Annotated in this window: 47 protein-coding genes and 1 pseudogene (2 of these 48 cut by a window edge); 28 read left to right on the top strand and 20 right to left on the bottom strand. The window is 65.3% G+C overall.

The genetic code is table 11. From position 1 onward, the window contains the following. The 4 genes in view from folP to glmM are tightly spaced (at most 43 nt apart) and all read left to right on the top strand, a layout consistent with a single transcriptional unit that may run on beyond the window. Positions 1–510, top strand: partial view of a dihydropteroate synthase gene (folP, locus tag HDR50_RS07995; RefSeq protein ID WP_291357592.1) — the 3' portion only. It extends 378 nt beyond the left edge of the window; the window shows 510 of its 888 coding nt (coding positions 379–888); the start codon falls outside the window, past its left edge; it ends in the stop codon at positions 508–510. A 43-nt stretch (positions 511–553) separates the two neighbouring features. Beyond that, positions 554–1,291, top strand: a complete 738-nt coding sequence (gene cdaA / locus HDR50_RS07990; RefSeq protein WP_291357591.1) for a diadenylate cyclase CdaA — start codon at positions 554–556, stop codon at positions 1,289–1,291. After that, positions 1,278–2,237, top strand: a complete 960-nt coding sequence (locus HDR50_RS07985) for a CdaR family protein (protein ID WP_291357589.1) — start codon at positions 1,278–1,280, stop codon at positions 2,235–2,237. Before cdaA ends, HDR50_RS07985 begins: the two co-directional genes overlap by 14 nt. A gap of 23 nt (positions 2,238–2,260) precedes the next feature. Beyond that, positions 2,261–3,613, top strand: coding sequence for a phosphoglucosamine mutase (glmM, locus tag HDR50_RS07980; protein ID WP_291357587.1), 1,353 nt, complete (start codon positions 2,261–2,263; stop codon positions 3,611–3,613). A gap of 114 nt (positions 3,614–3,727) precedes the next feature. Here the strand turns inward: glmM and HDR50_RS07975 are convergent, their stop codons facing one another. Both HDR50_RS07975 and folK read right to left on the bottom strand, forming a co-directional pair. After that, a complete protein-coding gene (locus tag HDR50_RS07975) occupies positions 3,728–4,027 on the bottom strand; it encodes a transcriptional regulator (protein WP_291357585.1) in 300 nt (99 codons plus the stop codon). Positions 4,028–4,105: 78 nt separating this feature from the next. Continuing rightward, the gene (gene folK, locus HDR50_RS07970; RefSeq protein ID WP_291357583.1) at positions 4,106–4,612 is read right to left on the bottom strand and encodes a 2-amino-4-hydroxy-6-hydroxymethyldihydropteridine diphosphokinase; all 507 of its coding nucleotides are present in this window, start codon (positions 4,610–4,612) and stop codon (positions 4,106–4,108) included. 79 nt (positions 4,613–4,691) lie between these two features. On the opposite strand from folK, the gene xerD reads away from it, so the two are divergent. The 6 genes from xerD (at position 4,692) to HDR50_RS07940 (ending at position 12,707) form a co-directional block, all read left to right on the top strand. Beyond that, entirely contained in the window at positions 4,692–5,642 is a 951-nt protein-coding gene (xerD, locus tag HDR50_RS07965; protein WP_291357580.1) for a site-specific tyrosine recombinase XerD, read from the top strand. Positions 5,643–5,659: 17 nt separating this feature from the next. Further along, on the top strand, positions 5,660–8,335 hold the full coding sequence (locus HDR50_RS07960) for a DHHA1 domain-containing protein (RefSeq protein WP_291357578.1): 2,676 nt from the start codon (positions 5,660–5,662) through the stop codon (positions 8,333–8,335). A 77-nt stretch (positions 8,336–8,412) separates the two neighbouring features. Further along, the gene (locus HDR50_RS07955; RefSeq protein ID WP_291357627.1) at positions 8,413–8,940 is read left to right on the top strand and encodes an HIT domain-containing protein; all 528 of its coding nucleotides are present in this window, start codon (positions 8,413–8,415) and stop codon (positions 8,938–8,940) included. A 92-nt stretch (positions 8,941–9,032) separates the two neighbouring features. Then, positions 9,033–9,467 carry a LapA family protein gene (locus HDR50_RS07950; RefSeq protein WP_291357576.1) on the top strand — a complete coding sequence of 145 codons (435 nt, stop codon included), beginning with the start codon at positions 9,033–9,035 and terminating at the stop codon, positions 9,465–9,467. A gap of 109 nt (positions 9,468–9,576) precedes the next feature. Further along, positions 9,577–12,306: a DNA mismatch repair protein MutS gene (gene mutS / locus HDR50_RS07945; RefSeq protein ID WP_291357574.1), complete on the top strand. Its 2,730-nt coding sequence runs from the start codon at positions 9,577–9,579 to the stop codon at positions 12,304–12,306. Continuing rightward, the gene (locus HDR50_RS07940; protein WP_291357572.1) at positions 12,303–12,707 is read left to right on the top strand and encodes a DnaJ family domain-containing protein; all 405 of its coding nucleotides are present in this window, start codon (positions 12,303–12,305) and stop codon (positions 12,705–12,707) included. Before mutS ends, HDR50_RS07940 begins: the two co-directional genes overlap by 4 nt. Positions 12,708–12,869: 162 nt before the next feature. Here HDR50_RS07940 and HDR50_RS07935 read toward each other — a convergent pair whose 3' ends face one another. From HDR50_RS07935 to HDR50_RS07910, 6 genes are all read right to left on the bottom strand, one after another. Continuing rightward, a complete protein-coding gene (locus HDR50_RS07935) occupies positions 12,870–16,439 on the bottom strand; it encodes a PEP/pyruvate-binding domain-containing protein (RefSeq protein WP_291357570.1) in 3,570 nt (1,189 codons plus the stop codon). Between the two features lie 147 nt (positions 16,440–16,586). After that, entirely contained in the window at positions 16,587–20,306 is a 3,720-nt protein-coding gene (locus HDR50_RS07930) for a pyruvate carboxylase (RefSeq protein WP_291357568.1), read from the bottom strand. Positions 20,307–20,366: 60 nt separating this feature from the next. Beyond that, positions 20,367–21,131: a biotin--[acetyl-CoA-carboxylase] ligase gene (locus HDR50_RS07925; protein ID WP_291357566.1), complete on the bottom strand. Its 765-nt coding sequence runs from the start codon at positions 21,129–21,131 to the stop codon at positions 20,367–20,369. After that, on the bottom strand, positions 21,128–21,607 hold the full coding sequence (ybeY, locus tag HDR50_RS07920; RefSeq protein ID WP_365817224.1) for an rRNA maturation RNase YbeY: 480 nt from the start codon (positions 21,605–21,607) through the stop codon (positions 21,128–21,130). Before ybeY ends, HDR50_RS07925 begins: the two co-directional genes overlap by 4 nt. Then, positions 21,597–23,966, bottom strand: a complete 2,370-nt coding sequence (locus HDR50_RS07915) for an HDIG domain-containing metalloprotein (protein ID WP_291357564.1) — start codon at positions 23,964–23,966, stop codon at positions 21,597–21,599. The genes ybeY and HDR50_RS07915 overlap by 11 nt, the downstream gene beginning before the upstream one ends. Further along, positions 23,932–24,930: a PhoH family protein gene (locus HDR50_RS07910; RefSeq protein WP_291357563.1), complete on the bottom strand. Its 999-nt coding sequence runs from the start codon at positions 24,928–24,930 to the stop codon at positions 23,932–23,934. The genes HDR50_RS07915 and HDR50_RS07910 overlap by 35 nt, the downstream gene beginning before the upstream one ends. A gap of 185 nt (positions 24,931–25,115) precedes the next feature. Between HDR50_RS07910 and HDR50_RS07905 the strand changes: the two genes are divergently transcribed. Then, positions 25,116–26,345 carry a hypothetical protein gene (locus HDR50_RS07905; RefSeq protein WP_291357562.1) on the top strand — a complete coding sequence of 410 codons (1,230 nt, stop codon included), beginning with the start codon at positions 25,116–25,118 and terminating at the stop codon, positions 26,343–26,345. A 12-nt stretch (positions 26,346–26,357) separates the two neighbouring features. Here HDR50_RS07905 and gatB read toward each other — a convergent pair whose 3' ends face one another. Further along, positions 26,358–27,803, bottom strand: coding sequence for an Asp-tRNA(Asn)/Glu-tRNA(Gln) amidotransferase subunit GatB (gatB, locus tag HDR50_RS07900; protein ID WP_291357560.1), 1,446 nt, complete (start codon positions 27,801–27,803; stop codon positions 26,358–26,360). 3 nt (positions 27,804–27,806) lie between these two features. Continuing rightward, a complete protein-coding gene (locus tag HDR50_RS07895; protein WP_291357558.1) occupies positions 27,807–28,685 on the bottom strand; it encodes an NAD(+)/NADH kinase in 879 nt (292 codons plus the stop codon). Positions 28,686–28,820: 135 nt separating this feature from the next. Between HDR50_RS07895 and HDR50_RS07890 the strand changes: the two genes are divergently transcribed. From HDR50_RS07890 to umuD, 8 genes are all read left to right on the top strand, one after another. Continuing rightward, a complete protein-coding gene (locus HDR50_RS07890) occupies positions 28,821–29,453 on the top strand; it encodes a D-sedoheptulose 7-phosphate isomerase (RefSeq protein ID WP_291357556.1) in 633 nt (210 codons plus the stop codon). Positions 29,454–29,455: 2 nt separating this feature from the next. After that, positions 29,456–29,689, top strand: coding sequence for a zinc ribbon domain-containing protein (locus HDR50_RS07885; RefSeq protein ID WP_291357554.1), 234 nt, complete (start codon positions 29,456–29,458; stop codon positions 29,687–29,689). Positions 29,690–29,771: 82 nt separating this feature from the next. Next, a complete protein-coding gene (gene hemC, locus HDR50_RS07880) occupies positions 29,772–30,704 on the top strand; it encodes a hydroxymethylbilane synthase (RefSeq protein WP_291357552.1) in 933 nt (310 codons plus the stop codon). Positions 30,705–30,713: 9 nt separating this feature from the next. Further along, complete coding sequence (locus HDR50_RS07875; RefSeq protein ID WP_291357550.1) at positions 30,714–33,146, top strand: ATP-binding protein; 2,433 nt, start codon at positions 30,714–30,716, stop codon at positions 33,144–33,146. Between the two features lie 18 nt (positions 33,147–33,164). Then, positions 33,165–33,779, top strand: coding sequence for a TetR/AcrR family transcriptional regulator (locus tag HDR50_RS07870; protein WP_291357548.1), 615 nt, complete (start codon positions 33,165–33,167; stop codon positions 33,777–33,779). A gap of 54 nt (positions 33,780–33,833) precedes the next feature. Continuing rightward, entirely contained in the window at positions 33,834–33,968 is a 135-nt protein-coding gene (locus HDR50_RS07865; protein WP_291357547.1) for a hypothetical protein, read from the top strand. Continuing rightward, positions 33,968–35,413, top strand: coding sequence for a sodium:solute symporter family protein (locus HDR50_RS07860; RefSeq protein WP_291357545.1), 1,446 nt, complete (start codon positions 33,968–33,970; stop codon positions 35,411–35,413). Before HDR50_RS07865 ends, HDR50_RS07860 begins: the two co-directional genes overlap by 1 nt. A gap of 213 nt (positions 35,414–35,626) precedes the next feature. Further along, complete coding sequence (gene umuD, locus HDR50_RS07855) at positions 35,627–36,037, top strand: translesion error-prone DNA polymerase V autoproteolytic subunit (RefSeq protein WP_291357625.1); 411 nt, start codon at positions 35,627–35,629, stop codon at positions 36,035–36,037. Between the two features lie 199 nt (positions 36,038–36,236). Here the strand turns inward: umuD and HDR50_RS07850 are convergent, their stop codons facing one another. Then, the gene (locus tag HDR50_RS07850; RefSeq protein WP_291357543.1) at positions 36,237–36,890 is read right to left on the bottom strand and encodes a TetR/AcrR family transcriptional regulator; all 654 of its coding nucleotides are present in this window, start codon (positions 36,888–36,890) and stop codon (positions 36,237–36,239) included. Between the two features lie 235 nt (positions 36,891–37,125). Between HDR50_RS07850 and HDR50_RS07845 the strand changes: the two genes are divergently transcribed. The 3 genes and pseudogenes from HDR50_RS07845 to tnpA form a co-directional block, all read left to right on the top strand. Continuing rightward, a complete protein-coding gene (locus HDR50_RS07845; RefSeq protein ID WP_291357541.1) occupies positions 37,126–37,626 on the top strand; it encodes a hypothetical protein in 501 nt (166 codons plus the stop codon). Positions 37,627–37,730: 104 nt separating this feature from the next. Continuing rightward, the gene (locus HDR50_RS07840; RefSeq protein ID WP_291357539.1) at positions 37,731–38,408 is read left to right on the top strand and encodes a type 1 glutamine amidotransferase domain-containing protein; all 678 of its coding nucleotides are present in this window, start codon (positions 37,731–37,733) and stop codon (positions 38,406–38,408) included. A gap of 205 nt (positions 38,409–38,613) precedes the next feature. After that, positions 38,614–39,051 (top strand): annotated as a pseudogene (gene tnpA, locus HDR50_RS07835) (IS200/IS605 family transposase); the annotation flags it as partial. A gap of 171 nt (positions 39,052–39,222) precedes the next feature. Here the strand turns inward: tnpA and HDR50_RS07830 are convergent. Then, positions 39,223–40,659 (bottom strand): chromosomal replication initiator protein DnaA, encoded by a 1,437-nt coding sequence (locus tag HDR50_RS07830; RefSeq protein ID WP_291357537.1) that lies wholly within the window; start codon positions 40,657–40,659, stop codon positions 39,223–39,225. Between the two features lie 146 nt (positions 40,660–40,805). Between HDR50_RS07830 and HDR50_RS07825 the strand changes: the two genes are divergently transcribed. Further along, positions 40,806–41,129, top strand: a complete 324-nt coding sequence (locus HDR50_RS07825; RefSeq protein ID WP_291357535.1) for a hypothetical protein — start codon at positions 40,806–40,808, stop codon at positions 41,127–41,129. Here HDR50_RS07825 and HDR50_RS07820 read toward each other — a convergent pair. From HDR50_RS07820 to galU, 4 genes are all read right to left on the bottom strand, one after another. Beyond that, the gene (locus tag HDR50_RS07820; RefSeq protein WP_291357533.1) at positions 41,101–41,778 is read right to left on the bottom strand and encodes an outer membrane protein; all 678 of its coding nucleotides are present in this window, start codon (positions 41,776–41,778) and stop codon (positions 41,101–41,103) included. The genes HDR50_RS07825 and HDR50_RS07820 overlap by 29 nt on opposite strands. 231 nt (positions 41,779–42,009) lie before the next feature. Further along, positions 42,010–43,314 (bottom strand): outer membrane protein transport protein, encoded by a 1,305-nt coding sequence (locus tag HDR50_RS07815; protein WP_291357531.1) that lies wholly within the window; start codon positions 43,312–43,314, stop codon positions 42,010–42,012. Between the two features lie 62 nt (positions 43,315–43,376). After that, a complete protein-coding gene (gene priA, locus HDR50_RS07810) occupies positions 43,377–45,773 on the bottom strand; it encodes a primosomal protein N' (protein WP_291357529.1) in 2,397 nt (798 codons plus the stop codon). A 148-nt stretch (positions 45,774–45,921) separates the two neighbouring features. After that, positions 45,922–46,794: a UTP--glucose-1-phosphate uridylyltransferase GalU gene (gene galU, locus HDR50_RS07805; protein ID WP_165077357.1), complete on the bottom strand. Its 873-nt coding sequence runs from the start codon at positions 46,792–46,794 to the stop codon at positions 45,922–45,924. Between the two features lie 392 nt (positions 46,795–47,186). Here galU and lysA point away from each other — a divergent pair, with 392 nt between their 5' ends. The 3 genes from lysA (at position 47,187) to HDR50_RS07790 (ending at position 50,953) form a co-directional block, all read left to right on the top strand. Next, positions 47,187–48,470, top strand: a complete 1,284-nt coding sequence (lysA, locus tag HDR50_RS07800; protein ID WP_291357526.1) for a diaminopimelate decarboxylase — start codon at positions 47,187–47,189, stop codon at positions 48,468–48,470. 168 nt (positions 48,471–48,638) lie between these two features. Then, positions 48,639–50,009 (top strand): MATE family efflux transporter, encoded by a 1,371-nt coding sequence (locus HDR50_RS07795; RefSeq protein WP_291357524.1) that lies wholly within the window; start codon positions 48,639–48,641, stop codon positions 50,007–50,009. 50 nt (positions 50,010–50,059) lie between these two features. Then, a complete protein-coding gene (locus HDR50_RS07790; protein WP_291357522.1) occupies positions 50,060–50,953 on the top strand; it encodes a phosphatidylglycerol lysyltransferase domain-containing protein in 894 nt (297 codons plus the stop codon). A gap of 45 nt (positions 50,954–50,998) precedes the next feature. On the opposite strand, the gene HDR50_RS07785 is transcribed toward HDR50_RS07790, so the two are convergent. The 4 genes from HDR50_RS07785 to HDR50_RS07770 form a co-directional block, all read right to left on the bottom strand. Beyond that, the gene (locus HDR50_RS07785) at positions 50,999–51,709 is read right to left on the bottom strand and encodes a S24 family peptidase (protein WP_291357520.1); all 711 of its coding nucleotides are present in this window, start codon (positions 51,707–51,709) and stop codon (positions 50,999–51,001) included. Positions 51,710–51,948: 239 nt separating this feature from the next. After that, on the bottom strand, positions 51,949–54,072 hold the full coding sequence (locus HDR50_RS07780; protein ID WP_291357518.1) for a TRAP transporter permease: 2,124 nt from the start codon (positions 54,070–54,072) through the stop codon (positions 51,949–51,951). Continuing rightward, on the bottom strand, positions 54,069–54,668 hold the full coding sequence (locus HDR50_RS07775; protein ID WP_291357516.1) for a DUF1850 domain-containing protein: 600 nt from the start codon (positions 54,666–54,668) through the stop codon (positions 54,069–54,071). The genes HDR50_RS07780 and HDR50_RS07775 overlap by 4 nt, the downstream gene beginning before the upstream one ends. Before the next feature lie 24 nt (positions 54,669–54,692). Next, the gene (locus tag HDR50_RS07770; protein ID WP_291357514.1) at positions 54,693–55,646 is read right to left on the bottom strand and encodes a TAXI family TRAP transporter solute-binding subunit; all 954 of its coding nucleotides are present in this window, start codon (positions 55,644–55,646) and stop codon (positions 54,693–54,695) included. Positions 55,647–55,861: 215 nt separating this feature from the next. On the opposite strand from HDR50_RS07770, the gene HDR50_RS07765 reads away from it, so the two are divergent. Next, positions 55,862–56,605 carry a hypothetical protein gene (locus HDR50_RS07765; RefSeq protein WP_291357512.1) on the top strand — a complete coding sequence of 248 codons (744 nt, stop codon included), beginning with the start codon at positions 55,862–55,864 and terminating at the stop codon, positions 56,603–56,605. 84 nt (positions 56,606–56,689) lie between these two features. Beyond that, positions 56,690–56,754, top strand: the beginning of a protein-coding gene (locus HDR50_RS07760; RefSeq protein WP_291357510.1) for an NAD(P)-dependent oxidoreductase. 859 nt of this gene lie beyond the right edge of the window; 65 of the gene's 924 nt are visible here — the first part of the coding sequence; it begins with the start codon at positions 56,690–56,692; the stop codon falls past the right edge of the window.

Raw genomic sequence — 56,754 nt, 5'->3', positions numbered from 1 at the left:
GGCATGGGCGCGCTCGTCATCAACGATGTCTCGGCCTGTCGGGTCGACCCAGAGCTCACCGACGTGCTCGTGGAGCGCAAGCCCGGATATGTGCTCATGCACAGCCAGGGGCGCCCGCCGGACATGCAGGCCGCGCCGCACTATGCGGACGTGTGCGCCGAAGTGCGCGAGTTTTTCGGCCGCGAGCTTGACCGCCTCGTTAGGGCCGGCCTTCCCGAAGACCGCATCGTGCTCGACCCGGGCATCGGCTTCGGCAAGACGCTGGCGCACAATCTGGCGCTTTTGGCGCACGCGGGCGAATTTCTGGAGTTCGGGCGGCCGCTTCTCGTGGGGCTTTCCATGAAGTCCCTGTTCGGGGAATTGCTGGGTCTGCCGCTGAGCGAACGCGGCGCGGCCACCCAAACGGCGTCGGCCCTCCTGTGGGAGCGCGGCGTCTACTGGCACCGGGTGCATGACGTGGCCGGCGTCACGGGCGCCTTGCGCCTGGCCGCTGCCCTGGCAGGGGCTTAAGACAAAGCCCGCGCGCAAGCGCCCCGGCGCACAAGGAAAACGCATGGTCTTCGAGCACTTCGTCTTTGACTGGCGCGACGCGCTGGACATCGCGCTGGTGAGCCTTTTGCTCTACCAGATCATCCAGCTTTTGCGCGGCTCGCGCGCCCTGGCCGTCCTCACCGGCTTGGGGCTGCTCGCCCTGCTCTACTTTCTCGCCCGGGCGCTCGGGCTTTATACGCTCTCCTGGCTGCTGCAATATATCTTCGGCTCCATCTTCATCCTCATCGTCGTCATCTTCCAGTCCGACATCCGGCAGGCCCTGGGTGAAATGGGCACTCACCGCTTTTTCCGACGACGGGAGCTCGCCGAGGGCGCCGTGGACGAGGTCGTCCAGGCCTGCGTGGAGATGGCGCGGCTGCGCGTGGGCGCGCTCATCGTCATTGAGCGCAGCATGCGCCTCGGGGACATGATCAAGCGCGAGGGCGTGCGGCTCGATGCCCTGCTCTCCCGGCAACTCCTCATGAACATCTTTTACCCCAAGGCGCCGCTCCATGACGGCGCGGCCGTCATCAGCAAGGGCAGGATCATGGCCGCGGGCTGCATCCTGCCGCTGGCCGTGGCCAAGGGGCAGAATTTCGGCACCAGGCACCGGGCGGCGCTCGGCATCACCCAGGAGAGCGACGCGGTGGCCATCGCCGTCTCCGAAGAACGCGGCGAGATCTCCGTCGCCATGAAGGGCGAGCTCGTGCGCTCGCTGGACGCCACACGCCTGCGGCAGGTACTTAATGAAATCCTTTAAGAAACAGGATGCCGGTGGGGACAAGGGGCGCCTCGGCCGCGCGCCGCATGCGCTCTCCATGCTGCTCGCCGTGCTGCTGGCCTCGGCCATGTGGTATGCAGTGAGCGTGCGCGACCGCCTCGAAGCTCAGGTGGAAGTCAATATCGATTATTACGGCATCCCGCCCAACCTCGTGGTCACCGACGGCCTCGTGAGCAAGATCATCGTGCGCCTGCGTGGCCCGGAGACCCTGCTGCGTTCCATCCCGCGCGAGCGTCTCAACGAGGCCGTCGACCTTTCGGACATCAAGAAGGGCGTCACCATCGTGCCCCTAGCCGGCGACGAGCTGGGGCCCGCCTTCCGCGCCTTTGAGGTGGTGGACATCCAGCCGCCGCGCATCGTGGTCAAGGCGGACACCGTGCTCGAGCGCAGCGTGCCTGTGCGCACCATCGTGGATTCGCCCCTGCGCGGGGGCGCGCTCACCGTGGAGAACGTGAGCGTCTCGCCGGCCACGGTCATCCTGCGCGGGCCGGAATCCGTGGTCAGCACCATTTCCAATGTGCCGGCGACCATCAAGCTCGACCCCAAGGCCGCGGGCACCACGGTACAGCAAAGCATCACCCTGGATACGCCGAGCCTTGTCACCGCGTCGCCGCCCTCGGTGCGCGTGCGCTACACCATCACGAGCGGGCGCACGGTGGTGTCGCGCCGCTGCCGCATCAGTGTGGAGACGGACGCCCAGCACCACTACACCGTGTCGCCCGACGAGATGACCGTGCTCGTGGAGGTGCCGGAAGCGCTCGCCAAGAGCGCGAGCTATCTCCAGCAGCTTGAGGTGAGCGTGCTGCCGCCCGCCATGGACATCGACGAGAGCAGGAAGGTCAAGCCGCGCTTCCGCCTGCCCGAGGGCATGACGCTCTTGAATCCCCCCACCGATGACGTTACGGTGACACGAACGAAAAAATAGCGCCTGGCGCGCGGAGGCGTGAGATGGCTCAACGGCTTTTTGGAACAGACGGCCTCCGGGGCAAGGTCAATACCCCGCCCATGACCGTGGACGTGGCCCTGCGCCTGGGCCTTGCCGCCGGCGTGCGCTTCAGGCGCGGGCCGCACAGGCACCGGGTGGTCATCGGCAAGGATACGCGCCTTTCGGGCTACATGTTCGAGTCCGCGCTGACGGCCGGGCTTTGCGCCTCGGGCATGCACGTCATCATGACCGGGCCGCTCCCCACGCCGGCCATTTCCTTCCTCACGCGCAACATGCGCGCGGACCTCGGGGTGGTCATTTCCGCCTCGCACAATCCTTTTTATGACAACGGCATCAAGTTTTTCGACGCGGACGGTTACAAGCTCCCCGACCAGACGGAGAACGAGATCGCGGCCATGGTGCTCGACCCGGATTTTGCCTGGCCCTATCCCGATGAGCGCAGCATCGGCCGCGCCACCAAGATCGAGGACGCCGGGGGCCGCTATATCGTCTACACCAAAAGCTGCTTCCCGCCGCATCTGACCCTCGCCGGCCTGCGTATCGTGGTGGATTGCGCCAACGGCGCGAGCTACAAGGTGGCGCCGCTGGCGCTGGAGGAACTGGGGGCCGAGGTCTTCCGCATCGGCACTTCGCCTGACGGCACCAACATCAATGACCACTGCGGCTCCCTCTATCCCGAAGTGGTGGCGGCCAAGGTGCGCGAGCTGCGCGCCGACGTAGGCCTGGCGCTGGACGGCGACGCCGACCGCCTCATCGTGGTGGACGAGCGCGGCACCATCCTCGACGGCGACCAGCTCATGGCGCTCTGCGCGCAGTCCATGATGGCGCGCGGGGAACTCCCCAACAACCTGCTCGTCGCCACGGTGATGAGCAACCTCGCGCTTGAGATCTTCATGCGCGAGCACGGCGGCAGCCTTTTGCGCGCCCCGGTGGGCGACCGCTATGTGGTCGAGGCCATGCGCCGCGAGGGCGCCATGCTGGGAGGCGAGCAATCCGGGCACCTCATCTTCCGCCATTACAGCACCACGGGCGACGGCCTTTTGGCCGCCCTCCAGATCCTGCGCATCATGCGCGAGAAGGAAAAGCCCCTTTCCGAGCTCGCCGGGCTGCTCACGCCCTTTCCGCAGTGCCTCGTCAATGTGCATGTGGAAAGGCGCCTGCCCTTTGAGGAAAGGCCGGCCATCGCCGAAGCCGTGGCCAAGGTGGAGGCGGAGCTCGCGGGCAGGGGGCGCGTGCTCCTGCGTTATTCGGGCACCGAAGCCCTGTGCCGGGTCATGGTGGAGGGGGAAAACGCCGACCGTGTGCGCCAGTACGCCCACGACCTCGCGGAGATCGTGCAGCGGGAATTGCGCTAACGGGGTGCCGGGCAGGAAGCCCCGCGGACGCGTATCCAGGACAGTTTTCTGACGACGGGCTGAGTTCTCGCCCTCGCGCACGGCTCATGCCCGGGAGTTCAGGCGCCCCCCGTCTCACTCCTCATTACGCGGGGGGAGCACCCTGCCGCCCTCTTCCAGGCGCTTGAGGAACTTGTCGCGGCACTCATAGCTGCAAAAATAGTGGACTTTCTCCCCGTCGCGCACCGAGATGGCGCTGTCCACCGCCACATAGGTGCCGCATTCCGGGTCGCGCACCATTTCGCCGGCAGCCACCTGGCGCTCCATTTCGGCCGCATCCTCGGCATCGCCGGCCTTCTTCTTTTTCAAAAAGTCATTGGCGAAAAGGCGGTAAAGGGCATAGACCGCAAGGGCCAGTATCAGCCATTTCCACATCGTCGTGCTCCTCGGGGAGATGTCCTTTTCTGTTCATGGGCGGCGTCCATGCCGGCTTAGCACACGCCGGCCGGCGCGTCATTGAAAAATTTTGTTGCCGCAAAGCCTGAAGTCAAGCCCCTGTAAGGCCGAGGCCAGGGGCACGCCGTCAAGAGAAAGGTTCGGCGCCACATTCAGCAGCGGCACCAGCACGAAGGCGCGCCGCAAAAGGCGCGGATGCGGCACGGTGCAGTCGGCAGCGGCGCACCGCTCCTCCCCGAACAGCAGAAGGTCGAGGTCGATGACGCGCGGGCCGAAGCGCCGCGCCGGGTCACGCACGCGGCCCATGGCCGTTTCGATGTCCAGCAAGGCAGCCACCAGGGCGCTCGGCCGCCAGGACGCGGCGAGCCCGAGCTTGAGCACCTGGTTAAGGAACCACGGCTGGTTGGCGTCCTCCTGCGGTTCGGTGCTGTAGACGGGTGACGCCGCCGCCACCTCCACCCCGGGGAGACCGGCCACGCGCTGTACGGCGCCGGCCAGCATCCGGGCGGCGTCCGCACAGTTGGAGCCAAGGCTTATATAGGCGGTCGTCTCGTCGTTTGTCATCCTCCTCAGTATAGCCGGCAAGCACCGCGGCGCCAAGTGCGCCCCTTGCCGGGAGGCGCCATCAGGGCTAGCATGCCGCATGGCTTCCGAACCGTCCCCCGGGCCTTGCGCCCCCCTTGCCGCCCTGCTGCCGCAATGGCTCGACCATCTCCTCGCGCAGCGGGGGCTCTCGCCGCGCACGGTGGAGGCCTATGGCCGGGATGTGGAAAACTTTTTTCTCTTTGCGGCCGAGTCCGGGGAGGACATGGCGGAGAACGGGGAGGAAATCGGAAATGCGCCCTTCCCGACGGGCCATGACCTCTTTCTCTACATGGCCTGGATGCGCGGCCGCGGCAACACCGGGCGGACGCTGGCGCGCCGACTTTCGGCATTGCGCGCCTTTTTCGGCTATGCCGTCGAGGAAGGCCTGATGGCGGACAACCCCGCAGCGCTGGTGGAAAACCCGCGCCTTCCCCAGTATTTGCCCGAGGTCTTGAGCCGGGAAGAGATGGAGCGCCTTCTGGCACTGCCGGACATGGATACCAAAAACGGCTGGCGCGAGCGCTGCATGCTGGAACTGCTCTACGCCGCTGGCCTGCGCGTTTCCGAGCTCTGCGACCTCACGGTGGGCGACCTCGACCTTCAGGCGGGGCTTGTGCGCGTTTTCGGCAAGGGCGCCAAGGAACGCCTTGTGCCCCTGCATGCCATGGCCGTGCGCCTTCTCGGCGAGTATCTGCGCCACTGGCGTCCCCTGTTCAGCCCGGCGGGGAAGCAGCTCTTTGTCAACCGCGCAGGCCGCGCCCTGAGCCGCCAGTTCGTCTGGAAGCGCATCAAGGCCCTCGCGCTCGACGCCGGCATCCACCGGCCCATTTCTCCGCACACCTTCCGCCATTCCTTCGCCACGCACCTTCTGGAAGGTGGGGCGGACCTGCGCGCCGTCCAGACCCTGCTCGGGCATGCGGACATCAGCGCCACCGAGATCTACACACATGTGCAGGCCGAGCGCCTGCGCGGCATCCACCGGCGCTTTCACCCGCGCAGCGCGCCTTAACCCGCAGAGACCGCTCCATGACCACATCCGGGCGCACCCTCATCACCTGTCACGCCAATGCCGATTTTGACGCCTTCGCCGCCATGCTCGCCGCGCGCAGGCTCTATGCGCCGTGTTCACTGCTCTTCCCGGGCACCCAGGAGCGCGGCCTGCAAAAGCTCGCCGCATCGTTGGACGCCGCGGCCTATGACTTCGTTGAGAGCGACGCCATCCGCTGGGAAGACTATGACCGCCTTGTCCTCGTGGATACGCGCCAGAAGAGCCGCGTGCCTCATGTGGCGCCGCTTCTGGAGCGGCCCGGCGTGCGCGTCGAGACCTGGGACCATCACCCCGATTCCGCCGACGACATCGCCGCGGATGTGGCCCACCTTTCGGGCGCGGGCGCGGTGACGACGAGCCTTGCCCTCGCCCTGCGCGAGCGCGGCGAGCGCCCCAGCCCCGAGGAGGCCACCCTGCTCGGGCTCGGTATCTACGGCGACACCGGCTCCTTTACCTATTCCTCCACCACGGAGGAGGATTTTCAGGCCGCCGCGTGGCTGCTCGGGCTGGGGATGGACGTGAACCAGATCAGCGAGATGGCGGCCCATGAGCTCACGAGCCTGCACATCCACGCGCTCAACAGCCTGCTCGAATCGGCGCGCACCTATCTTGTGAACAATGTGCCCGTGGTGCTCGCGGAAGTATCGCTCGAGCACTATCTCGGGGATTTCGCGCACCTCGCCCACCGGCTCATGGAGATGGAAAAATTCACCGTGCTCTTTGCCATCGGCCTCATGGGCGACCGCATCCAGGTGGTGGCCCGAAGCCGCAGCGACGCCGTGAACGTGGGCGAAATCTGCAAGGAGCTCGGTGGCGGCGGCCATGTGTACGCGGCCTCGGCGTCCGTGCGCTCCAAGATGATCACCGAAGTGCGCGAGACCATCCTGCGCCGTCTCTATGACCAGGCCAACCCCGAAAAAAATGCGGGCGAATACATGTCATCCCCGGCGGTGGGTATCGAGGCGGAGGCCAGCCTGCGCGATGCCGACGAGCTCATGCTTCATTTCGGGCTCAAGGCTGTGCCCGTCTTCCAGCCGGGCACCCGCGTCTGCGTGGGCCTGCTCGATGCGCAAACGGCCTCACGGGCGCGGGCCCACGGCCTCGGCGACGAACCCCTGAAGGAATACATGCAGCGCCGCGTCCGTATGCTGCCGCCGGAAGCCGGCATCAAGGAACTGACGGACATCATCGTGGGCGAGCGGCAGCGGCTCGTACCCATCGTCAAGGACGATGCGGTCATCGGCGTGGTGACGCGCACTGACCTCATCAATGTGTTCGCGAGCGAGGCCGGGCGTCTCCCCACCCCGCAGGAGGGAGGCAAGACGCGGAACGTGAGCAAGCTCATTGAGGACCGCCTGCCCGCGAAGACCCGCGAACTCCTGCATCTGGCGGGCGAAACCGGCAAGCGCCTCGGGCTTCCCGTCTATGCGGTGGGCGGCTTCGTGCGCGACCTTTTGCTCGATGTGCCCAACCAGGATATCGACCTCGTGGTGGAGGGCAACGGCATCGCCCTGGCGCGCGCCCTGGCGGAGGCCCTCCACGGGCGCGTGCGCGAGCATCAGAAGTTCCTCACCTCCGTGGTTATCTTCAAGGACGAGGAAGGCAAGGAACGACGCATCGACGTGGCCACCGCGCGCCTCGAATATTACGAATATCCGGCGGCGCTCCCCACCGTGGAGCTTTCCTCCATCAAGATGGATCTTTTCCGGCGCGATTTCAGCATCAATTCCCTGGCCGTCAGGCTCGACAGCGAGCCCTTTGGCCAGCTGGTGGATTTTTTCGGGGGGCGCCGCGACATCAAGGACCGCCTCATCCGCGTGCTCCACACCCTGAGCTTCGTGGAAGACCCCACACGCTGCCTGCGCGCCGTGCGCTTTGAGCAGCGCTACCAGTTCCGTATCGGGCCGGGCACGGAAAAGCTCATCCGCAATATCCTGCCCATGCACCTCCTCGACAAGCTCTCGCCGGCACGGCTCTTCAACGAGTTCCGCCATATTTGCGACGAGGAGGAGGCCGATGCCTGCCTGAACCGCCTCGACGAGCTCGGCATCCTCCAGGCCCTTTCACCGCATCTCGCCCTCAACCCCGGAAAGCGCGCCCTGTTGAGACGCCTCAAGGAAGTGCTCGCCTGGTACCGCCTGCTCTATTTTGAAGAAGCGGCCCAGCCGTGGCTGCTCTATTTTCTCGGCCTAAACTATCACTTGAACTATGCGGAAACATCCGCCAATTATGCGCGCCTGGGGCTTCCGCATGCCAAAAGGGGCGAGATCATGCGCCAGCGCGAGCTCATGCGCATGGCGCGCCCCAAGCTCCAGGCATGGCAGGCGGAAGCGGATGCCGGAACGGCCCGGGTGAGCGCGCTCTGCGAGCTTTTGCGGCCGCTGCCGCTGGAATTCATCCTCTATCTCATGGCCGTGGAGGAAGACCCCGGACTCGAAAAGACGCTCTCGCGCTATATCACCCAATGGCACAGGGAAAAGGCCGACATCACAGGCGAAGACCTCTGCCGCCTGGGCCTTGAGCCCGGGCCGGACTTCGGGCGCCTTTTGGCGGCGGCGCTGCGCGCCAAGCGGGACGGTGAGGCGCCCACAGCCAAGGCGCAGCTTGAGCTCGTGGCGGCGCTGGCGGCGCGGGGCAAGGAAGAAGAGGCGTAAAGCAGTGCCACGGGCGCGAGGCATCGGCTATCTCAAGGCTTGCCCCGTGCAGCCCGAGCGTGTATACTCCCCTGACCATGAAACAGCTTTGGGCACCCTGGCGTATCGACTACATCCTCGGCCCCAAGCCCGACGAATGCGTCTTTTGCCTGCCCGAGGGCACGGAGGAGGATGCCGAGCGGCTTGTGTTGCACCGCGGTGAGTCGGCCTTCGTCATCATGAACAAGTTCCCGTATAACAATGGGCATCTCATGGTCTGCCCGTATCGGCACGTCATGGCGCTGGAAGACCTCACGGCGGAAGAAACGGGCGAAATCATGGCGCTCATGCAGCGCTGCACCACTATCCTCAAGCAACACTTTAACTGTCAGGGCATCAATATCGGCCTCAACCAGGGCGAGGCCGCGGGCGCCGGCATCCGCGAGCATCTGCACTTCCATCTCGTGCCCCGCTGGAATGGTGATTCCTCGTTCATGGCCGTCATGGACGAGGTGCGCACCATGCCGCAGCACCTCAGCGAGACCTATGCCGCCCTGCTGCCCTATTTTCGCGCTTCCGGGCCGTCCTTGGGGAGTGGCTCCCCTAAGGGGCCGGCCGCCCAATAAAACGGACGGGGCCGCGAGCCGCGCGGGCACACGCCTCCGCGGAGCCGCGCTCTGGAAAAACCGGAGTCAGTTCCTGCCGCAAGGAGAAACGTATGCGCTACCTCAAGGCTCTTGTGCTCGCCATCCTCATCTTTCTCGCGCTGGTGTTCTTTTTCCAGAACCAGACCGCCCTGTCCCAGCAGCTTGAGCTGAGCCTGAACCTCTTCTTCATCCCGCCCATGACCTCCATACCGCTGCCCTTCTATTTCGTGGTCATCGCGGCCTTCCTGGTCGGGGCGCTCCTCTCGCTGGCGCTGCTCTTCTGGGATCGCTGCAACACATCGGCCAAGCTCGTGAAGTCCCGCTGGCATATCTCCTCGCTGGAGAAGGAAGTCGCCAAGCTGAAGAAGGACATCACGGGCGGCGAGAGCACCGGCGGCAAGTCCTCTTTCTTCCACCGCAAGGACAACGCCGCCCTTGCTCCGGCTGCCGACATGGCCTCCGCCAGCGCGCCCGCCAAGGAGAGCGGCGACACGGCAGACGCCTGAATCTACCGCACTGTGAGGGGCTGGCCCAAGCGGCCGGCCCCTTCCGGGCGCGGGATACTCACTGCCCGGAGCCCGGCTCCCCTTCCGCTGCCCGGCAGCGCTTGAGGCCATGCCTGAACTTCCGCAGAAACTGACGCCCATGCTTGAGCAGTATCTGGGCATCAAGGCTGAATACCCTGATGCCCTGCTCATGTACCGCATGGGCGATTTCTATGAGCTCTTCTTTGAAGACGCCGTCATCGCCTCGCGCGAACTCCAGATAGCCCTCACGAAGCGCGGCAAGGACAGCGGCAACGCTTACCCCCTGTGCGGCGTGCCCTGGCATGCCGCGCAAAGCTATATGGCGCAGCTCATCGACCGCGGCTACAGCGTCGCCATCTGCGACCAGGTGGAAGACCCCAGGGACGCCAAGGGCATCGTCAAGCGCGCCGTCACCTGCGTCCTCACGCCAGGGACGGTGCTCGATGACGCCAACCTGGGCACCGGCAACCACAACTATCTTGGCGCCATCTGCCAGAATGCGGCACTCGGTCGCAGTGCCTTTGCCTGGGCGGACGTGTCCACCGGCCAATGGTCGGGCGTGGAATTTCGCAAAGAAGCGGACCTCTGGCAATGGGTGCAAAAGCTCGCCCCGCGGGAACTCCTGGTGCCCGAGGGGCTGGAACTGCCCCCGCGCTGCCTTTTGGAAAATATCCGCCTCGTGCGGCTGCCGGCGCAGCATTTTGAGCAGAAACACGCGCTCGAGCGGCTTTTGGAGGCGCAGGGCGTTCGCGAGGCGGGCGCGCTAGGGCTGGATGGCAAGGAAACCCTCGTGCGCGCCTGCGGGGGCCTGCTCGCCTATTTGGAGCAGACGCAAAAGCGCAGCCCAAAGCACCTTTTACCCTTCAGGCCCCTCAACCTCGGCCGGCGCCTCCTCGTGGACGAGATCACCGAGCGCAACCTCGAGGTCTTCGTGCGGCTCAACGGTCACAAGGGCAAGGGCACCCTGCGCCATGCGCTCGACATGACCGTGACCCCCATGGGGGGGCGCTTTCTGGAAGACATGCTCCGCCATCCCTGGCGCGAGGCCGCGCCCATCCGGCGCATCCAGGAGGCCGTCGCCTTTCTGCACGATAACGACGAAGTGCGGGGCGCGCTCCGCGCGGCACTTGACAAGGTGTATGACCTCGAGCGGCTTTCCACGCGAATCAGCCTGAACCGCTGCTCGCCCAAGGATTTTATCGCCCTCCGGGAAAGCCTCGGCGCGCTCCCTGGCGTGCGGGCGTCGCTCATCCGGGCGCCCGAGGGGCAGTACCTCACGGAAAGCGAGGCCAGGGGCGAGACCCTGCCCGCACCGCTCTATGAACTGCTCAAGGTCTGGGACGACCTCGAGGACTTGGCCGCCCTGCTCCACTCTGCGCTGGTGGACGATCCGCCGGCTGTCATCACCGATGGCGGCCTTTTCCGTCAGGGTTTCCATGCCGGGCTGGACGCGTTGCTGGACCTGGTGGAAAACGGCGAGCAGAAGCTCCAGCGCCTGCTGGAGGAAGAACAGCAAAGGACGGGCCTTACCAAGCTCAAGCTCGGCTATAACCGGGTCTTCGGCTATTTTTACGAAATCACGCGCGCCGCGGGCACCGGTGCGCCACCGGCGCACTTCATCCGCCGGCAGACCCTCGTCAACGCCGAACGCTTCACCACCGAAGGGCTCAAGGCACTGGAGGAGGAACTGCTTTCAGCGTCGGACAAGCGCAAGAGCCTTGAATACCAGATGTTTCAGGATCTGCGCGCCCATGTGGCGGCGCAGCGCGCCCGCCTCGTGCACATGGCGGACTTGCTGGCGCATCTTGATTACTGGCAGTGCCTCGCCGAGGTGGGGCGCCGCAACGGCTGGCACCTGCCCACCCTCACCGAGGGCACGGAGCTCAGCATCAGACAGGGGCGCCACCCGGTGGTGGAGGCCATGGTGGGCAGCGCCAACTTCGTGCCCAATGACATCACCCTTGACAAGGGCCATCACCTCTGCCTGCTCACCGGGCCCAACATGGCCGGCAAGTCCACGGTGCTCAGGCAGGTGGCGCTCATCTGCCTGCTCGCCCAGATGGGCTCCATGGTGCCCGCCGAAGAGGCCGTCATCGGCCTTGTGGACCGCCTGTTCTCGCGCGTGGGGGCGTCCGACGATCTTGCCCGCGGCCAGAGCACCTTCATGGTGGAGATGATGGAGACGGCGCGCATCCTGCGCCAGGCCACGAGGCGGAGCCTCGTCATTCTCGACGAAATCGGGCGCGGCACCAGCACCTTTGACGGCATGGCGCTCGCCTGGGCCGTGGTGGAAGACCTCGCCGCCCGCGGCGGGGGCGAACTGCGCACGCTCTTCGCCACGCATTATCACGAACTCACGGCGCTGGAAGGCCGCATCCCGGGGGTCTTCACCATGAATATCGCCATCCGGGAACACAATAACGACATCCTCTTCCTGCACAAGCTGGTGCCGGGCCCCTCTGACCGCAGCTACGGCGTGGAGGTGGCGCGGCTTGCCGGTGTGCCTGTACCGGTGGTGCACCGCGCGCGCGACATCCTGGCGGCGCTGGAGCGCAGCCGCGAAAGCGGGCGCAAGAACCTGGTGGCGGCCTCCCTGCTCTTGCCCGGGCTTGATCAGGGGCAGGCGGCCCCCCCCGAGGTATCCGACGGCGCCCGCACTGGGAAAGCTGCGCCGCCCCTCCCCCATCCCCTGCTGCGGCAGCTGGAACAGCTGGAGCCCGAAGAACTCAGCCCCCTCGCCGCCCTCAAGCTGCTCATGGACTGGAAACAGCGCTGGGGTACGGGTGAGCCCCACGCCCCCGCCGGGGACGGCGCATGAGCGGCGAGTGGTCAGTCATCGGGGCCATCGCCGAGCAGCGCATCCAGGAGGCGCAGGAGCGCGGAGAATTTGACGACCTGCCCGGCGCCGGACGCCCCCTGAAACTCGACGACATGAGCACTGTGCCGCCGGAACTGCGCATGGCATATACCATTTTGCGCAACGCCAACTGCCTGCCGCCGGAGCTTGCGGAGCGTAAGGAGATCCAGAAGCTCGCCGACCTTCTCGAAGGCTGCACGGACGAGCGCGAGCGCGTGCGCCAGATGGAGAAGCTGCGCTTCTTCATCCTGCGAACCCGCATGCGCCATGGTCGTCCGCTCTTGCTGGAAGAGCACGACACCTATTATGACCGGCTCCTCGCGCGGCTTGGAAGCTGCGGAAAGGACATGCCGCCGGAATAGGCAGATGACCAGGTATCTGCGTCTGCACAGAATTTTTCGATATGCGCACTGAAAAGCCCCGGAAAGCTGACGACGCCTTCCGGGGCTTGCTGCCTCTGCTTGGCAGGGAAAGGCCCCGCTCTTGCGAACGGGGCCTTTGTATTTCAGATGAGTTCAGTGGCGTCAGGCTTCGATTTCGCGCGCCTTGGCCATGGCCTTGGCCTGCTCCTCAAAGTCCTTGAAGCCGGCCTGGTGCAGGGCGTCCAGCACCGTGTCTTCCCAGTTCCACGTCGCGTAGATGACCGGCTTGTGGAAGGTGGCGCGGAAGTTCTGCAGCTCGGAGCGGTAGAAGTCTTCCTTGGGCGTGTCCAGGTGCTCGCGCAACTGTTCATGGCGCCGCTGGAGCTCGCCCTCGTACCACTCCTGGATGTCCTGCGGCTCGGTGTACTTCTTGAGGATGTGTCCGTAGCCCGAACTTTCCATGAGCTCGGAAAGGCGCTTGTGGTGCTGGCGCGTGAGCCACTTGCCGAGCTCCGAAGTCGGGATGTTTTCTTCCTCCACCGCGTTGATGTCGAACACGGTCTGGTAATAGGTGTCGGGCACCACCGAGGCCGACGTGATGCCGGCGATGGCCACGAGCCCGCGCAAAATGACGCTGTTGGACACGCCCTGCCCGCAGAAGCCGACCTTCTTGCAGTACTTCTGGCCGGTGAAGATGCTGACGAGGATGGCCCAGACCACGGCCGGGTCTTCCTCATCATAGATGTGCGAAAGGCGCGAGTTGTCGCGGTCGGTGGCAAGCACCATCTGGGTCATGTCGTTGGAGCCGATGGAGAAGCCGTCAAACTCGCTGATGAACTGCTTGGCGAGGATGGCGTTGGAAGGCAGCTCGGACATGAGGATGATCTTGAGGCCGTCCTGCCCGCTCTTGAGCTTGTGCACCTGCTCGAGATAGCAGCGCATGGAGCGGCCTTCCTCCAGCGTGCGCACGAAGGGCAGCATGATGCGCAGGTTGCTGCCGCCATAGACGCCGCGCGCAAGCTTGAAGGCCTCGATCTCCCAGTCATGGATATTGCGCGAAACGCCCCGATAGCCGAGCATGGGATTGGCTTCCTGGTGCTCGAAGAGATTGCCGCCCAAAAGGTTGCGGTATTCGTTGCTCTTGAAGTCCGTGGTGCGGTAGGTGATGGGCTTGCCGTAGAAGGCCATGGCGAAGAGCGCCAGGTTCTGCGCGAGCGTCTGGACATAGTGCTCCTTGCCAGTGCGGAAGCCGCGCGACTTGATGATGGCGCGGATCTTTTCGGGCAGGTTGCGGATGTCGTCCATCTCCTTCTTGAGGCCGGAGCGGAGGCTCACCTCCTCGCGCAGGTGGCGGATATTCTCAAGCACGCGGACGACGCTCGGGAGCTCCTTGACGCGCTCGATATGCGCCTCCACGCTGGCCTCGATCTCGGCGGCGCGCTTGGGCGCCTCCGGGTCGGAGGGCGAAAGCAGGGCCAGCTCGTCGTCATAACCCATGATGATGCGCACATGGTCGGCCAGGTTGGCCGAAGTCTTGAGCACCTCGATGCGGCGCGAGGCCATTTCCATATGCTGGTCGAGCTTGTGGTCGAGCTCGCGCATCTTGCGGTGCTGGAGCAGGATCTCGTCCGGGGTGAGGTTCTTGTCCGTCTCGGCAAGGGCGTTGAGCTGGGCGGAAAGGCCCGTGATCTCGCCCACATATTCGCGGAGGTTGAAATTGAAGACGATGAGCCCGGCGGCCATCTGCTCGCGCAGGATCTTGGAGAGGCGGTTTTCCAGCTCCTTGAGCTTGGCGGTGACCACCACGTCGAGCTCGCCGTTGTCAAAGGCCTCCAGCGCCTGCGGGTGGATGCCGATATTGCCCAGCATGAATTCGGCGCGCAAAAGGCCGACCTCGAATTGCGGATAGTCGCGCAGCCGCGAGAGGAAGAGCGCCTGCCCCACGTCGGCGAGCACAAGGCCCACCTTGGTCTTGGTGACGGGCAGAAGCGCGATGTCCATCTCGCCGCCCACCTGGTGCAGGGGCAGAAGCCCGCGGTAGACGCGGCCGCGCGTGCCGTCCACGGTCACTTCCGAGCCGTCCAGCGCGCGGAGCACCTCCACCCGCTGGATGCCGATGACAGCCGCTATGCCAAGCTCGCGGGAGGTGATGGCCGCGTGGCTCGTGTCGCCGCCCACGTCGGCCATGATGGCCGAGGCCACGCGCATGCCAGGCACCATGTCGGGGTCGGTGCGCTCGGCGGCGAGCACGTCGCCCTTGTTGACCTTGTTGAGCTCAAGGGCGGAACGCAAAAAGCGCACCGTGCCCTGGCCGGCGCCGCGGGAGGCGCCGTTGCCCTCCACCAGGATCTCGGCCTGCGCCGCGGCCTTGGGGTCGACCTCCATGCGGCGCATGAAGATGGTGGTGGGGTGCAGCTCAAGCTCCTCGTTCCAGCGGGTCTCGGGGCGCGCCTGCACGAACCAGAGCTTGTCGTTGGCGTCGATGCAGAATTCCGTGTCCATGATCATGCCGCCGTAGGCGCGGCTCACGGCGCGCACGCCCTTGGCCACGCGCTCGGCCTGGCTCAGCGACAGCGCCCAGCGCAGGGCCTCCAGCTCCGGCACGGGCACCTCGCGGGTGCCGCCCTTCTCGTCATAGACGATCTTCATGTCCTTGCAGCCCATCTGGCGGATGACCACCTCGCTGCCGTCGTCCCGCTGGAAGACATAGAGCTTGTCGGGCGTCACCTTGCCGCCTACGACCGCCTCGCCGAGGCCGTAGCTCGCGTCGATGCTGACGAGGTCCTTGCGGTTGGTGCCGCGGCAGCCGGTGGCCGTATCCGCGGAGAAGGCCGTGCCGGAGATGACCGGGTTGATCATCTGCATCATGCAGACGGAGAGGGACGTGTTTTCGATGGCCCACTCTTTCTTGGCCGTCTCGGCGATGGAATCGTCGCCCGTTTCCTCGGCCTTGGCGAGAGCGTCCAGGATGGCCTCGCGGCGGTAGGTCATGGAGCGGAGATTATAGGCCGAGGCGCAGTCCCAGTGGTAGGCCTCAACCACATGGTCCGGGCCCACCATGTTGAGATAGGTGTCCTGAAGGCCGGCAAAGGCTTTCTTGCGCGAGTCCTCGCCGGCGGCGGAGGAGCGCACGGCGACCGGCGTCATGTCGTCGCCGTTTTCCTCACAGATGGCCTTGTAGGCGCCGCGCACGGCCTCGTCGACCTCCTGCGGCAGATCCACGGAAAGGATGGCCGCCTGCACGAGCACGGAGCGCTTGCGGAGCTGGTCGATGCCTTCAGGCGAGGTTGCGAATCCCTCGACGATATTGTTGATGAAGGTGCGCAGCTTGGTGTGCGCCTCCTCGCCGGAGGCCTTGGCCGCGTCATGGGCCTGTTTGCCGAGCTGACGCACGAATTTCTGCAGAAAATCGGGGTCGCCATTGATCTCCGGGTCCATCCAGTCGATGCGGCCGTATTCCTTGTCCACCACGGCGCGGACGATGCGGCCGTTCACCTTGGTCTCGTCGAGCAGGCGATGGAAGGCCAAGGACGAGATGGCGCGGAAATGCGGCGCCTGGATGCCCTCGATCTGGCTGATGAGGGCCGTATTGTAGTTTTTGCCGCCAACAAGGAGTTCAGCATCCGGGCCGAGCCCAACGATGTCGGCGCCGGTGAGGACGAGCTTTTTTTCAACCGTTTCGTTGGAACTGGTTTTGGACTTGGAATGCGTGGCTTTGGCAGTCTTGGCCATGACTTCCTCCGTGTTGGAAAACGCGCTGGAGATGGAACCAAGGATATACGCCCATGGGCGCACTGTCCACAAAAACCCGGGCTTGCCCCGGGCTTTCCCGGTGCTTCTGCTGAAAACGCCCGCCTTTTGGGGCGGGCGCCTTCATGTTCAATTCACGGCCTCGTCTGTGGCGAGCGGCGTGCCGCAGGACGGGCAGAAACGCATGGACTCCGCCGGGATGGGCTGGCCGCAGGCCTCATTGGGGCAGAGGCGCGGCACGGGGCCGAGCTCCACGATGAGCTCGCCCTCGTGCACCGAGACCATCTGCTTGCTCTCCTTGAAGTCCGCCGTCTTGAGCACGCGCTTCACGATGCCGTCCACCGGCGCGAGCACCGCCTTCTCCTGCTTCATGATGGAGACATTGAAGAGCTCTTCGCCGGCCTTCACCACATCGCCCGGGTGGACATACATGACCCACAAATCGCCGTTGCTCGGCGAAGCCACCTCATAGGGGTCGTTGGGGTCGGCCATGGGTACGCCCTGCCCCTTCTGGGCGGCAGGCTCGGCCACCTGCACCTCGCAGCTCATGAATTCCGAGTCGAGCACATAGCGGCAGATGGCCATGCCCGCGTCATTGGGCCGCGAAATGCTGAGCAAAAGCAGATGGTGGGGCTTGCCGCTCGTATCCGTGAAGTTGAGGTCCTGCCCCACCTTCATGCCCTCGAACCAGACATCCAGCGGCAAATTGTTGGGGTCGCCATACTTGGCGCGGAACTGGATGGTCTTGAGCGCATCCGCGGGATGGTTCAAGTAAAGGATGAACTCTTCCGCATTGGGCGGCCGCTTGAGGATCTCGGCGCAGGCGCGCTCCTCGGCGGCGAGATTGGTGTCTTCCAGCGACTCCAGCGGCGAGGCTTCCGTCCTTGCGGCGATGGCGGCCTTCCAATCCGCGCCGAAGGCGCTTTCATAGACCCAGTCCGCGGGGAAGCCCAGGGGGAGCTTGCCAAACTTGCCCAAAAGCAGGTTGCGGAAGGCGTCGTTGCAGTCCTGATAGATGGAGAGGCGCGCCCGCCGCATCTCCGGCGAGAGCTCGTCCTCTGGCGTGCGCGTCACCTCGCCGAGCACTTCAAGAAGGTAGCGCACTTCCTCCTCGCCGCCGCGCTTCCAGGCGCCGGTCACGGCCAGGAAGGCCGTGTTCCACGTGATCTGCGAGCCCGGCGTCACATCGTGATAGCGCACGATCTGGCGGCTGCCCTCCAGAAACTTGAGCATGTAGGGCAAGAGGTGGATGTAGCCCTGCTTCATGGCGCCCTCCTGCGAGGAGGAGGTGGCGCCCCCCGGCATGCCGTGCAGGGTCACGTCATGGTCGATCCCCTGGAAGTACGGCGCGCAATAGCGGTCATAATAGGGCATGATCTGCTTGCAGACGAAGTTGGCGTCGCGGATGGCCTCCTTGTTCAGGTGGCACTTGAGGCCCAGTTCGTCCTCAAGATAGGCCATGGTGGACAGCACGTCCCCCTGCCCGTAGGAGCGCACGGCCGCGCCCAAGCCCACGTCGAGGATATGCGCGCCCGCCTTGGCCGCGGCGCCCACGGCCGGCACGAAGAGGCCGTCTGTATAGTGGCGGTGGTAATGCAGCACGAGGTCGGGCCATTCCTTGCGCAGGGCCGTAACAAGCTCGGTCATGAACCTCGGCGGGCACACCCCGGCCATGTCCTTGAGGCCGAGGATGATGTTGCGCGACGCCGCCTTCTCATCCACGCCCATGATGTCGGCCGACATGGCGATCATGGCGCGCGCCACATCGAGATAATGGGGCACGTCGAAGCCCTTGGTCCACGAGAGGGAGATGGCCGGCTCGAAGATGACATCCTTGCGCGAGAGCACCACCTCGGCGAGCGGCCGCATGTTCTCCACATGGTTGAGGAAGTCGAAACAGCGCACCACCTGGTAACAGTCGCAGATCATCTCGCCGGTGGCGCGCATGAGGTTGCGCGGCTGCGGCGTGTAGCCGAGCACGTTGGTGGAGCGCACGAGGAGCTGCTTGAAGGTCTTGGGTGCGAACTGGTTCCACTCCCGCGCTTCCGTGAAGGGGTAGGTCATGTTGCCGAGCATGGCCACGTGGAAGTGCGCGCCGCCGCCATTCTCGATGGAGAAATAGCCCACGTTGTCGAGATAGGGGCCGATGAGCCGGTCTTCGGCCAGGCGGAAGCGGTTGCCGGAATTGGACTGCGTGAAGTCGCGCGGCGTGGTGTCCGTGAAGTGGATGTAATCCGAGTCGCGGATATAGTCGAGGGTGGCGAGCCTGTCCCCGTGCGGATAGGGCGAGGGCCGGCGGCGCACCGAGGGGCTGATGGGCGGCAGCACCGGCGCGAAGGGCCCGAGTGCCGGCGTGGTGATGGAGCGGTATTCGCCGAGCTGGACATAGGGGTTGTAGCCCCTGGCCGAGATCTCGGCCACGAGCCTGGCGAGACGTTCCCCTTCCGGCGCGAGGTCGGTATAGAGCATGAGCTCGGGGTGGTCGGCGATGAAATTGGTGTTGATCTGCCCGCGGCGGAACTCGGGCTGCTTGATGACCTTGCGGAAGAAGGGGATGGTCGTCTTGATGCCACCGATGACATATTCGCTGAGGGCGCGGTCCATGATGCCGAGCGTCTTTTCCCAGTCATGGGAAAAGGCGATGAGCAACGAGCCCGCGGAATCGTAGTTGGCCGGGAACTCGTAACCCGCGCTGATGTTGGAGTCGAGCCGCACGCCCGGGCCGCCGGGAGAGACATAGCGCGAAATGAGGCCCGAGTTGGGCGCGAAATTGTCCTGCGGGTTCTCGCAGTTGATGCGCACCTGCATGGCGCTGTAGGTGGGCAGAAGCTCGGACTCGCGGTAGCGCAGCTCGGCGCCGAAGGCCACGGCGATCTGCTCCTCCACGAGGTCGATGCCGTAGCGGCACTCGGTGATGCCGTGTTCCACCTGAAGGCGCGTGTTGACCTCGATGAGGTAGGGTTCGCCGTCAGGCGTGATGAGAAATTCCACCGTGGCGAGCGAATGGTAGCCCACATCGCGCACCAGGCGGCGGGCGTAGTCCTTCAGGCGTTCGCGCAATTCCGGCGTCACCCCCGGCCAGGGCGAGGGCGTGATCTCGATGAGCTTCTGGTGGTTGCGCTGCACCGTGCAGTCGCGTTCGTCAAAGGCGAAGACATTGCCGTACATGTCGGCGATGACCTGGATCTCGATATGGCGAACGTCTGCGAGAAATTTTTCCACAAAGAGGCGCGGATTGCCGAAGGAGGCCTGGGCCATGGAGGAGGCCTTGAAAAAGGCGTCCTCCAGCTCGGCCTCGTTGTGGATGGCGAAGATGCCGCGGCCGCCCCCGCCGCCCTCGGCTTTGAGCATGATGGGCAGCCCGATCTCCTTGATGAGCTGGCGGGCCGTGGCGATGTCCACCGCGCCGTCCGAGCCCGGGACCACGGGGATGCCCAGCTTGCGCGCCACGGCGCGGGCCTGCACCTTGTTGCCCAAAAGGTTCATGGCCTCGGCGGTGGCGCCTATGAAGGTGATGCCGGCCTCCTTGCAGCGCTGGGGAAAGCGCGTGTCCTCGGAGGCGAAGCCCCAGCCCGGGTGGATGCCCACCACGCCGCGGCGCTTGGCCTTGTCGATGATGGCGTCGATATCGAGGTAGGCGCGGGGCTCGTCCCCGAGAAGGATGAGCTCCTGCGCGGTGGCGGCCGCCGGCGCGGTCTTGTCCACGTCGGTGGCTGTCATGGCGGCAACGGCGTCAAAACGTTCGCGGATGGAGCGGCAGATACGCCGGGCCGGGATGCCCCGGTTTGCCACGAGTATGACCTTGCCCTTGAGAAATTCCTGCACATCGGCGAATGTTTTTCTGCCCATCCCTTTCCCTCTGTTTCCTTGCGTGCCGTCCGCCCGTGATTTGGGCCGGCTGCGCCGCGCTCACGCGGGCCGCAGACTGCCGCCCGTACATTCCATCGCGCCCTGCTCCGTCTCCAGACGTAAGGCTCCCGAGGGCCAAAGCCCGGCCAGCCGTCCTTGCAGGACGGTTTTCCCGTCCGTGACTGTCACCGATCTCCCGCGCCAGAGGAGGAGCGCCTCGGCGCGCCCGCGCCAGGTGCGGGCAAAAATGCGCGCGTTATTGTACGCGGAAAGCATGCGACTTACAAGGCGCGCCCACAGCTCGGGCGCCGGCGCCCCGCCCTTGCCGCTTTCGGCAAGCGACGTGGCCTCAAGCGCGGCCTCGGCCCGCAGGGCTTCCGCCGGCGGATGCGACACCACATTGACGCCGATGCCCGCCAAAAGGACGCCGCCCCGCTCCTCCAGCAGGATGCCGGCCACCTTGCGCGGTGTGTCCCCGCTGATGAGAACCAGATCATTGGGCCACTTGATGCGTACCTGCCAGCCGAGCGCCGCTAAGGCTTCCGCCGCGAGCAGCCCCATGGCAGCCGCGGCCGCGCCGCCGTCGAAGGGCGGCGAGAGCGGAAGGCGCAGGGTCGCGTAGATATTCCCCGGCGGCGAAGCCCAGTGGCGCCGCAACTGGCCGCGGCCGGATGTCTGGCTGGCGGCGAGCACACTGTCCCAGATATGGAGCCTTCCACCGGCTGCCAGTTCAAAGGCCGTGTCGAGCGCGGACGATACCTCGGCAAAGGTAAAGATTTCCGGGCGGAGTTGGCCTTTCGCGCCGGGCTGTTCCGTCCCGTTCATGGCGCAAGCACGGCTTCCGCCGCCTCCTGCAGGTCGGTACAGAACGCGTCCATCTCGCCCCCGTGGTCGAGCCCGGCAAGATGGCCCATGCCGTGCGCCAGCAGGCGCAAGAGATGTTCGCGGGGCTCCTGCCCGTAGAGCAGGCATTCCCGGTCAAGGGTGTTCAGCGAAAGCAGGAGCGTCCCGGCCATGCCGCCGCCCCCGGGGAAGGACAGCACATTGGTCGGCCCTGTGCACATCATGTGCTCCACATTGGCGCGGGCAATCGCCGCATCGGTGACGAGATAGAGCTCGACGCCCGCAAGCGGGCGCCCGTGGGCAGCCGCAGCGGCGCACATGGCCGAAAGCGCCCCCCGCAACTCGAGCCTGTCCAGCGGCGAGTGCCAGATGGCTGCGCCATGCCGGCAGAAAACCGCGGGCTGACGGGCTTGGGCGCGTCTGCGGTCTTCCGCAAGCGCCCCGGGATCAGAGCGCAATGGGCTCGTCCCCGATCATGGACGGCGCCTCGCGCGGAGGCGTCGGCGCCGCCGCTTCCGGCTGTTTCTGGCTCTCGCGGCCATTGGCGGGGCGGGCGCCCTCCCCGGCCGGGGCGTGCTTGCCCTCCTTGGGCGCTTCCTGCTTGCGGGCGCCGTCCTGCGCGGGCTTCTTGGCGTCCGGGTAGGTGATGCGCTGATGGAAGATGCCTGTAAGGATGCGCTGGAAATTCTCGCTCAGGTAGTGGAGATCCTTGAAAGTGAGCTCGGATTCGTCCAGCTGCCCCTCGGCGAAGATGCCCTTGATGATGGCGTCGATATGGCTCTTGATGCGGGCCGGGGTCGGGTCGGTGAGGGTGCGGCTGCTCGCTTCCACGGAGTCCGCCAGCATGAGGATGGCGGCTTCCTTGGTCTGCGGGCGCGGCCCCGGATAGCTGAAATCCGCTTCCTGCGGCTTTTCGCCGAGGTCAAGGGCCTTCTGGTAAAAATAGCGCATGAGGCGCGTGCCGTGGTGCTGGCGGATGATGTCGCAGATCTCGAGGCCGAGATTGTAGCGCTCCGCAAGCTCGGTGCCCTTCTTGACATGCGAAAGCAGGACGAGCGCGCTCATGGAAGGCGCCAGCTTGTCGTGCTTGTTGGGCGCGCCGAACTGGTTTTCGATGAAGTAGTCGGGATAGGTGAGCTTACCCGCGTCGTGATACAGCGCGGCCACCTTGCACAGCAGGCTGTTGGCGCCGATGGCCTTGGCCCCGGCCTCCACCATGTTGGCCACCACCAGGGAGTGGTGGTAAGTGCCCGGGATGGTGACCATGATCTCCTGCATGAGCGGCTGCTCGAGGCTCATGAGCTCCATGAGGCGGAAGCGCGTGCTGTAGCCGAAGGCGAGCTCCAGCACCGGGCTCACGGCAAAGAGCAGGATGAGCGAGAGCAGCGAGCTTATGAGCACGGCGATCATCTGCACGGGCATCTGGACGGGCGCCGTCTGCGCAAGCAGGGCCATGCCGGCCCAGACGATGAGCAGCCCGAGCGAGAGCGGCACCACGCTCCAGACCACGTCCTGGCGGTTCTGGGCGCTGGTCACGAGCCAGGTGGCGAGCATGCCGCCCAGGAAATAATAGAGGAAAAACGCAATGCTCTCCTGGAACATGAGCATGCAGAAGAACGCGAGCAACAGCCCCATGGTGCAGTAACGGCGCGCCGCGAAGACCATGGCCACGAGGCCCACGGCCCCTGCCACGGGATAGGCGAGCGCAAAGGCGTTGAGCAGACTCGGGCTGTCGAGGCGCAGCCCGAGCAGCCAGACGCACTTGGCGCCCACCCCGAAGAGCAGGAGCACGAGCGAAATGAGCAGCATGTCCTTCTTGCGCAGCGGCGTGCCCGGGCGGCCGCTCGGCGCCACGAAAAAGCCCACGGCGAGCAAAAGCGAGCACAGGAAGGCGCCCCCCGCGGTCTCCCAGCGCATGGGGTCGGCCGCGGAATTGTAGAGCGCCTGCATCTTGATCTGCTGCTCGCGGCTCGCACGCTCCCCCCGGCGCATGACGAGCTCGCCCTTCTGGATCTGGTAATAGACGGGCGCCACCGAGGCCACCACGTCCGCACCGCGCTTTTGCGTGGCCTCGCGGTTGAGCGTGAGCGAAGCCGGCATGGTGGCCGAGAGGAGGATATTGATGGCCCGGCGCGACTGCGGGTTGAGCTCTGGCACTTCCCGAAGCTGGGCCGAGATCTCGGCGAGGAAGGACTGCGCATCCGGGAGCGAGCGCACATCGGGCCTAAGGGCCTCGGTATTTGCGTCCAGGTTGCGGAGGATGATGCCCGAATGCCCCACACGGGCCGCGCGGATGTCCCACACGAGTCCTTCGGCGAGCTGCTCGCGGATCTGGGGAAGGAGTTTTTTCAGAAGATAGGTCTGCACGTCCCGGCGCGAGAGCTCGGGCAGCACCTCGTCGGCCACGGGCGCGGTCACTTCCTCGATGAGGCGCTGGAGCTCCGGCGAAGTGCGATGGTCGGGGCCGCTGTTGAGCGCCCTCAAGATGTCGAGGATGCGGTTCTGGAACTGGGTATACGGCTCCATGCTCAGGTCATAGACCGGCGGCTGGAGCGAGAGCACCTGCTTGCGGCGGGCCTTGGTGGCCTGGCTGTCTTCCACCAGCAGGTCGCGGTCGGCGATGACATCGCTTTCCGCCACCTGCCCGGCCACGTAAAGCCGGTGCGAGGTCTCGAAATTGGCGCCCGCAAGGAGCGAGAGGAAGAGCAGGCAGCCGATGAGGGCCCAGATGCCCCAGCCGCACTTATGGCGCGCCTTGAGCGTGCGGATGAGCGCCAGTGTGCTAGACGGCCGGGGCTGCTTTTTCTGCTTCGTCATAGGCGCTGACAATGGCTCCGACTAGAGGATGACGCACCACGTCCGCCTTGCTGAAACGGTGGATGGCAAGGCCGGGGACTTGCTGCAGAAGGCCCAGGGCGTGCACGAGGCCCGAACGCGGCCTGTCCGCGCCGGGCTGTGCGGGAAGGTCTATCTGGGTGGCGTCGCCCGTGACCACCATGCGCGAGCCGAAGCCCATGCGCGTGAGAAACATCTTCATCTGTTCGCGGGTGGTGTTCTGGGCCTCGTCAAGGATGATGAAGGCGTCGTTGAGGGTGCGCCCGCGCATGAAGGCCAGCGGGGCGATCTCGATGACGCCGCTTTCGAGCATGGCCGCCACCTTGGGCTGCGGCGTCATGTCGTACAGCGCGTCATAGAGCGGCCTGAGATAGGGATTGACCTTTTCCGCCAGGTCGCCGGGCAAAAAGCCGAGCCGTTCGCCGGCTTCCACCGCGGGCCTCGTCAGCACGATGCGCTTGACGCGGTGCCGCTGGAGCATGGAAAGGGCCATGGCGACGGCGAGATAGGTCTTGCCGGTGCCGGCAGGCCCCACGGCAAAAACGAGTTCGTTGGTGCGCAGGGCCTCGAGATAGGCCTTCTGCGCCACATTGCGGGCCGTGACGGTCTTGCGGGGGGTGCTGACAAAGACGGCGTCGCGGAATACGGCGCCGAGATTGAGGCCCGGGTCGTTGCGGACCATGGCATAGGCGCGCGTGATGTCCTGCTCGCCCAGCACGAGGCCCCCGCGCAGGAGGGCATAGAGCTGGACGAAGACCTGGCAGAGGGCGCGGCGCACGTCGGGGTCGTCGCTCTCCACAAGCACGCTGGCGCCGCGGCTCGTGATGTGCGCGCCGCTGGTTTTTGCCAGCATGTCGAGATGCGCGTTGCGCGGCCCGAACAGCAGGTTGGCGAGCGCGGGATCGTCAAATTCCACGAGCTCCGGCACAGAGGGACACTCAGGCATGTGACGGGATGTAGCCTATTTCCGCCCTTCTGTCCATCATTGGCCTCACGCGGCATGGGCGCGACGCCGATGTGAGGCCATGGCATGAAATGTGCATAAATCCAGGCGAATCCCCGCACGCGCCGCCGGAACGGGTTTTTCGCCTCCGTCCGGCCCTGCGGCGGCAAATATTTCCTGGAGTCCCCATGAGCATTTCCGGCATCAGCAATTACCGCGACGTTCTGTTCCAATGGCAGGGCCAGCAATTGAAAAGCACGGGCTCTGAAACGGCCAAGAGCTCCGCGGCCAACAGCCTGAGCTCCCTGTTCAGCGGCTCGTCCATGACGAGCCAGATCTCGAGCATGGTGGAACTCACCAAGTATGCCATGGATGCCATGGGCGTCAGCTCCAACAGCCGCGTGACCTTCAGCCAGATCACGCGCTACCGGGAGCAGCTCCAGAGCGAGTTCAGCCAGGCTGTCAAGGACGGCCTCGCCCAGTCGGGCATCAGCGACCTCTCGGGCCTCAGCTTTGAGCTCGACAAGGACGGCAATCTCTCGGCCGTGGGCGCCAACGCCCAGGACCGCAAGGCCGCGCAGGCGTGGCTCGACGCCAACCCGGGCCTTGGCAAGGACCTGCGCGCCGCACTTGGGGAGGCCGGCGTGGACGCGGAAACACCCGTGCAATTCCGCCTGAGCTCCACAGGCCGCATGACCGCCATCAACACCACGGCCGCGAGCATCCAGTCCGCGCTGGACGGCAAGGCGGACCTGACGAAAGACCTGCGCGCGGGGCTTTCCAAGCTCGGCGTGTCGCTCGATACGCCGCTTGAATTCGGCTTTGACGAGGAGGGCAAGCTCGCGGTGAAGGGCAGCCCGGATGCCGGCGCCTCCATCAATCAGTGGCTGGAGGACAATCCCGAGCTGGCCGACGCTCTGAAGGCCGAGCTGGAAAAGCGGAATGTGGACACCTCTGCCGTGAGTCTGCGCCTGGGCGCGGAAGGCAGCCTTCAGGTCAGCGTGAGCAATGCGGCCGTCAACGATATCCAGGCCGTGCTCGACCAGAACAGCGCCGCCGGCAAGAAGCTCGCCACCGGCCTCGACAGCCTGGGCATCGACCCCAATATCAATTTTTCCATCCAGATCGGCGACGACGGCAGCCTCACCGTGGTCAGCGACCACCCGGACCGCGACAAGGTGCAGCGCTTTTTTGACGAAAACCCGGAGCTCGTCAAAAAATACCGCCAGATCGAGACGCTTTCCGGCATCGACGACGCCCGCAAGGCCATGCAGCTCGCGCCCTCCGACATGCGCAAGCGCATCCAGATCGAGTCCATGGCCTCCTGGTGGGCGGATTCCGGCAGCGCGAGCTCCTATTTCGGCGCCTATTCGGGGGGCAATCTCTCCGTGCTCTCCGGGCTCAACCTCAGCGTCTAGGGGCGCCCCGGCTCAGGAGAGCTTCTTGGCGAGCAGCTGGTTGACGAGCGCCGGGTTGGCCTTGCCTTTCGTCGCGCGCATCACCTGCCCCACAAAGAAGCTCATGAGCTTGGTCTTGCCGCCGCGGTAGGCCTCAACCTCGGCCGGGTTGGCAGCGATGACGCCATCCACCGCCGCCTCGAGCTCGCCCGTGTCCGAGATCTGCGCGAGCCCCTTTTCCTTCACATAGGCGTCCGCCATGACGCCGCTCGTAAAGAGCTCGCCAAAGATGTCCGCGCCGATCTTGGCGCTGATGAGCCCCTCGTCGATGACGCGCGCGAGGGCCGCGAGCCCTTCCGGCGTCATCTTCCACACATCCGGGCATTTTTCGGGCGACGGCTCAAGGCCGCGGGCATTGCATTCGCGCAACAGCGGCCCGAGGATGAGGCCGGCCACCTTGCGCGGTTCGGCGCCGCCGCAGGCCGCCTCAAAAAAGTCGGCGAGCCCCTTGCTCTGGACAAGCACCTCCACTTCCGCGCCGGGCAGGCCCGTCAGCTCCACGAAGCGGCGCGCCCGCTCCCGCGGGAGCTCGGGGAGCGCTGCCTTCCAGGCCGAAAGCTCCTCTTCGGCAATGACCACGGGTAAAAGGTCCGGGTCGGGGAAGTAGCGGTAATCCTGGGCCTCCTCCTTGCCGCGCATGGCGAGGGTGACGTTTTTCACCGCGTCATAGAGCCGCGTCTCCTGCACCACCGTGCCCCCGTCCTCAAGGATGTCCTCCTGCCGAGCGATCTCGAACTCGATGGCCCGCTGCACGTTGCGGAAGGAATTGAGGTTCTTGAGCTCGGTGCGCGTGCCGAGCCGCGCCTCGCCCACGGGCCTGATGGACACATTGGCGTCGCAGCGGAAGCTCCCCTCCTCCATGTTGCCGTCGCTCACGCCGAGATAGGTGACGATGCCGTGCAGGGCCTTGAGATAGGCCACGGCCTCGGCCGCCGACCGCATGTCCGGCTCGGAGACGATCTCCACAAGGGGCGTGCCGGCTCGGTTCAGGTCCACATAGCTCACGTTCTCGGTCGGGGCGTGGATGTTCTTGCCGGCGTCGTTCTCCATGTGGATGCGCGTGATGCCGATGCGCTTCGGGCCGTCGCCGGCCTCCACCTCGAGCCAGCCGTGCTCGCAGATGGGCAGCTCGAACTGCGAGATTTGGTAGCCGGCCGGGAGGTCGGGATAAAAATAGTTCTTGCGGGCAAAGCGCGAACTGCGGTTGATGGTGCAGTTGACGGCAAGGCCCACGGTGGCGGCATATTCGATGGCGCGCCGGTTGGGCGAGGGCAGCGCCCCGGGCATGCCCGCGCAGACCTCGCAGACATTGGTATTGGGCGCTTCGCCGAACTTGTTCGGGCAGGAGCAGAAGAGCTTGGAATCCGTGGCGAGCTGGACATGCACCTCCAGCCCGATGACCGCCTCGTACGCACCCATGCGTCATTCCCCTTGGCATACATCAGCGTCAAGGGCGAAACCCCGGACGCGTAATTTTTCAAAAAAGCGCACGCCGCCCAGAAAGCGCACTCCGTCAGGCGCCCCCGAAACGAGCACCTCGTCACCGCCCTGAAGCAGCAGCCCCTCCTGCCCGTCCACCGTGAGCCACGCCTCGGTGGCTGCGCCGACGGACACCCGGCACACGGTGGCCCCCGGGAGCATCAGGGGCGCCACCCCTCCCGCGCAGGGGCAGATGGGCGTCAGCCCTATGGCGTCCATACCGGGGAAGATGATGGGGCCCCCCGCGGAAGCGCTGTAGCCGGAGCTCCCCACCGGGCTGGAGCATACAAGGCCGTCGCAGCGGAGCACGCCCATGGGGCGGCCATCGACCGTCACGCCAAGGCCCATGAGCCTGGCGAGCGCGCCACGGCCCACGACCACATCGTTGACGGCGACCCCAGTGCTGAACTGCCTGCCATCGCGCATTACTTCCCAGCGCAGGGCAAGGCAACTGTGCGCGGGCGTCCCGGGCGCCAGCGCCATTTCGAGGCGTTCCTGCCAGTTGGCCGGGTCGGCAGTGGTGAGAAAACCCACGCGCCCGAAATTGATGCCGAAAAGCGGGATACCGCTGAAGGCGAAATGGCGCGCCACACCAAGGATGGTGCCGTCGCCGCCGAGCACGATGACGCAGCGGCCCGGGCGCGGCAGCCTATCATCCGCGAGATCCGCTCCGGCCTCGCACCGGGCGCCGCCGGACTCACACAGGCGCGCGACGAGGCCCCTGGCCTCGAGCCAGGCGACCACCTCGCGGCCAAGGGCGCGCGCCTTAGCATGGCGCGCCTTGAAGACCACGAGCACATCGGGCTGTTCCCCAACACACATGCGGCTTGATTACGTCATCAGGAGCCCGACCGCAAGCCCGGCGCGGGCTCCCGCTCTTGTCAGCGCCGGCGCTTTGGCATACAAATGGCGTTCCGTCAGGAAATGGCAGGTGCTCCTTTTAATGAGGTCCACGCGATGAGCGACGCCGCTCTGGAGATCATTGCCCGGCACGCGGCCGAGGGCGCGCGCCTGCGCGAAGAATTTTTCCGCCTGCGCGGGGAGGCCCTGCGCGAGGCGGCACTGGAGGCCGCGGCGGCCATAGCCGGCGGGGGCAAGCTCCTTTTCTGCGGCAATGGCGGCAGCGCCGCGGACGCGCAGCACCTCGCGGCCGAGTTCGTCAACCGCTTCCTCATGGACCGGCCCGCGCTCCCCGCCATCGCCCTGACCACGGACACCTCGGCGCTCACGGCCATCGGCAACGACATGGGCTATGACGAAGTGTTCGCGCGGCAGGTGGAGGCCCTGGGGCGCCCGGGCGACATGCTGGTGGCCATCTCCACCTCCGGCAACAGCCCCAATGTGCTGCGGGCGCTGGAGGCCGCGGGCCGGGGCGGGCTCTTCACCGTGGGCCTTTCGGGCGCTGGCGGCGGCAGGATGCGCGGGCTCTGCCGCCTCCTGCTGGAAACGCCGGCCGCCTGCACGCCCCTCGTGCAGGAGCTGCACATCGCCGCTGGCCATCTTTTCTGCCAGCTGGCGGACCACTATCTTTTCGAGAACGCGGCTGCGCTCGCCCCCCTGCTGGAAGCGCGCCGTAAGCTGAAGGACTGACCATGCCCATCTATGAATACGGCTGCGAAAAATGCGGCCGCGACTTTGAGGACCTGGTGTTCGGCGACGAGATGCCCGCATGCCCCTATTGCGGCTCCACGGAAACACACAAGCTCATGTCGCGCTGCGCACGATGCAGGAGCGACGGCGGCATGTCCTTTGACATGGCGCCCCCCTCCTCCGGGGGCGGCTGCGCCGGCTGTTCCGGCGGCAACTGCGCGAGCTGCGGCCGCTAGCCGGCCCCGCATATCGGCCCATCTTTCCGCAACCATCCCCGCCGGTCCCGGCGGCGGCGGCAAAGCCGCCAGGGCGGTACGCATGCGCAAGCACCTTGTCATCGCCACGCGCGGCAGCAGGCTGGCACTCTGGCAGGCGGCCCACGTCAAGCACCTTCTCGAAGAGCTCGACCCGGCCCTTTCCATCTCGCTCAACGTCATCAAGACGCGCGGCGACGTTATCCTTGACGTGCCGCTGGCGAAGGTTGGCGGCAAGGGCCTGTTCGTCAAGGAGATAGAGGAGGCCCTGCTCGAGGGCCGGGCCGACCTCGCCGTGCACAGTATCAAGGACGTGCCCATGGAGCTCCCGGAAGGGCTGCTCCTCGGCTGCGTGCCGCCGCGCGAAACCGCCACGGATTGCCTGCTCTCCTGCAAGTACCCCAATCTCGAGGCGCTGCCCAGGGGCGCCCATGTGGGCACGAGCAGCCTGCGCCGCCAGGCCCAGTTGCTCGCCATCCGGCCCGACCTTCGCATCACGAGCCTGCGCGGCAATGTGGATACGCGCCTGCGCAAGCTGGAGGAAGGCGCTTTTGACGCCATCGTGCTCGCCACCGCGGGCCTCCAGCGTCTCGGCCTGCGCGCGCCCTACATGTTCCCGCTGGACCCTGAGCGCCTGCTCCCCGCCGTGGGCCAGGGGGCGCTCGGCATCGAGTGCCGCGAAGACGATTATGACCTGCTCGTCCTGCTCGCCAGCCTGGAGGACAGGGATACCCGCGTCTGCGTGGACGCGGAGCGCGCCTTCCTCGCCGGGCTGGACGGCGGCTGCCAGGTGCCCATCGCCGGCCACGCGCGTTTTGTGGATGAGGAGAACCTCGTCCTCGAGGGCCTCGTCGCCGAAGTGGATGGCAGCCTCATCCTGCGCGGCGAAAGGCGCGGCGACGCCGTTGATTCCCGCCAGATAGGCGAGGCGCTGGCGCAGGAACTGCTGGACGGCGGCGCCAGGAACATCCTGCAAAAACTTTATCCAGAACATTAAGTTTACAGCATGGCACGCATCGCTCCCCTCCCGGCCTCGCGCCTGCACGCCACCTATGACCCGGCCCGCATCCCCTGGGCGAACAGCTCGGCCGTTCCTGCGCCGCGCAAGGGCGCCTCGCGCTCTGATCCTTTCCAGCCGAGGGCCATGCAGGCCCTTGACCTCGCCCTCCAGATCCGGGCCACGGGCTACAATGTCTACCTTTCCGGCGAGGCTGACCTCGGCCGCAGCTACATGCTGCTCAACTACCTGAGGCCACGCGCCCGGCACAAGCCCACGCCGCCGGATCTCGTCTATGTGCAGAATTTTGCGGATCCGGACCGGCCGGTGCTGCTTTCCCTGCCTGCCGGGCAGGGCAAAAAGTTCAAGGACTCCTTGAAGGATGTCATAGACACCATCGGCCGCGAGCTGGCGCGCCGCTTTGAAACGCCGGCCTATGCGCGCCAGCGGGACCGGCTCATGGAGCGCTTCCAGAAAGTGCGCACCGGGCTCATCCACAAGATGAACGACGTGGCCTCCCACCGCGGCTTCAACCTGGATGTGGACGAAAACGGCGGCCTCACCCTCTCGCCGCTCGTCAAGGGCAAGCGCCTCTCCGAGGAGGAATTCGGCCGCCTCGACAATGCCATGCGCCTTGACCTCAAGCGGCGTGGTGACAGCCTCGCCGGCAAGATGGCCGGCTTTTTGCGCCAGATGAACAAGGCGGAAGAATCCTTCCGTGACGACGAGCGCGAGCTGGAGCTTCAGGCCATGCAGCAGGTGCTCGACGCCGAGCTCACGCCGGTGCGCGACCGCATGCTCAAGATCTCGCCCACGCCGGCCATGCGGGCCTATTTTGACGGCCTGCGCGAGGACATCCTGCGCAGCACCGAGGCCTTTTTGCCGCGCGACGCGGGCGCAGGCCAGGGAGACCACGGCCAGCCCCCTGCGGACGACTGCTTTTACCGCTATGAAGTCAACCTGTTTGTGGACAACGGCGAGCTCGCCGGCGCGCCCATCGTGGTGGAAGACAATCCCACGACCGTGAACCTGCTCGGCTGCGTGGAGCGCGAATCGGAAATGGGCGCCCTCGTCACCGATTTCACCCTCATCCGCGCGGGCAGCCTGCACAAGGCCAACGGCGGCTTCCTCGTGCTGCACATGGAGGACATCCTCCAGCATCCCGGCGCCTGGGAGGGGCTGCTCCGCGCCTTGCGTGCCAACCAGGCCCGCATCGAGGACGGCGGCGAGGTGCCCGAGACGGCCATGCGCACCAAGGGCATCCTGCCGGAAGCGCTCCCCCTTGACCTCAAGGTGGTGCTCATCGGCGACGAGGACCTGTACGAAAGCCTGCTCATGGCCGACGAGCGCTTTCCCAAGCTCTTCCGCATCAAGGCCCACATGACCGACGTGGCCGAGCGCACGGCGCCCAATGTGCGCGCCTATCTCGGGCATATCGCGCGCATCGCCGCCGAGGCTGAGCTGCCGCCCTTCGGGCGCGACGCGCTGGCGTGGCTCGTGGATCTGGGCTCGCATCTTTGCGAGGACCAGCGCCGGCTCTCGCTGCGCTTCCCGCTCCTGCGCGAGCTCATGATCGAGGCCGCCGCGCTCGCGCAATTGCGCGGGCTTGACAGCGTCAACGCCGCCACTCTCGAGGACGCCTACGCCGCCCGCACCTACCGCGCCAACCTCGATGAAGAAGCCTTCATGGAGGAATATGACCGCGAGATCATCAAGGTGCAGACCTCGGGCTCGGCCGTGGGCCAGGTGAACGGCCTTTCCGTCACCTGGCACGGCAATTACGAGTTCGGGCTGCCGCACCGCATCTCCTGCACCGTGGGAGTGGGGCAGGACGGCATCATCGACCTGGAGCGCGAGGCCGACCTCGGCGGCCCCATCCACACCAAGGCCATGATGATCCTCAAGAGCTACCTCACCGACCTCTTCGCTCGCACCAAGCCCCTCATGCTCTCGGCCTCGCTCTACTTCGAACAGAGCTATGCCGGCATCGAGGGCGACTCGGCCTCCGGCGCGGAGCTCGCCGCCCTGCTCTCTGCGCTGGCAGAGGTGCCCATGCGCCTCGACCTCGCCTTTACCGGCGCGGTGAGCCATTCAGGGCAGATCATGGCCGTGGGCGGCGCCACGCGCAAGGTGGAGGGCTTTTTCAAGGTCTGCGGGCGGCACGGGCTCACGGGCTCGCAGGGGGTCATCATCCCCCACGACAATGTGGACCACCTCATGCTCTCGCCCGAAGTGCTCGAAGCCGTGGAGGCCGGCCGCTTCGCCATCTACCCCGTGCGCCGCATGGAAGAGGCCCTGATGCTCCTGAGCGGCCTTCCTGCGGGCAGGCGCCGCGCCAATGGCCGCTTCACCCCCGGGAGCCTCTATGACCTTGTGGACCGGCGCCTCGAGCGCCTTGGCTGCTACGCCCAGACCGCCTTTCGGCGCAGCCGCGGCAACTGAGCCCGCGCGAGGCCCCGCATGAACAGGAACCCGAGCAAGAAAGCCGCCCTGCTCCAGGCCGCCAAGGAGCTTTTCGGCGAATACGGCTACGCGGAGACCACCTTCAAGAAGATCTCCGACCGCGCCGGCGTGGCCCTGGGCCTTTTGACGCACCACTACGGCAACAAGGAAAAGCTCTTCCTCGCCTCGGGGCTGGACGTGCTCGAGCAGTTCCTCGCGCACCTCAAGGCGGCGGTAGCCGGCGCGCCCACGGGCTATGACGCGGTGATGCGCTTTTGCCGCGCCTATCTTGATTTTTCCATCGACCCGCACTCCAACTGGCTCGTGCTCGTGCGCTGCTCCCCTTACAGCGACATGAAGACCAAGACCGACCGCGACCTCATGGATTCGCGCTTCGCCCGCATCCATGAACTGCTCGCCGGGCTGCTCGTGCGCGGCGTGGAGGACGGGAGCCTCGTGCAGCTGGACGCGGACGGCACGGCGCAGGTGGTCATTTCGCTCCTCGTGGGCGCCAACAGAACGCGGGTGCTCACGCCCTACGCCCCGCAGGGCCTGTATGAAGAAACGCTGGCCTTTGTTTCCCGCTCCATCAAGAGCCGCGCCTGCGGAGAGACGGCGGGGGCGAACCCGTGAACTGATTGCCGGCCCCTCGTGGCCGTCCCGGAAAAAACGGCTTCAGGAGAACGCATGGAATTCTTCAAGGCGCTCATGCTCACCGACATGGCGGTCAGGATCGCCGTGCTCTCCCTTGCGGGCGCGCTGGTGCTGGCGGTGTACAATCTCGCGACGGTCGCCCGCAAACACCGGGCCGGGCGCAACTGATGCTGTTCAATATCTGCATCTGGGCCGGCTATATCGCGGTCTTTGTGTGGCTCGCGCGCAAGGGGCGCGGCCATGACGCGCTCACCGCCGGCCGCGTGGGCTTCGGCATCCAGGCCTTCGCCTATGTGGCAACCTATATTTCCGCTGTGGCCCTCGTGGGCTTCGGTGGCCTCGCCTATGCCTATGGCCTGCAAATGCTCCTCGTGGCCGCCGGCAACGTGTGGCTGGGCACCTGGATGGTTTACCGCTTCATGGCGTGGCCCACCCGTGTCTGCCAGCGGGCCCTCGGCGCGCGCACGCCCACCCAGCTGATCGCCAAGGGCCATGAGAGCCGGGCGCTCGGCAAGGCGCTGGCCGTGCTGTTCGCCGTCTTTCTCGGTGTGTACGCCTCGGCCGTCATCAAGGGCGCGGCGCTGTTGCTCGCGCAGATCGTGCCCGTGCCCGTGTGGATACTCATCTGGGCGGTGGCCATGCTGGTGGGCTTCGCCGTTTTTGTGGGCGGCCTGCGCGGCGTGCTCTATACCGAGGCCATGCAGGGCTTTGTGATGCTGGTAGGCATCTGCATGCTGGTGGGCGCCGTGTTCGTGAATGTGGGCGGCCCCGCCGCGGGCATCGAAAAGCTGGCCGCGCTCCCGCCCACGCCCGCAGTCAACAACGGTTTTACGGGCCTTTCCGGCGGCGAGCAGGGCTGGTTCATCATTTCGCTCGTCATCGTGACTTCCGTGGCGGTGTGGGCGCAGCCCCAGATGATCCAGAGGCACTTCGCGCTCGCCTCCCCGCGGCAGGTGGACCGCATCACCCCGCTCGCCATGCTGGTGCTCACCCTGCTCGTGGGGGGCGCCTATTTCGCCGCCTCGCTCTCCCGGCTCATTTTGCCCGAAGTGAGCTCGCCGGACGAAGTGATGCCCATGCTCGTGCGCATGCTGCTGCCCAATGCCGGGCTCCAGCTCTTTGTGCTCGCCATCGTGTCTGCGTCGCTCTCCACGGCCACGGCCATCTTCCATATCGCCGTGTCGGCGCTCGCAGAAGATCTGCCCGGCCGCAAGGCCTCGCGCGGAGCGTGGCTGGCCGGTATCGTCTTTTGCGTCCTGCTTTCCGGGGGCTGCGCGCAGATCAAGGGCCAGCTCATCGCGCTGCTCTGCACCACGAGCTGGAGCATCGTGGGCGCCACCGTGCTCGTGCCCTATGTGGCGCTCGTGCGCTTCGGCAAGCGCTGCCCGGTGGCGGCGTGGCTGAGCTGCACGGCGGGCTTCACGGTGTGCATGTTCTGGTATCTCACGGCCAACAAGAGCTTCAGCATCCTGCCGCTCTTCTGGGAAAAAGCGGCCATCATCCCGCCCTTCTTCGCGGGCTTCGCCTTTTCGCTGCTCGGCTGGGCGGTGGGCTGGTACCTGGCACGCAATCGCCACTCCGAGCATCCCTTCCGCAAGGAGATGTATAATTGATAAAGGGGCGCCCGCTCCCGAAGCGGCGCCCCCGATAGAATCGGCTCCGAACCCGGGCCCGGTGCCTCAGCGCTTTTCCCCACGGGGCCTACGCCAGGAATCGGACTGGATACACGCGCAAGCGCGCCCTGCTCTTTCCCGAGGCTCCATGAGCGGCACGGCATGAAAAAATCCTCCACTCCACTTCCTCCGGCGCCCCTGACCGTGGTCGGCATGGCCGACGCCAGCGCGGACACGGCCGCCACCTGCCCGCTCTTCCTCGCGCCCGTCAATGCCGGCTGGCCCTCCGCCGCCGAGGACTATATCGACGGGCAGCTCAACCTGCACGAGCTCATCGTCCGTCATCCCTCGGCGACATTCTTTCTCCGGGCCGCCGGGGATTCCATGCTCGGCGTGGGCATCCACGACGGCGACCTGCTCGTGGTGGACCGCTCGCTCGAGGCTTCGCACAACCGGGTCGTCATCGCGGCCTTGGACGGCGAGCTGCTGGTCAAGAAGCTCTGCCGCAGGGACGGCCGCGTGCTCCTGCAGCCGGCGAACCCGGACTATCCCGAATTTGACATCACCGAAAGGGAATACGCCCACATCTGGGGCGTGGTGAGTCATGTGATCCACCGGCTCTGATTGGGCCAGCCGATGCGTGGGGGGAATTTACCGGATATTTTGTTTTATCTGATAAACAAGTTCATCATGGAGCGGCGCTGAAAATTCTCCTCGTCACATGGGACGCCGCGAGGCGATTTCATGGTTTCTGCTGCCAAGGCGCTCGTTTTGATGATGCAGGCGGAGTGAAGAGAAGAAAATACAAGACGCGAGTGATATTTCAGGCCTCTCGCCGGTGGCAAACGCCCGAACCGCGCGGCGGCAGGAGTTGCGTACCCCTCTGCGCGATGGCGAGGAGTTCTGACAGGCAGATGTCGCCCCTTGCCTGGATCGACAGCCCTTCAAAAAAATTATGCAACGCGCCGGAAATGGCCGGGATGTCGCTGTCTGCCGGGATCTGCCCGGTATTCACGGCGTCTTTCAGCTTGGTGCGGAACATGGCGCGCGTCAGTTCGCGCCTTTCGCTCACCGCGCGCAGGAGTTGGGGTTCGTCTTCCGGCAGATTGAGGAAGCCCATGACGATAAGGCAGCCGCACGGGGCATTCGGCGCGAGGAGGATGTGCGCCGCCTCCGTGAAAAAAGCCTCCGTTGCCGCGTAAATATCCGGGGCCGCACGGTACTTCGCGTAAAGCGGGTCCCAATAGGTCTGCTGGTAATAGGTCAGGGCCTCAAGAAACAGGGCAGACTTGTTGCCATAGGCGCAATAAATGCTTGGGGAGGCGATGCCCATGGCGGCGCTCAGTTGCGCCATGGTCGTCTGCTCATAGCCGTGCCGCCAGAAGACATTGAGGGCGGTGCGCAACGCGGCGTCGCGGTCAAAGGTACGCGGGCGCCCGTGCGCGATGTTTTTTGATTCCTCTTTCGTCATCTTCATTCCGCTTTTCCTGCGCTCCCCTGGCCGTCACGGGTTGAAGCTTGGCTATTCTATGCACCGGGGGCCGAGGATGCAAGGGAGATACTTTTTTTATGTTTGATAAAAAAGGCTGCAAAAGCTAAGCCTTGTCGCGGGTTCGCCATGAACCAGCCGCGCCGGCCGTTGCCGTGCGGTTTGCCGCAATCTTTGTATCCCCCCTCATCGCGCCTGAAGCGCCCTGGGCAAGGAGACCGAAATGCTTGCAAGCATTGACTGGCCCCACGAGTATCTTCCCGGCACTACTGACAATTTTTGTTCCAATGAGGTCATCGTGCAGGATCTGCCCGTCAGGGCCGTGTGGGACGCGCTGATCCATCCCCTGCTCTGGCCCGACTATTACGCCAATTCGTCCGACATCGAGCTTCCGGCCGGTGAAACGGGCAACATGCTCCATATGGGTTGTGTCTTCCGCTTCAAGACCTTTGGCTTCCCCATCGATGCCGAAGTCATCCAGTTCGAGGAGCCGGGCGACGGCCGCGTGGGGCGCCTCGCCTGGCATGGCTGGGCCGAAGGCGACAAGGATCACCGCCTCGATGTCGTGCATGCGTGGCTCATCGAATCCCTGCCCGAAAACCGTACGCGCATCCTCACGCAGGAATCCCAAATCGGCAAACCGGCCCGGGAACTGGCGAAGCAGCTCCCCAACCCCATGATCAACGGGCACAGGCGTGGCTGGACGGCATCGTGCAGTTTGTGAGAAAACAGGCCTGACGGCGCAGGCCAGTGCCTGCGCGACACCGTTTTTTGTTCTCCATCACAAATCTTGTTGCTGTTCCTGCGGGAAAACTGGACAGGAGGCCCATGATGTCCAAAAAAGTGCTGTTTACGGTGACGAGTCATGGCGAGCTCGGTGATACCGGCAAGCCCACTGGCTATTATCTTTCAGAGGTGACGCACCCGTGGAGCGTGGTCTCGAAATTCTTTGAGATCGACGTGGTGAGCCCCAAGGGCGGCAAGCCGCCGGTGGACGGCTTTGACCTCAAGGACCCCATCAACAAGAAATACTGGGACGACCCGGCCTGGCAGCAGAAGATGGACCACACGCTCACCCCGGCAGAGGTGGACGCGTCCGCGTATGCGGCCATCTTCTATGCTGGCGGCCACGGTGCCATGTGGGACTTCCCGGACAACAAGGGGCTCGCGACCATCGCCGAGACCATCTACCGCAATGGCGGCATCGTGGCCGCTGTATGCCACGGGCCGGCCGGCCTCGTGAACCTTAAGCGCGAAGATGGAAACTACCTGATCGACGGCAAGAACTTCACCTGCTTCACCAACGAGGAAGAGGCACTGAACGGCACCCAGCATATCGTGCCCTTCCTGCTCCAGACCGCGCTGGAAGGACACGGCGGCATCTTTAAGGGCGGCAAGCCCTGGTCCGACACGGTGGTGGTGGACGGCCGCCTCGTCACGGGGCAGAACCCCATGTCGGCCCTGAGCCTCGGCAAGAAGCTGGTGGAACTGCTCCAGAAAGGCTAGGCGCGGAAGTGCGGCACCGAGAGAGTCCACAATACGGAGGGGGCCGCGCGGCCCCTTCCTTTTTGTATGAAGAAAACCTCCCGTCAGGCGCGAGATTCAAAAAAGTTTATAGCTATAAGTATGTTATGAAAACTCCTTCTGATTTGTCACAATGGAGATGCGGTCTGGCAACTGCACTCTGCAAACAAATTAAAAGGAGGCCACAATGGGCGACACAAAGAGTTTAGCGCACTCGAAATGGAAGTGTAAATATCACATCGTATTCGCCCCTAAATATCGCCGATAGGTATTCTATGGGAAAAAAACGGGCAATAGGAGAGATTTTACGAAAACTCTGTGAATGGAAGGCGGTAAATCTTCTCGAAGCCGAGTGTTGCCCTGACCATATCCACATGTTGCTGGAGATACCACAGAAGATAAGTGTTTCCAGTTTTTATTGTGTATCTCAAGGACAAGAGCAGCCTGATGATTGTCGAATAATTTGCGACCTGAAATCCAAATACCGCAATCTGGAATTTTGGTGCAGCGGCTACTATGTGGATAGGGTAGGAAAAAATACAAAAAAATTCAGGAGTACATTAAGGGTCAAGTAGCTCAGGATAAGCTCGGAGACCAGTTAAGTATCCCGGACCATGGAAGCCCGTTACGGGCGGCAAGTAACAAAAATGCAGATGTCAGATCGCATCTGCGTCTGCTAGGGCGCAGCTGGCAGGGGAACCTTACAGGCGCATATGGAGACCGCCCGGCTCTGTCGGGGTGCGTCCTTTTTTCTGTGCGTTTTGCGGAGAGGCGGGGGAACAAAAAAGCCCGGAGCCTACATCCCGTCGGGCACGCCGCAGCCGGCGCTGCGCTCGATGAGGCTCACGGCGCGGGCGATCTGGCGCCCGAGGCGGGACTCCTTGGCGAGCTCGCGCTCAACGGCGGTGATGCTGCGAAGCACCGTGGAATGGCGGCGGTTGAAGGCGCTGCCGATGTCTTCCAGCGAGAGCTCGGTATGTTTGCGCGCGAGATAGAACACGGTGTTGCGCCCCTGCACGCACTCCTGCCGGCGCGAGCGCGAGCGCAACTGCGCCTCGCTCAGGCCATAGCTTTCGCAGACAAGGCGGATGATGGCCTCCATGTCAAGGCCCTGTGCCTCGCCCGCATATTGGCCCACCACTTCCATGGCGAGGTCCACATTGAGGCCGCAATTGAGCAGGCGCGCCTTGAAGATGAGGCTGTTGAGGCAGGATTCCAGCTGGCGCACATCGCCGTGCAGCCGCGAGGCCAGAAGGTCGCGCACCTCGTCAGGCAGGAGCACCTGGAAGGTCCTGGCCTTGTGCGTGAGGATGCGGCTGCGCATTTCCCTGTCCGGGCGGCCGATGCTCGTGAGGATGCCGGAACAGAAATGCGAGACGAGCTGCGGGTCCATGTCCCGAAGTTCGCGCGGCGCAAAGGAGGAGGTCAGGATGACGCGGCCGCCGCGGTCCTGCAGGCCCTTGATGACGGCGAGCGCCAGCTCCTGCATGGCCTTCTTGCGCTGGAGAAAATGCACATCCTCAAGAAGCAGCACATCGAGCTCGCGCAGACGGCTCTTGAAGCCCTCCACATCCTTGCACTTGAGGGCCTGCACAAAACGCGAGGCGAATTCCTCGGCCGTGAGATAGGCGATGCGTGGGCTTGCGCCGTCACCACTGATGGCGTGGCCCGCGGACTGGGTGAGATGCGTCTTGCCCAGCCCGGAAGCCCCGGTGACGAAGAGCGTGCGCACCTGGCCGCCCCTTTGGCAAATATCCCGCGCGGCGGCGACAGCCATGCTGTTGCTCGGGCCGATGATGAAATCCTCGAAACTGTGCCGCCAGCGGGCAAGGGGGCGTTGCGCCGGGTCAACGAGCCGGGGCAGGGCTTCAGGCAGGGGCATCTGCGCGGCCGCTTCTGCCCTGGCGCATCGCCCGAACCGCGGCAAAACGCCGGCAACGAGCTCGGCGGAGCTGGCCGATGCCGCGGCCTTGGGGGCCTCCCCTCCGTCCTGCGCTGTCAGCAGGCGCACGCGCACGGCATCCGCGGCAACGCCGAGCACGGGCGCCGCCGCCTCGCGGAGTGTCTTCAAAAGATGGCGCTCAAGCCATTCGGCCATGAAGGCACTGGGCACGGTCAGGCGCAGTTCCGTGCCGTCAACGACGGCGCGCAACGGAGCTATCCAGACCCTGAAAATGCCGGAATCCAGCATTTTCTTGAGATTTGCAGAAATATCCGCCCATGTGCCTTGCATGGACAAGCATATAGCCCGCGCCGCACCGTCAGGCAAAGGGGCGCCACCCCCTGTGCCCGGGGCGGCGGCCTTTTGCTATCCCCAAAGAATTGAACAAATAACTCTTTGAAATAAAATATTCTTTTTTTAAGCCAAGGCTCTGGAAGGTGCCGGAAAAACGCTTGCTGGGCAACGGTTTCCCCATTGGCAAGCGGGATATGCACATATTTAAAAAAAAGTTTTCCACAATCCTCTTTTTTGTTATCTCGACATATCGCAATATTCCTTTGATTCTTTCTCAAAATCGCGAAACGGCATTCATGCCCATGTTGCGCTGCCCGCCGTTCCTCTCCCCGGCGGGCGCGCTGCAAAAGGCCCATACGCAGCAGGGGGCGCGCCTTCCCTGGCATCGCCCCCTGCTGACGGCCCGGCCCATGGCCGCGCCTATCGGTCTCTACGCGCCTAGAAGGCGAAACGCAGGCCGAGCATGAACTCGTTGTTGTACGGGTCGCTGCCGATCTCGTACTTCTGGCCGTTATAGGTGGTGCTCACTTCGTTGTAGCCAAGGCCCACGAAACGATAGGAGGCGTCCACGGCGAAGTTGTCGTTGAAGTTGTAGGAAACACCGGCGCCCGCGTTCCAGGCGAAGTTGGTGAAGCGGTCATCCACCGAGAATTTGTCGCCATTGTTGGCGGTGATGTCAAAACCCGTGTAGTTGAAGGCGAGGCCAAGACCGGCGCCGATATAGGGCGTGAAGGCGGTGTCGTTGTGGAAGTCCCAGAAAAGGTTGGCGAACAGGGTGGAGTTGTTCCAGGTGCCCTTGATCTTGTCCACGTTCACCCCGTTGTCGCTCCAGCTTTTTTCGCTGTTGCCGCGCATAGCGAACTCGACCTCGAAGCGCAGCGGGATCATCTGCTGTGTCCAGAAATCGTAGCCCACGGCGAGCGCGCCGCCGAGGGTGAACTGGCTGTAATCGTCAATGCCCGACCCGGCAAGGGCACTGGAGCGCGAAACAGTCCCGGTGTCCTGGATGGACATGAGGAATTTCGGCGCAATGTACATCCCCGTGCCTTCGGCGGCAGCAAGTCCGGGCAGGGCCAGGGAGAGAACCAGCGCCGCAATGACGAGAATCCGTTTCATGACATCCTCCTCGCAAACTTCCTTGTCCGGGAAGCGGAATGTTGGACAATTTCTGGAAATTGTCAACAGAGTTTCTAAAAAACTGTCCCCACCAGCCACGGGAACGGCCCTCCCCTTCCGGGGCGTTCACATATTCTGCCCGCTGTTTCGGCAGTTTTGGGGAAATACTTTATGCCCCCGGCACCCCGCAGGAAAGCGCGGGGCACCCGGGGACAGGCTGAGGAGGGATATTCAGAAGGAATAGCCCACGGAGAACATGTAGATGTTGGCGACCACGTTCTTCGAGTGTGCATCGGTGATGCGGGAGGGGGAGCCGGGCCCGGCGAGCAGGCCCGAGGCGTCGGTCTGCCCGTAATCCATGGAATGGATCCACAGGTGGGCGTAGGCGAAATCAAGGGTCAGCTCATTCCATTTCACGCCCGTGCCGAGGCCGAGGGTAGTGCGGCCATAGGTGGGCATGAGGAAGTCGGCGTGCTTTTCGTTGAGCACCGGCGTCTCATAGGACACGCCGGCCCGGAGCGCCCACCAGTCGAGGGGCCAGTATTCCACGCTCGCGTTCAGGTTCAGGCCGTCGCGTGCCGCCTTGTCGTTGAGTGAGGCGTAACCGCTGTCCATATAGATGTTGAGCGCATTGTAGGTGGACCAGCGCGTCCAGACGGCGCCCACCTCGAAGCTCAGTTCGTCGAGGGGCCTGTAAGCCACGCCCAGGGCCAGGGAATCGGGGAGCTGAACGGTGGCGTTGGCGCCGCAGTTGCGCGCCTCGGGCACGCGCCCCATGGTGGCGAGGAGATTGGGCTCGCCCTGGCGCCCGAACTCCACCTCGCCGTCGATGTTCAGGGTCACTTGGCTTTTGTAGGCGAGGCCCACGGACCATTGCTCATTGAAACGCATGTGGAGCCCGAACTGGGCGCCAACGCCCCAGCCGTCGCCCTGCAACTGGAGGTCATTGTCCGAGCCCTGGCTCGGGCCGGCGGCCGTGAGCTGCATAGTCGGGATCTTGTTGCCCATGTAAAAACCGGCATAGAGAACTTCCACCCCGGCGGAAACGGAAAAGATGTCGTTGATCTTCCAGGCCACGGTGGGCACGAAGGAGATGGTCTGAAGCCCCACGTCATAGACATTGTAGCGGCCCACCCAGTCCTGCGCGTAGCTGTTGCCCACGCCGAAACGCGAGAAGATCCCGAGCCCGAGCCAGAAGTCGTCGTTGAGCTGGTGGCTCACGAAGCCGTGCGGGGCCAGGAAGGTGGCGGGCTTGGTGGTGGTATCGTGCTTGCGGCCGCCGAGAAGGTCGGCGTCGATGGTGCCCATGGGCGCGATGAAGGCGAGGCCGGCCATGAGCTGCGTGCCCGGGAGCTGGGTGATGCCTGCGGCATTGTAGGCCAGGGCCGAAACGTCATCCGCCCGCCCCACGAGGCCGCCCGCCAGGGAAACGCCCCTGGCGCTCCACTCATTGAGAGCAAAGCCCTCGGCCCGCGCCACACCGCTAAGAGCCAGCAAGAGCGCGCACGTACAGCACAGGCCGCGAACGAATCTCATGATCCCTCCTAAAAAAGATGCCGCGGGGAAGGCCCGCGCCACAGATGAGCGAGAACTCGGCATCACAGCATATTAACGGGATCGAGGTCAAGACCAAGGCGCAAAATGGCGGGCATGCGGCTGCGGGCAAAAAAATAGAGTTCGCGCAAGGGCGGCCACGCCGGGGCCTTGAGCAGGCACTGGAAGCGGCGCCGCCCGCGCAAGAGGCCCAGGGGGGCCGGCGCGGGCCCGAGCATGGTGACGCCGAGTCGCGCCGCCTCGCCGCGCAGGGCGGTGGCCAGCTCCGAGAGGGCCGGGGCCCCGCCTGCCTCGTCGGCTGCGTAGGAGATCCTGAGCAGCCCGAGCCGGACAAAGGGCGGGTAGCCGCGCTTCTTGCGCAGGGCGAGCTCAGTCTCGTAAAACCCCTCATAATCAGCGCTGCGTACAAACTGCCAGCAATAATGCTCCGTGGCGCGCGTCTGGATGAGCACGCGGCCCGGGCGCTCGCCGCGGCCGGCGCGCCCGGCGGACTGGACGAGCAGCTGGAAGGTACGCTCTGCCGCGCGATAATCGGGCAGGTTGAGGCCGAGGTCGCCGTCGGCCACGATGGCGAGCGTCACCCGCGGGAAATGGTGCCCCTTGGAGAGCATTTGTGTGCCCACGAGGATGGGCGACTCACGCCGGGCGAAGGCCTCCAGTATCTCTTCCATGCGGCCGGGGCGCCGGGTGCTGTCGCGGTCGAGCCGGAGGACGGGCTGCCCCGCAAGGAGGGAAAGCCGCTCCGCAAGGCGCTCGGTGCCCTCCCCCAGCGGCAGGAACTCCATGCCCCCGCAATGGTCGCAGGGCGAGGGGAAGGGCCGGGAATAGCCGCAATAATGACAGACGAGGCGCTCCAGCCCCTTGTGGTAGGTGAGGCCGATGTCGCAGTGCGGGCAGCGTTGCGTCCGCCCGCAGGAGAGGCAATACATGAGCGGCGCATAGCCGCGCCGGTTGAGCAGGACGACGGCCTGTTCACCCCGGGCCAGCGTCTCGCGCAGGGCGTCCTCGCACTGGGGCGCGAGGATGCCGGCGGCTGCCGCCTCCCCCTCAGCGTTCGCGCCGTCCCGGGCCGCGGGGAAGAGGCGGGGGTTCGCGCTGATGTCCACGAGCTCCACAGGTGGGAGCGGCCGCCCCCCCACGCGCCTGGGCAACCGCAGGATCGGCAGGCGCCCCTCGCTGGCTGCGTGAAATGTCTTGAGGTCGGGCGTGGCCGAGCCGAGGACTAGCAGGCCGCGCTCGCGCCGCATGCGCGCCCACGCCACCTCCCGCGCCTGGTAGGCCAGGCCGTCCTCCTGCTTGAAGGAGGCGTCATGTTCCTCGTCGAGGATGATGCAGCCAAGCGACGGAATGGGCAAAAAGAGGGCCGAGCGCGTGCCCACCACGAGGCAGGGGCCCCGGCTTTCCGCCAGCGCCCGAAACGTGGCTTCGCGCCGCCCCGGCGACTGGTAGCCGTGGTAGAGAATAAGCGGCGCGTCCGGCAGGGCGCGGGCCGCATCCCGCCGCAGCTTGAGCGCCAGGGCCACTTCGGGCGCGAGCAAAAGGACGCTGCGCCCCCGGGCGAGGGCGCGTTCGGCGAGTTCCAGATATACGGCCGTCTTGCCGCTGCCGGTGACGCCGTAGAGCAGGCGGTTTTGCGGGCTTTCCGCCTCCAGCGCGACGGTGAGGCACGCAAGCGCGGCGGCCTGGTCCGCATTGAGGGTGACGCGCTCGGGCGCAGGCGCAAGGAGGGCCGCGCCCGGTTCCTCCTCTTCCGCGCCATCATGGACGAGCGCCACATGGCCGGCCCGTACCAGTGCGGCCAGCGCCGGAGCGGCGTCCTTCACTTCGCGCAGCAGCCGTCGCCGGCTCACCGGCCCCTGCGCATGCAGAAATTCCAGCACCGCGACCTGCCGGGTGGCTGCGGGACGCACGGGCCAGGGAGGTTCCACACGCAGGTGGCAAAATTCCTCGCTGGCGGCATCCGCGCTTCGGGGCAAGAGACGGGCGGCGCCCGAACACAGTTCCTGCGCAAGCGTGGCACGCGTGACGGCGTCCGCCTGCCTGAGCTCACGCAGGGTCAGTGTTTCCGCGCGGGCACCGAGGCGGCGCAGCCGCACTCCGGTACTGCGTAGCCCCTGCGGAAGCACATGGCCGGCCACATGGCCCGGCTCCACTCCCTGCCGCAACGCGAGATCACGCAGGAGGTCAAAGAGGCCGGGCGCGAGCAACGGCTCTGTTTCCAGCGGCCAGAAGACCTCCTTGCAGATCACGCCCTCCGGCACGTCGGCGCTTGCCGTCACTTCGAGCACGATGCCGGCGCGCAGGGCGCCGCGCTCCCCCCGGCCGAGGGGCACGGCCACACGCAGCCCCGGACGCCAGAGATCCGGGGCGAAAAAGGATGGCAGGCTATAGGTCAGCGTGGCGTAAGGGGGGCTCAGCAGGGCGACGCGGGCGTAGGGCATGCAAGGAAAAAGCAGACAAAGGTGGCACGGAGAGCGCCGCCTGCCAAGAGGCAAGCGACGCCTCACACGATACATGAACGAAAAAAGGCGCCGCGCGGAGGCTGAGGCGCCCCCGCGCGGGTGGATTTTTGGCTGAAATGTCGCCGACCTACTGGAACTGAACGAAATTCTTCAACAGGCCCAGAAGCTCGTAGCGCAATTCCTCGTCCTGCAGGGCGAAGTAGATATTGGCGGTGAGGTATTCCGCCCAGTCGCCCGCGTCAAAGCGCATGCCCGACATGCGCACGGCCATCATGCCGCGGTCCTTGGCAAGGGCCTGCAGGGCGTCGGTGAGCTGGATCTCGCCGCCCTGGCCGGGCTTCACCTTTTCGAGATAGTCAAAAATATCGGGCGTGAGCACATAGCGGCCCACGATGGCGAGCCTTGAGGGCGCGTCCTCGCGCTTGGGCTTTTCCACCATGTCGCGCACGCGATAGACGCCGGGCGCCACTTCCTCGCCGTCGATGATGCCGTACTTGTGGACCTTCTCCCACGGCACTTCCATGACGCCGACAACGGGCATCTTTTCGGCCATGGCCACCTCGATGAGCTGGCCGATGCCGGGCACGCCGCCGAACATGAGGTCATCGCCCACCATGATGGCGAAGGGGTCGCCGCGCACGAGCTCGCGCGCGCACATGATGGCATGGCCGAGGCCGAGCTGCTTCTTCTGGCGCACGGACATGATGTTGACCATTTCGGCCACTTCGCGCACCGCCTGGAGCTTGTCCAGCTTGCCCGCGCGCTCGAGCACGCCCTCCAGCTGGAGGTTGTAGTCGAAGTGGTCCTCGATGACGCTCTTGTCACGGTTGGTGACGAAGATAACGTCCCGGATATGGGCGCGGATGGCTTCCTCCACCACATACTGGATGACGGGCTTGTTGTAGATGGGGAGCATTTCCTTGGGGATGTTCTTGGTTGCCGGGAGCGAACGGGTGCCCCAACCGGCCACGGGAATGATCACCTTGCGAATCTCTTTCATGGCTGTCTCCCTCTCTCTGAAATGACGAAACACCGGCCGCAACATGGAGCGCGCGGCGCCCGGCCGCACTGCCGGAGACCGTGCCGCGCCCCGAAAAAGCAGAGAGCGAAATGCGCCTGCGCAATGCAGGCCCGGTGCGACACATCCTGTGGCTATCTTCGGCCAAAAAAGCGCCGAGGGCAAGAGAAAAAAAGCGCATTCAGGACGCTTTGGCGCAACGGCTGCACGAATCTCTCCCGGCGCGTGGCCCGGTATCCGCCCCCGCGCTTGACAGGCTCCCCCATGCCCGGGATACTCGCAAGCCGGCATGCGCCCCGTTCAGCGCCCCGAAGCCGGGCGCACCCACATCCAGGCGCCGCGCCCGGAAAAAAGCCCTTCAATCCGAGGTATCTATGTCCGACCTGCGTTCAACCTATACCGACAGGCTCCGCTTTTACGGCGACGCCACCCCACGCGAGCTGGCCGACCGTTTCGGCACGCCGCTCTATGTCTACAGCGAGCGCATCCTGCGCGAGCGCTGCCGCGAACTCATGGGCCTCTCGGATCGGGACGGTTTTGGCGTCAATTATTCGGTCAAGGCCAATGCCAATCCTTCCCTGCTCCGCATCATCCATGAGGAAGGGCTGGTCGCCGACGCCATGAGCCCGGGCGAGCTCGTCATGGACGCGCTCGGCGGTTTTGCGCCGGAAGAAATCCTCTATATTTCCAACAACAATACCCCGGAAGAAATGCTCACGGCCCTTGCTCATGGCGTGCTCATCAGCGTGGATTCGCTCTCCCAGCTCGACATGTTGGGCGGCATCAATCGCGGCGGCCGCGTCATGGCCCGTTTCAACCCCGGTATCGGCGCGGGCCACCACGCCAAGGTCATTACCGCGGGCAAGGCCACCAAGTTCGGCATTTCGCCGGACAAAATGGATGAGGTCTTCGCCCTCTTGCGCACGCATGAGCTCACCCTCGCCGGCATCAACCAGCATATAGGCTCGCTGTTCATGGAACCCAAGGGCTATCTCGAGGCCGCGAAAGTTCTGCTCGCGCTCGCCGAGAGCCTGCCCGCCGATATACTGAAAACGCTCGAAATCATCGACTTCGGGGGCGGTTTCGGCATCCCCTACCATAAATATGACGACGAGCCCCGGCTCGACCTCGCGGCCCTGGGCCAGGGCCTGCACTCCCTCATCAGCGAATGGGCCGCGGCCACCGGCTACGCGGGCCGCTTCCTGGTGGAGCCTGGCCGCTATGTGGTGGCGGAATGCGGCATCCTGCTCGGGCGCGTCACAGCCACCAAGGAAAACGCGGGCACGCGCTATGTGGGCACGGACATCGGCTTCAATGTGCTCATGCGGCCGGTGATGTATGATTCCTTCCACGACCTCGAAGCCTACCGCGGCGACGGGAAGGACGGCGGCGAACCTGTGCCCCAGACGGTGGTCGGCAATATCTGCGAAAGCGGCGACATCCTCGCCAAAGACCGCCTGCTGCCCCCCTTGCGCGAAGGCGACGTGCTCGGCGTGCTGGACGCCGGCGCCTATGGCTTCAGCATGGCCTCCACCTATAACCAGCGTTACCTTCCCGCCGAGGTGCTCATCCAGGCCGACGGCACGCCGCGCCTCATCCGCCGCAGGGAGACTGCCGACGACCTCACCCGCTGCCTCAAGGGACTGGACGGGGACTAGCCCGCAGCGCTTCCGCCCGCGCGGTGGCCTGCGCCAGCCCCGACCGGGCGCAACGCTGCGGCGCCGAAGTGCCGCGACGATACTTGCCATGAAGCACACCTCCCGGAGCGGACGCGGCCGCCGCTCCGGGAGCCTGCCTTGAAAAAAGCCACAGGAGCGCCGCTCCGCATGCCCAAGCCCGAACTCGGAACATCACCCCGCGCCATCTGGAGCCTGACCTGGCCCCAGTTGCTCATGATGTACATCGTGTTCTTCATGGGCCTCACGAGCGTGTGGGTGGGCGGCCAGATCAGCGCCAATGTCCAGGCGGCGCTCGGCATGGTGACGCAGTGCTCGCTCTTCCTCATGGTGGTCATCATGGCGCTCTCGAGCGGCGCCACTGCGTCCGTAAGCCAGTCCCTCGGGGCCTTCCGCGTGCGCCGCGCCGAGCGCTATGTGGCCACGACCGTCCTCGGCAGCCTCGGGCTCGGGCTCCTCATGGCCCTCTTCGGCTGGTGCTTTGGCGACGCGATCCTCAGGCTCATCATGGTGCCCGAGCCTATCCGGCCGCTGGCGGGCAAGCTCTGGCAGGTCTTCATGCTCATGCTGCCCGCGCAATACGTGTATTCCGCCACAGGGGTCATCTTTCGCGCGACGCGGCTCGTTTTGCCGCCGCTCTGGGTGGCGGCGCTCGTGTGCGCGGCCAATCTTGCGGGCTGCCTGGGGTTCGGGCTCGGCTGGTTCGGCCTGCCGGACTGCGGCTACATGGGCCTCGCGTGGAGCAATTTCGGTGCCCAGTGCCTCGGCGCTGTCTGCAATACGCTGCTTCTCGTGCGCTCCGGCTATTTGCGCCGGCGCGCCATCCCCTCCCTGCGCTGGCTCAGGGTGGGCCTGCCCTATCTGGTGCGTGTGGCGCTGCCCGCGGCGGCGGCGCAAATCGTGTGGCAGTCCGGGTATCTCACGCTTTTTGTGCTCGTGGCGTCGCTCCCCGTGGACAGTGTGCACGCGCTCGCAGGGCTCACCGCGGGTCTTAGGGCCGAAGCCCTGCTCTTCCTTCCCGGCATGGCCTTCAACATGACCGTCGCCGTGCTCGTGGGCAACAGCCTGGGCGAGGGGCGCCCCGACCAGGCGAAGCGTGTGGCGCTCTCCCTCGTGGGACTGGCGGCAGCCGCCATGAGCGTGGTCGCCATCATCATCTGGCCCTTCAGGGCGGACATCGCCGCCCTGCTCTCGCAGGAGGCGGCCACCCGGGCGCAGATCGTGAGCTATCTCTCCTATAATCTCGTGTCCACGCCCTTTTCCATCGCGAGCACCGTCATGGGCGGCATCATGGTGGGCGCGGGCGCCACGCAGTACAACCTGATGGTCTATGGCGGCACTTTCTGGATCGTGCGCCTGCCGCTCGGCTGGCTGCTGGGCCACCGGCTCTGGGGCACCGCCTCGGGCGTGTTCGCCGCCATGCTGGTTTCGCAGTGCCTGCAAGCCCTGATCATGCTCTATGTGGTCCTTCGCTGCGACTGGGCGCGCTTTGCCATGAACCGCCAGCGCCGCCCCCGCTGAACCCTGTTCCCGACCGGGGCCGCTGGCTCCGCGACCGAAGGAGAAAGAATATGGACGCGCACTTCATGCCCGTGAGCCTCAAGGAAAGCCCCGCCTACTACGCCCTTTGGGAGGCGACGCCGCGCCGTTCGCTGGACTACACGCTGGCGAACCTGTGGGGCTGGCAGGAATATTACGGCCTTGAATGGTATTTTGACGGGCGCCTGTGCTGGATACGGCAGACGCGGCCCGAAGTGCGCCCCTGGGCGCCTATCGGCGACTGGAACGCCGTGGACTGGGGCGCCGTGCTCCCCTGCGTGGCGGGCAAGACCGGGCGCGACTTCATCCGCGTGCCGGAGGAGCTTGTCCACCTCTGGCAAAAGGCCTGCCCGCAGCTTTTGGAGGTCCGCGAGGAGCGCGGCCAGTGGGAATATCTCTATAAGCAGGAAGAGCTGGCGACGCTCGCCGGCAACCGCTTCCACAAAAAGCGCAATCACTACAACAGCTACGTCAAGGCCTATGGCGAGCCGGATTACCGCGGCGTCACCGACGCCATGGTGGAAGATGTGCTCGGCGTGCAGGACGACTGGTGCCAGTGGCACGAATGCGAGGGCTCGCCCTCGCTGCTCGCCGAAAACGAGGCCATCAACCGCGTGCTCACCCATTGGGACGCCTTCCGGGGGCTCACCGGGGGCTCGCTCTATGTGGATGGCCGCATGATCGCCTTCAGCGTGGGAGAAAAGCTGGACAGCGAGACCTTGGGCGTCCACTTCGAGAAGGGGCTCAACGGCTACAAGGGCGTCTACCAGGCCATGAACTGCGAATTCGCGCGTCACGCGGGCGCGGGCCTGAAATGGATCAACCGCGCGCAGGACCTCGACGAGGAAGGCTTGCGCCAGGCCAAGATGACCTACCTCCCCGCGGACTTCCTGCGCAAGTCCACGGTGCATGTGCGGACGGCGTAGGCGTTTATCTCCGCACCGGTCTCCTGCAATCCCCGCGGAGCCGCGTCAACGATATTCGCGCCCGGACCAGAGCACGCGCCCGATGACGCGGAACTGGTCCGCGCCGTCGCCGCGCAAGTCAAGGCTCAGGGGCGGATAGGCGGGGTTGGCGCTATGCAGGACGACCTTCCCGGGGAGCTTGTCCACCCGCTTGATATAGATGGCGTCCTCAAAGCCCACGGCGTAGAGCCGGCCGGGCGTGATGTCCGTCTGGCCCTGATCCAGCAGGACCACATCGTTGTCAAAGATTTCCGGCACCATGCTGTCGCCCGAAACGCGCATGAGCACCATGCGACGCGGATTGCCCTTGCGGCGCAGAAAATCGCTGCGGAAGGCATAGCCCCCCTCCTGGGCGCCGCTGACCTCAAGGCTGCCTGTGCCCGCGGAAAGCCGCGCCTCGGCGAGGGGGATGGTCACAAGGTCGGTCTCGCAGTCGGCAGGGGCGGCGGGCAGTTCCCCCTCGCCGGCTTCGGGCAGGCGCTCGGGCCCCCGCCCGAAAAAAAGCCAGTGGGCATTGACGCCCGTCTGCGCCGCACAGGCCTGGATCCAGGCCGGGGGCACCTCACGGCGCTTGCGCGCACCGTTGACGGACTGCGGCGTGATGCCCAGGGCGCGGGCGAGCTCGGCATCCGTGGTCACGTCAAGCGCGCGCATGAGGCGGGAAAGACACTGGGCGGCTTCATCGCTGGTACGGGGGGAGGCGGGCAGCGGTACCATGGCATCCTCACAAGATGGGGCCCATCGGGGCGTGTGCGGAACAGGCAGGCTAAGGCAGTTCGGAACCCGAAAACAACCTAGCACGAAGAAAAATACATGACAAGTTGTTTTTCAGTCTCACACTGATTTTTTTCCTATTTTATTGTCCGTTCCTCGCCTTCATTAAATCACAGATTGAAAAGGGGCGCCCTTGCGGGAAGCCCCTGTATGTTCAGCAAATATGGCCTGAAGCGAAAAGTCTAGCCGGCAGGAGCGGCCTCGCTGCCCTTCCCCCCTTGTATGAGGGGCTGGCCCGGGCCTTCCTTGAAGACCCGCTGGAGCACATAGACCCCGGCCATGAGCCCAAGGCCGATGAGGTCGGTCTTGAGACCCGGGGTGATGAGCGTGATGGCCGCGGCCACGAGGATGAGCCGCTCCCAGAAATAGAGGTTTCTGAGCCAGTAGCCCACGCTCGCGAAGGACAGCGCGGCGATGCCCACCGCGGCCGTGCAGACGATGAAGACGATCTCCCACGTATCCGCGCCGATCATCAGAAGGGCCGGGTTGTAACAGAAGATATAGGGGATGAGGAAGCCCGCGAAAGCGAGCTTCACCGCCATGAAGCCCGTGGCATTGGGCTCGGCCCGGGCGATGCCCGCTGCCGCATAGGCGGCGAGCGCCACCGGGGGCGTCAGGTCGGCCAGGATGCCGAAATACATGATGAAAAGATGCGCGGCCAGCTGGGGCACGCCGAAGCTCTGGATGGCCGGCGCGGCGATGGTGGCGAGCACGATGTACTTGGCCGTGGTGGGAAGGCCCATGCCCAGGATGATGGACGAGAACATGGTCAGCACCAGGGTGAGCGCGAAGCTGCCCGCCGAAAGCGCGAGGATGGCGTTGGCGAGCTTGAGGCCCACGCCGGTGAGCGTCACCACGCCGATGACAAAGCCCGTACAGGCGCAGGCCGCGGAAACGCCGAGCGCGAGGCGGCCGCCGTTCTCCATGGCCATGAGCACGTCTTTCAGGGCCATGCGGTTGCACTGGGCGAGGCTGCTCCGCACGGTCATGCCGCTCGGGCCCGCGCCGGCCCATGCCTTCCAGTTGTTGGCCACCAGGGAGATGACCACCGTCGTCACGATACAGTAATAGGCCGACTTGAGCGGCGTATACCCCTGCATGAGCAAGTAGACGAGCACGATGATGGGAATGAGCAGGTAGCCGCCGTGCCTGAGCACATGCAGGGGCTTGGGGAGGCGGTCCCTGGGGATGCCCTTGAGGCCGAGGCGCTTGGCCTCCATGTGCACCATGAAGCCCACGGCGAGATAATAGAGCAGCGCCGGGATGAGCGCCGCCTTGGCGATCTCCACATAGCCCACGCCCAAAAACTGCGCCATGATGAAGGCGGCGGCGCCCATGATGGGCGGCATGATCTGGCCGCCCGTGGACGAGGCGGCCTCAACGGCGCCGGCGAAGGCGCCGCGATAGCCCACGCTCTTCATGAGCGGGATGGTGAAGGTGCCGGTGGAGACGGTATTTGCCACCGAGGAGCCGGAGATGGTGCCAAAGAAGCCGCTGGCGAGCACGGCCACCTTGGCCGGGCCGCCCACGAACCGGCCGGCCGCGCCGAGGGCGAGGTCGATGAAGAACTTGCCGAGACCCGTGCTGTGCAAAAAGGCGCCGAAGAGGATGAAGAGGAACACGAAGGACGCGGCCACGCCGAGCGGCATGCCGAACAGGCCCTCGGTGGTCAGGTACATGTGGCCCACGATGCGCTTGAGCGAAAAGCCGGGATGCCCGAGCATGCCAGGGATGAGGTTCCCGAACTTGGCGTAGAGCAAAAAGACGATGGCCACGATGGTGATGGGCAGGCCCACGATGCGCCGGGTCGCCTCAAGCACCAGCAGGATGGACGCGCAGCCGAAGATGAAATCCAGCTCGGTGGGCGGCCCGGCGTCCAGCACGATGGTGTCGTAGTTCCAGATGATGTAGCCGCACACCGCGGCGCCGGCAGCGGCCAGCAGCACGTCATACCAGTTGAGCCGGTGCTTGTTGCCATCGGCCTTGGCCGGATAGAGCAGGTAGATGAGCACGAGCACAAAGCCGAGATGGATGGAGCGCTGGATCTGCGGGGGGTAGAGGCCGGTGGCCGCCGTGAAGAGCTGGAAGCCGGAAAAGACGATACAGACGCAGCTGATGAAAATCTTGAGCCAGCCCCGGAAGGTGCGGAAGGTCGCCTCCTTGTCATACTTGGCGACGATTTCCGAAACGTCCAGCGTGTCCTGTATTTTTTCGGCGGCGTCGGAATCCAGCCGGCTCCCCTCCTCAAGGGCGAACCCGCCGGAACCTTCCTGCCCGATGACCTGCATCCGCTCTTTGTGACTCATGGCTGCCTCTGCAATGGCTCCTGGGGCTGTGCCCAGGCACCGCATCCCTGCGGGGCATAGGTAAAGGTAAGGGCGCTCCCGGACGGGGCGAGCCTGGTGAAGGGCACTTCCCCACCCCCGGCGCTTGCGGGCAGCAGCAGGGCATGCCCGGCCACGCGCCCCACGCGCACGTCAAAGGTCTTGAGGGGCCGCGCGTAGCCGCTCATGACGATGCGGCCATTGCCGGCGCTCATCTGCTGGCCCGGTTCGGGCGCCGAGGGAAGGCCGGCGCCGAAATCCTGATACACCGTCTTGTCCAGATTGATGACGCCGTCCCTGATGATGAAATGGTCTTCCACCGGCGTCAGCGCCACGGAGTGGGTGTAGCGGATGGCAAAGCCCTCCCCCTCCCCGAGCGGCCACGCCCCCACGAGCGCGCCCCCGGCATCGCGGACGCAAAGCTCGCCGGAGGCCCCTTGCGCGGCGAAGGCCGCGGCCGGCGCCAGCAGCAAAAGGCACAGGCCGAGCGCGGCGAGTGGGCGCGCGGCGCGTGCCCGGCGCTGCGAAAAACCGCGCCGGGCGGGAACAGAGCCCGCCCGGCCGTCGCAATGCTGCATTGGTTCAACAGAACGCTTCAAGGCTTACTTCAGGATGCCCTTTTCCTTGAGGTACTTTTCCGCACCCGGATGGAAGGGGATGGTCACGCCGTCGGCAGCCTTTTCGAGCAGGATCTCCGAGCCCTTGTTGTGCCCCTTGGCCACGTCGCCAAGATTCTCGAAGAGCGTCTTGGTGAGGTTGTAAGCCACGTCATCGGGCATGTCCTTGTTGGCCACGAGGATGGCCTGGACGGAGAGGGTCGGCACATCGTTTTCCTGGCCCTTGTAGGTCTTGGCCGGGATGGCGTCCTTGACGAGATAGGGGAACTTGGCGATGACCTCGTCCGCCTTGGCGCCTTCAAGCGGCACGAAGACGACATCCTGGGTGGTGGTGATGTCCTGGATGGCCGGGCTCGGCGTGCCGATGGAGAAGACGAAGCCGTCCACCTGGCGGTCCTTGAACTGGTCGGCCGTCTCGCCATAGGGCAGGAAGATGGGTTCCAGGTTCTTGTAGTCCAGCCCGTAGAAGTCGAAGATCTGGCGGCAGTTCACCTCGTTGCCGCTGCCGCGGGCGCCCACGGAGATCTTCTTGCCCTTAAAGTCCTCAAGGTTCTTCACGCCGCTGTCCTTGCTGGCGACCACGTGGATGTATTCGGGATAGAGGCGGGCGATGGCGCGCACGTCGCCGAGCTTGCCCTTGAAGGGGGCATTGCCGTTGAAGGCCGCGTCGGCCACATCGTTCTGGACGATGGCGAAGTCCACGTCACCTGCTTCCACAAGGCGCATGTTCTCGCCGGAGGCGCCCGTGGCCTGGGCCGTGACGGAAAGCGCGCCGTCGCTCTTGTTGCTCAGCACCTGGCCGATGGCGCCGCCCAGGGGATAATACACGCCGGACGTGCCACCCGTGGCCAGGGTGAGCCGCTTGCCGTCGGCCGCGGACGCCGCGCCCGCGGCAAGGATGAGGGCGCCAGCGAGAAGAAGGCCCATGATTTTTTTCATCAGCGCTGCTCCTTAAAAAAATGATTTTCCCGCCGGATGCGCGCAGGCCGGCCGCGCACAGGAGGAACATTTATGGGAAGCCGCCTCTATAGCGCAGAATGCCGCCTTTGGCAAATGGCTTCCGCACCCCGGCGCCGCCCGCAAAACCCTTGAAGAGGCGCCCCGCCTGCTGCTACACTTGGGCAGCATCTTTTGACACATTTCCTGGAACTGCCATGCGCGCCGCACTTCTCCCCGATCCGCACCAAGGCCCCGGCTACTCCGTCATCGAGCTCCACGGGGCGCCCCCGCTGGAATCCCCCGTCATCCTCCTCCGGCGCGCGTCCGACGGCGCGTGGCTTTCCGGCTCCGGCTGGGGCAAGGAAGAGACCTCGCTCACGCCCGACGGCTGGGACAGCGGGGAGGGCGTCCAGCGCCTCATGCTCGGCCCCGGCATCGTGGACGACCTCGACCCGGGCGACGACTACACGCTCACCATCCCGGGCGCCGGCTCGTGCGCCCTCATGCTTGAGTGGCTCGACCAGTCGCACATCATCGGCGGCGAGCCCGTGGGCGTGACGCCGCCACCCGTACCCGGATTCACGCCCACGGGGCCGGACATTCCAGCCCCTGACGTGGAAAACGCCATCGACGAAGGCGTGGAGCCCACGCCCGAAGTTCTCGGCGGCGACGATGCAGGCCTCCCTTCCGGCGTGGCGGCAGCGCCGGAGAGCGAAGCTGACTCCCCGCACAAGAAGCGCCTCGGCTGCGCGCTCATGGGCGTTCTCCTGCTCGCGGGCTGGCTCGGGGCCGGCGTGGCCCTGTGGCACGGCGCCATGCGCACGCCCGCGGTGCCGCCTACGCCCACGGCGGCCGCCGATGCGGGGGAGGCAGCGGATGAACCGTCCTTTTCCCTCTTTCCGCGCACCGACCCGGACGGCGAACCCACTTATGAGGAAGAGGAAAAGCCCAGGTCTTGAAAAAAAATGCCAGGTGCGAAATACTTGGCCCACACATGGAGAAACCGGCGGGGCGCACCCGCCCGAGGCACAAGGGAGCAGGGCATGACGGCAGAAGGCACGCAGGGAACGAAGCAGATGCGCATCGGCTGGATCGGCACCGGCGTCAT

The organism is Desulfovibrio sp. (genome assembly GCF_014803725.1).
Lineage (GTDB): Bacteria > Desulfobacterota > Desulfovibrionia > Desulfovibrionales > Desulfovibrionaceae > Desulfovibrio.
This window is presented reverse-complemented; position numbering and strand designations above follow the sequence as displayed.

Bases quoted from the DNA above. Each gene is read 5' to 3' on its own strand.
- HDR50_RS07925 (WP_291357566.1), bottom strand. From the start codon at position 21,131: ATGAACGGGACGGAACAGCCCGGCGCGAAAGGCCAACTCCGCCCGGAA.
- HDR50_RS07820 (WP_291357533.1), bottom strand. From the start codon at position 41,778: ATGAAACGGATTCTCGTCATTGCGGCGCTGGTTCTCTCCCTGGCCCTG.
- xerD (WP_291357580.1), top strand. From the start codon at position 4,692: ATGGCTTCCGAACCGTCCCCCGGGCCTTGCGCCCCCCTTGCCGCCCTG.
- HDR50_RS07910 (WP_291357563.1), bottom strand. From the start codon at position 24,930: ATGCCTGAGTGTCCCTCTGTGCCGGAGCTCGTGGAATTTGACGATCCC.
- HDR50_RS07885 (WP_291357554.1), top strand. From the start codon at position 29,456: ATGCCCATCTATGAATACGGCTGCGAAAAATGCGGCCGCGACTTTGAG.
- umuD (WP_291357625.1), top strand. From the start codon at position 35,627: ATGGCCGACGCCAGCGCGGACACGGCCGCCACCTGCCCGCTCTTCCTC.
- HDR50_RS07780 (WP_291357518.1), bottom strand. From the start codon at position 54,072: ATGAGTCACAAAGAGCGGATGCAGGTCATCGGGCAGGAAGGTTCCGGC.
- hemC (WP_291357552.1), top strand. From the start codon at position 29,772: ATGCGCAAGCACCTTGTCATCGCCACGCGCGGCAGCAGGCTGGCACTC.
- HDR50_RS07895 (WP_291357558.1), bottom strand. From the start codon at position 28,685: ATGTGTGTTGGGGAACAGCCCGATGTGCTCGTGGTCTTCAAGGCGCGC.
- HDR50_RS07860 (WP_291357545.1), top strand. From the start codon at position 33,968: ATGCTGTTCAATATCTGCATCTGGGCCGGCTATATCGCGGTCTTTGTG.
- HDR50_RS07785 (WP_291357520.1), bottom strand. From the start codon at position 51,709: ATGGTACCGCTGCCCGCCTCCCCCCGTACCAGCGATGAAGCCGCCCAG.
- cdaA (WP_291357591.1), top strand. From the start codon at position 554: ATGGTCTTCGAGCACTTCGTCTTTGACTGGCGCGACGCGCTGGACATC.
- HDR50_RS07790 (WP_291357522.1), top strand. From the start codon at position 50,060: ATGGACGCGCACTTCATGCCCGTGAGCCTCAAGGAAAGCCCCGCCTAC.
- HDR50_RS07955 (WP_291357627.1), top strand. From the start codon at position 8,413: ATGAAACAGCTTTGGGCACCCTGGCGTATCGACTACATCCTCGGCCCC.
- lysA (WP_291357526.1), top strand. From the start codon at position 47,187: ATGTCCGACCTGCGTTCAACCTATACCGACAGGCTCCGCTTTTACGGC.
- HDR50_RS07940 (WP_291357572.1), top strand. From the start codon at position 12,303: ATGAGCGGCGAGTGGTCAGTCATCGGGGCCATCGCCGAGCAGCGCATC.
- HDR50_RS07775 (WP_291357516.1), bottom strand. From the start codon at position 54,668: ATGCAGCATTGCGACGGCCGGGCGGGCTCTGTTCCCGCCCGGCGCGGT.
- HDR50_RS07795 (WP_291357524.1), top strand. From the start codon at position 48,639: ATGCCCAAGCCCGAACTCGGAACATCACCCCGCGCCATCTGGAGCCTG.
- HDR50_RS07770 (WP_291357514.1), bottom strand. From the start codon at position 55,646: ATGAAAAAAATCATGGGCCTTCTTCTCGCTGGCGCCCTCATCCTTGCC.
- gatB (WP_291357560.1), bottom strand. From the start codon at position 27,803: ATGGGTGCGTACGAGGCGGTCATCGGGCTGGAGGTGCATGTCCAGCTC.
- glmM (WP_291357587.1), top strand. From the start codon at position 2,261: ATGGCTCAACGGCTTTTTGGAACAGACGGCCTCCGGGGCAAGGTCAAT.
- folK (WP_291357583.1), bottom strand. From the start codon at position 4,612: ATGACAAACGACGAGACGACCGCCTATATAAGCCTTGGCTCCAACTGT.
- HDR50_RS07850 (WP_291357543.1), bottom strand. From the start codon at position 36,890: ATGAAGATGACGAAAGAGGAATCAAAAAACATCGCGCACGGGCGCCCG.
- HDR50_RS07950 (WP_291357576.1), top strand. From the start codon at position 9,033: ATGCGCTACCTCAAGGCTCTTGTGCTCGCCATCCTCATCTTTCTCGCG.
- HDR50_RS07845 (WP_291357541.1), top strand. From the start codon at position 37,126: ATGCTTGCAAGCATTGACTGGCCCCACGAGTATCTTCCCGGCACTACT.
- HDR50_RS07935 (WP_291357570.1), bottom strand. From the start codon at position 16,439: ATGGCCAAGACTGCCAAAGCCACGCATTCCAAGTCCAAAACCAGTTCC.
- HDR50_RS07890 (WP_291357556.1), top strand. From the start codon at position 28,821: ATGAGCGACGCCGCTCTGGAGATCATTGCCCGGCACGCGGCCGAGGGC.
- HDR50_RS07765 (WP_291357512.1), top strand. From the start codon at position 55,862: ATGCGCGCCGCACTTCTCCCCGATCCGCACCAAGGCCCCGGCTACTCC.
- HDR50_RS07870 (WP_291357548.1), top strand. From the start codon at position 33,165: ATGAACAGGAACCCGAGCAAGAAAGCCGCCCTGCTCCAGGCCGCCAAG.
- HDR50_RS07975 (WP_291357585.1), bottom strand. From the start codon at position 4,027: ATGTGGAAATGGCTGATACTGGCCCTTGCGGTCTATGCCCTTTACCGC.
- HDR50_RS07865 (WP_291357547.1), top strand. From the start codon at position 33,834: ATGGAATTCTTCAAGGCGCTCATGCTCACCGACATGGCGGTCAGGATC.
- HDR50_RS07930 (WP_291357568.1), bottom strand. From the start codon at position 20,306: ATGGGCAGAAAAACATTCGCCGATGTGCAGGAATTTCTCAAGGGCAAG.
- HDR50_RS07960 (WP_291357578.1), top strand. From the start codon at position 5,660: ATGACCACATCCGGGCGCACCCTCATCACCTGTCACGCCAATGCCGAT.
- HDR50_RS07985 (WP_291357589.1), top strand. From the start codon at position 1,278: ATGAAATCCTTTAAGAAACAGGATGCCGGTGGGGACAAGGGGCGCCTC.
- galU (WP_165077357.1), bottom strand. From the start codon at position 46,794: ATGAAAGAGATTCGCAAGGTGATCATTCCCGTGGCCGGTTGGGGCACC.
- HDR50_RS07905 (WP_291357562.1), top strand. From the start codon at position 25,116: ATGAGCATTTCCGGCATCAGCAATTACCGCGACGTTCTGTTCCAATGG.
- HDR50_RS07875 (WP_291357550.1), top strand. From the start codon at position 30,714: ATGGCACGCATCGCTCCCCTCCCGGCCTCGCGCCTGCACGCCACCTAT.
- priA (WP_291357529.1), bottom strand. From the start codon at position 45,773: ATGCCCTACGCCCGCGTCGCCCTGCTGAGCCCCCCTTACGCCACGCTG.
- HDR50_RS07915 (WP_291357564.1), bottom strand. From the start codon at position 23,966: ATGACGAAGCAGAAAAAGCAGCCCCGGCCGTCTAGCACACTGGCGCTC.
- HDR50_RS07815 (WP_291357531.1), bottom strand. From the start codon at position 43,314: ATGAGATTCGTTCGCGGCCTGTGCTGTACGTGCGCGCTCTTGCTGGCT.
- mutS (WP_291357574.1), top strand. From the start codon at position 9,577: ATGCCTGAACTTCCGCAGAAACTGACGCCCATGCTTGAGCAGTATCTG.
- HDR50_RS07840 (WP_291357539.1), top strand. From the start codon at position 37,731: ATGATGTCCAAAAAAGTGCTGTTTACGGTGACGAGTCATGGCGAGCTC.
- HDR50_RS07830 (WP_291357537.1), bottom strand. From the start codon at position 40,659: ATGCAAGGCACATGGGCGGATATTTCTGCAAATCTCAAGAAAATGCTG.